Origin of the sequence: Flavobacterium shii (assembly GCF_025847235.1) — a bacterium.
GTDB classification, from domain to species: domain Bacteria; phylum Bacteroidota; class Bacteroidia; order Flavobacteriales; family Flavobacteriaceae; genus Flavobacterium; species Flavobacterium shii.
Map to the genome: position 1 here is coordinate 1 of NZ_JAOZEW010000011.1, position 57671 is coordinate 57671.

The window sequence follows — 57671 nt, forward strand, 5'->3', positions numbered from 1 at the left end:
TCACACGTATAACTCTATGATTTGTTGCAGGAAAATTAACTGCAAAGAGCGCAAAGTTTTTCCTCAATATTGTCACCCTGAGGAACGAAGAGGCTCCAATAATAACTCGATAATGTGGGACAAGTTTGCGAGAACATTGAGTATATACGCTATATATCCGTTTTTCATCGTAAACGAGTTAAGAAAATTTAAGTTTAGCTTAATGAAACTTAATCTCTTAATGGTGAAAATTTTATTTTGAAGAAAACTATTATGGTTATTGACTTAGATAGGCGCTCAAGTCAACTCGATGGATTTGTTGTGGTACATTGATTAGTGGTTTTCTGACCAAAGATTCATTGGTTAAATAATAATGCAAGCCATCTTCGGTTGCAATACCTTCAATTTGATGGAATGGCAATGCAATATTGATTCTTCGTTTATTACCCGATAGAAAATCATTGTTTTTATAATCGTATAAAAGATATAAAAAGGGTTTTCCGATTTTAGAATATCCACAAAGGACGATCAGTTTTTTGGAAGGCAAATAAGTAGCTCCAGTTACCAATCCTTTTACATCAAGGGTTTCTTTTAGTTGTGCAACATGATTTCCGGGTGTATTGGGTAATGTATAAATACTGGTTTTGGTGTTTTTCCATTGTTTGGTAAACAAATAAATACTGTCGGTTGTAACGATAAAAGCCTCACAATCAAAGTTGGTTTTGTTTGGACTTTCCTTGGTAAAATTGGTTTGGTCGGAATAAGAAAATGAAATGGTATCGATGATAGGTTTTCCTGCCAGAAACGATTCTTTCTCGATTTTCAGAATATGCAAATTGCTTCTGTTTCCTGTATAATTATTTCCAAAATCGCCTATGTATATATGCGTGCTGTCTTGCGAAATCTCCTCCCAGTCGGTATTGATTACTTTCTCTAGTACAATTTTCTTTTTAATCTCTCCTTGATGATTAAGTCCATAAATGGTTTTGTCATGGTCGTCATTATGCGTCCACAATAACGAATCGAAAGCTATTAATCCCGAGGTTTCTTTGATAGAATCACTAAGTTTATTAGAATATTCAGGTTTTATTTTTACTGATTTGTAAGCACAACTTCCGTCGTTCTGAGTAGCTTTCGGATTGTAGTTTTTAGACAGCGGATCTGTACAACCTAAGATTTGTCCATAAGTTGAAGTAATGCATAAAAAGAAAAGCAAAAGGGCTTTTTTCATTGGGATGAATTGTAATTATCAAAAGTAGGGGAATATTTTTTGATTGTGGGTATTTTGAATTCTTGTAAAATAAAAAACTACAACTTTTAGGGTTGTAGTTTTATAAGTGTTCAGGTTATTTTTATAATTTTAATGGTACTTTGTTAGATTTTAAATTACCAATAAAAAACTACAACTTTTAGGGTTGTAGTTTTATGGGGTTCTAGTTGTTTTATAATTCTAAAGGTACTTTGTTGGATTTTAAACTACCAGTAAAAAAAACGTATCCTTTGTGCTGGACAGAATCTCTCCTTTTTTTTGAAAATTTATTATTTATAAATTCTTGTTTAATAAAATATTCAATTTCACATTTGTATTTTTCCTTATTATTTAATTTGTAATACATAATTGTTCCTTCATCTATCTTTTTTGCTAAGTCAAAGGGTAAACTAAATTTTACTTCGCTATTCTTCTTTATAAAAATTAAACTTAGTTTATCTTGAAGAGAATGTTTTTTTATTTCTAATTTTTCATATTGCTTTTCATTATAAAAAATCTCTTTAATCCATGGTGAATTTGTTTCATTTTTGCTGTCTGAAATAAGTAATTGAGGATTTATGAATGCATTTTGATAATAATAATAATCGCTACCTCTGTCAGGAAAAAGAGTATCTATTATAAAACAATAATTTATATTTGAATTATTGTTTATTTTAAAAGTAATCATCTCACCACTTTTTATTTTGGTGTTAACTATATGTAATTCTATATCTAAATTTTTATATTCAGAAAAATTCAGAAATAGAGGACATAAAAAAAGAAATATTTTTCGCATAAAATTTTATTTAAAAACAATTAAGCATTTTATTCCAAAGATTTGCCTGATTAGTGTAAGAACTAAATGCTTCCAAATTTACATGAGCTCCAGGCATATTAAATTGCCAACTATAAGCTTTCGCTTCTGACATTACACTTCTGTATGTTTGTCCTGCGGCTCCACCTCCAGCTTTATTATACCATCTAGCCATATTTCCATTAATATAATCAGAAGCATGATTCAATTCATGACCTATTATGCTTGTCAGTTTTAAATAACTTGAAAAAGCATTTTTAGAAATTTGTATTTTAGAAATACTTCCTTTTAATGTCTCAGGATTAAATTCTCCTCCAACTGTTAAAGCATCTGCTGAATTTCCATTACGATCTGTTAAATTTTCGCTAGTTTCTAATGTTGGACTATGAGCTTCAGCATATAATTCCGGTAAAACTTTTTGTGCGAATGTTGCCAATTGTGAGTCTGATAGATTTGCATATGCATTTGGGTCATTATATCCAGCTGCTTTTAAGCGTCCTATAATATCTTGTCTTTGAACTATTTTATGCACAAAATGATTTAACCCCGAAACTACTAATCCAGTAACAGCTCCTTGCCAAAAGTTTCCACCAGTAAGTGCTGCACCAGCTCCACCAGAAACCGTACCAAAGGCAATCATACCAACTCCGCTATCGGCAAATTTTCCACCAACACCTTGCCATTGTCCTGAGTTTCCACCACTCCAAGCACTTGCAGCAATACTACTCAATGCTCCAGCTGCAAAACCACTCCAGAATTTACCTCCGGAAATTGCTGTCATTCCACCTTGAAAAGTACCGTGTGCAGCTGCTTGAAAAGCAGCCTGCGAATAGAAATTAGCAAATAGGCTCCCAGAGGCACTACCTATACCATAAGTTACTGCTGCACTTGCTGCACCAATAAAAACAGATTTTGCTAAGCCTCCCACAGTAAAAGGTACATCGGAAAGTAAAGCTGTAACTGTGTAGCTTAATGCAGCTATTGCGACACCAATAGCTACAGCACCAAAAAAAGCGATTATTACTTCACCACTTGGGTCTGTATATTTTAGAGGATTATTCCAACAATAGCCATAACGGTTATAGTTTTGTGTATTTTCTACTTGTTGGATATAATTATCGGGTTGTAAAAAGCGATGTAATTTAGGGTCGTATAAACGACCATTCATGTTTATAAGCCCCATACTTTGTATGTGCTCATGTCCTGTATAACCGCGATCTAAGACTGTTAAGCCATCAAGAGTTACACCAGCTCCGTTTTGTACTTTTATTATCGCTCCCCAGGCATCATAAAGGCGTTTCTCGACAATTGTTGCGTTATTATCTGTAATAGCAATAATACTACCTTGATAATCACGATGTAAATATAAATAATTTGCAGGATTTATACCATCCGATTTTAATACAACTGGTGCGGTATAGCCATCACCACCTATATAAGTTACGAACTCTACTACTCCTGTTGTTTTATCTTCTTTAATCTCCATCGATCCATCAGCAGAGTAGTGCTTGCGATAACGGCGAAGTAATTTATCATCTTGCAATCCGCCATAAAACATGGCGCTACGGTCATTACCGTCATTATAAGCAAAATTTATATAATCGTTGTAAGTTCCATCACGACCTAGTTCTCTTATTCTTACTGGACTTTTAAAAGTATTATAAGTAACTTCCACTCCCATTTTGGGAGCAGTGTTTGCTCCGGATCCCCTGTTTTGGTAATAGCTTAAAGCTTCAGGAGTTAACGTTATCGAATTATTTTGGTATGTTTTACCAGTAACAGTATAGTTGTATGTTCCTACGCTATTTTGAGAAATTTTACCTTTGGCATCGTAACTCTGAATTTCTGGAACTCCCTGCGCGTTGTAATAACTTATTAAACGATCTAATTCATCATATTTAAAATTTTCATTCCAATTAAATAAGTTATTTGTTCGGTTGGTCAGGTTACCTCTTTTGGGTTCAAAAGTGGTTGTTAATGTCATGATGTTTACTGGGGTTGTTCCCGTTTTATCATGTTTGAATTTTTCGGCATAACCGTATTGGTCATACGTATTACTAATTGCAATGCCGTTTCCTAAAGTTGCACTAGTGAGCTGTCCTCTTTCATTTAAGGCATTGGTTTGCCATAATACTTGTTGCGTAGCATCATCGACTATTTGCCATGGAAAGCCATTTTGGTAGGTGTTTTTTACTGTTTTAGAACTTGTTTTTCCACTTGCAAATGCTATAGAAGTTTCTTTGTCGGCTCTTCCGTAAGTGTCATACGTTAGTTGCTTTGTAAAAGTTGCATAAGGAGTTGTTTCAACAGTTCTATACAATCTTTTATAATTATCATATTCATAGTTATTGGTAATAACGCTGCTTTCAAATGTATTTGTAAAAGTACTGCTTGTGATCTGGTTTAAACTATTATATGCATAAATGGTCTTACTATCGGTATTGGTACCTACAATTGTTTTTTCTATTGTTTTCCCAGCATCATCATATACATATGAAGTAGTTCCATTAGGCGTAGTTTCTGTTTTCATTTGGCCAAAGGCATCATAGGAATACGTATAGGTGCCAGCACTTGGATCGATCATGGCAGTTTTATTTCCCCAACCATCAATGGCAATCTCTACTTTATTTCCTTCATAATTGGATTCTTTAAGTTTCCCGTTGGCATAATAAACAAAATTGATAGTACCTCCAGAATCTGTGGTTTGTGTTTTGTTACCTAATGCATCGACTGTAGCTGTGGTTATTCTTCCATCATCAGTACTAGTTGTCTTTAATCCTTCGTATTTTATTGTTTGTATTTTATCTGTTGGAGCTATTATTTTTATAGGTCTTTGTAAATAATCATACTCATAATATGTCCATTTGTTAGGGGATGATAAGCTAGGTTCACTTTCTTTGGTTTTTCTTCCTAATGCATCATAAACAGTCTGTTTTGACACCTGAGAATTAGCAGCAAAGCCTTTAGTGAAATTAAGTTCGACTCTTCCTAATACATCAAATATGGTCATAGTTTCAGAACCAGTATTGTTTGTACTTGTTGTGGAGTATCGACCATCAGAAAATTTTTCATACACAATGTTGGTAACAAGAGGTGTTTGTGACGAATTAGTAATAGTGCTTGTTGTTAATTTTCCCCAATTATCATATATGAAATCACTAACTACACCCATATAATCAGTAGATTTGGTTACTTGCCCTAGTGCATTGTAACCATAACTAGTAACGAATCCCTGGTGATCTGTTTTCTTAATTACAAATCGTTTCGTAGTATCATATTCATCGGTAATAGTTCGTGCCGGAACAGTAATAGGTGCAGCGGGAGCACTAACTTTTTTGGTCAATAAATTTCCAACAGGATCATAGGTCATATCTTCTATAATAGCATAGGTATTATGTCCTTTTTTTTCTGTTTGGGTTAAATTTAATCCTGTATAGGTATATTTTTCCTCAGATGTTCTGGTATCTCCAGTATAAATAGAGGTAGAAGAGTTTACTTTCTTTGGTCTTCCTATATAATATCCATTACCAACTCCTGTAGGGTTACTGTCATATTGGGTATCGACTGTTGTTGTACCTTGCAGGGTTCCTCCGCTGTATTGTCTTGATATACTTTGAGTTTCCAAACCATAGTAGCTTGTACTCTCGACAGTACCATCATAAGTAAAACTAGTTTCGTTTTTTACACCCGTAAGATGGTCTTCGGTAGTTTGTTTTGTTAACAATACATTGTAAACACTACTATTTGTTGTTGGAGCATTTTCACTTCCCGAAAGAGGATAAGCACTAAACATGCTGTTACCGCTTGCTTTTGCACTAAATCCTGGTTTTAAAATTATTTGAGGTGCCTGATAATTAACATTCAAGTCATTGCTTATTGCAGATGAAGCTGTAATCGAATTACTTGCTTTGGTTGTTTGATTGGTAGTTACAGGATTTACAATATTTAAATCACTTGGTAGGGGAGTAGATGGAGTATTACCACCTTTGGAATAAGTAGCAAACACATTTGTCTTAGTACTTATTAAACCAGATGGTATTGCTGCAAAAACGGTTGTTGGATCTGTACTTGACCAAGTAATAGTATTGGCTCCTCTAAGATTGGGGTCATTATATTGAGTAGTCCATATCTTGGTATCTGATGATGATGAATACCAACTACTTCTAGCAGTTCGGATGAAACCTGCTGTCCCATAATTATAATTGGATACATAACCTCTATACCTAAAATCCTGGTACTTTGAAATACGATTTATTGTTGCCGTTAGTTTGGAAACTAAAAAGTTTTCAGAATTTCGAATAATTTCTATGTTAGGGTAAGAGACTGTATTACCGGAAGAATAGAAATCATTATCCCCACCAATGGATTCCATTGGTTTATATTCGATGGTTTGTTTGATGTTTCCGTTTGCTTCTGTTACAGATTTTAGCCTATTATCGATAGTTACATTTTTATTAAATTGATAGTATTCGATTCTGGCATTATGTGCTCGAACAAGAACGAGGTCTGTATTGGCACCATCATATCTGTAATTTGAAACTATAGGAATTGCAAGAACAGGAGAGCCAGCTCTAAATTCACCAGAGTTGTATGATTCTACAAAGCCAGAAGCAACAACTTTTCCTATGTTATTTGTAAAGCCTGATACTGCCCAAGAAGAATCATGATTATTGATTTTTCCCTCAACCTTAAAATGTTTTCTCCAAACACGTACCAAATCAGATTTGCCATCACCATCAATGTCCATAGCATAATAATTACTAAAATGTGCCTGAGTTGTGAAAGGTTTGCCAGGTTCTGTATCTGTATTTGGTCTGTATTCTACAATAGTATGGGTTTCTTTAGTGAAAAATTCTCCTCCAGAAGGATTGGGGTTACTATAGTAAATATGCCATTTTGCATGATTTATTCCTTCTCCACCTTCCGTGTCAGGTAACATAATATCTGTTTTTCCATCTCCATTAAAATCACCAAAAAGCATCTGTTTTGTGGTGGTATACATGTCTAATGTACCTGTGCCAATTAGTTCGAGTTCCACCCATGGTGAAATTGTTAGCTGTTTAAAACTGACAATTTTATATGTTTTGTCATAATTAATGATTAAAATATCAGATTTGCCATCTGAATTAAAATCTGCTATATACCTTGTATATGGTTTTTTTACATAATCTGCATAATTTGGATCACTAATGGTTGGCTGTCCATCTAATAAAGAAGAATTCTGTAAATTAATGAACCCTTTTTCACCAAGATTTGATGATGATGAAGGGTTTAAATCTATTAAACTATATTTATATCCTGAATCATTTTCCCTAAAAGTTATACATCTAATTTGCCTTTGATCTTGCCAAGTTTTCCTTCTTATCTCATTTATTGTTGATATAACTAAAACTTCAGAGATTCCATCACCATTAAAGTCACCTTCAAGATACTCGTTAGATTCTTTTAAGTAGCTTGCGGTTTGACATGGTCCTGTGGCTGTTCCAGTATTGTTAAATACGATTTCTTTATTATACTGTTCAGTAAATGAATTTAAATTAAAAATTTTAAATTTGATAGTACCTAGTGCTTCTTCTGTTTGAACAATAGATTGAAATTGATTTAGTTTATTATCAGTTAAGGTTGTAGCGGCAAATAGTCTTCTTTTGTCTGCCGTAAAGGGCAAACTAATAGGCGTATTTCCAGTATTTCCATTAAATAAATTAGTAAAAACCTGGTTGTTTGCTATAAAATCTAGCCTACCGTCCCCATCAAAATCTCCAGCTAAATCTGCTTTCTCAAAATCAAGATTATTGGTGTATTCTTTTTCTATTCTTGTTGTTGCTGTATTTGTTTTGTCATATTCAAAAATAATAGGATTTGATTCCTCATTTACTCCGTTAACTTCCTGTATACTGGTTAATCGTTCATAACCTGAATCTAAATCTGGTGTATGAGCAAATCTATAGGTTCTAAAATAGGTATTATTGGTAATTACTTGAATATTTTCTAATATTTTAGTAGCATAAACTGGTACTCCTTTTAAATAATCTCGTTCTACACGTCTAGCATCTCTATAAGTAAAAGTAATTCTATTTTGAGCAGGAATTCCTGCAGTAGTATTTCCGCTAAATGTAATATTGTCAATATACAATTGGTTACTACCGTTATAAGTTACTGTTTTGTAATTATAATCTATGAAATTGCTATTTGGATCTTCATAATGAACAATATACCAGGAATTCAATGAAACCGAGTTTTGTAAATTTCCAGAGCCCTGTGAGCCATACCAGGTTCTTGATCCATCGGGAGCTGTAACAATAAAATAAGTTGTAGTACCTTCAGTTTTTAACTCAATCTTTGTATTGCTTTTATATTCTGTTTCATAAGTAGATCCAGTTGCCCAATATGTTCCTGTTTTTAATAATAAGCGTTGTCCATCAAGCGCTAATTTATCGTCTGCATCAAAATCAACCCCATCGACGAAACCATCAATGTCTCTTCTGGTCGCCATACGACTAATAGTTGAAATGCTATTAATATGCCAGCCTTGTCCGGCAATACCACCTCTAACACCACTACTATAGGTGAGATTAATTATAGGTGCTACGTTTTTTATACTTGGAGGAATAGCAATAGGTAAATTATATGTAGCAGTACCAGAATTTGAAATCTGCAATTCTCCTTTGGTATCTGTAAAATTTTGGGAAAATGCTAAATGAGTAATAAAAAATAAAATGAGTAGGTAAAATTGTTTCATATATAATCTATTGTTTAATAATTTTTATTGTTTTTTGATCTCCACTAGCATAAATCAACGCAACTATGTATACTCCTGTAGGATAGCTTTGGAAAGAAATATTTTGGGTATTTAACTTTTCGGTTTTATTATAGGTATTTATTGTTTGTCCATTTAAACCGTAAATAATTATAGACGAAACGTAATTACCATCTTTTAATTCCCATTTAAGATATAATTCTTCTCTCACAGGGTTTGGATAGTAGGATATAACATCTTCTGGTGAGAATTTTTGCAAATCTTCCTCTGTAATGGCTTCAATTTCCTTCGGTATATCTTTAGATGGTTTAGCTGTACAACCTGAGAGACACAGTTGTCTCAAGGTTTGATTACCGGCAGAATCGTAGTTAAACGTAATATTTGTTTGGGAGTTACAAACGAAGCAAGTTATTAAAGAAATAAAAAGTAGTAATCTTTTCATAATTTGGTATTTTAAATGAATGGGGTTATTCCTAGGAAAAAAATAACAAAGATTGAATATTATAGCAGAATTAGCAATGTTTTTTTGTGATTTTTTTAACAAAAAAACATATGCATTGTTCTTTTAAAAAAGCATTAAAAAAATGTTTATTTATTATTGATATGGGTCAATTCACTTTCAATTTTTGTTACTCTCAATGCTAAGTCTTTTAAGGCTTCGATTTCTTGTGCTTGTGAATTTATTTTCTTTTCCTGTGCAATAGAGTAAAGCGTCAATTCCTCAATTTTTTTCAACAAACTCATATTCATTTCAGCAAGCATAAGCCCATTTTTTTCGATTTCCTTTGCCGATGGAATCTCTGGTAAATGACTGTTTTGTTTTATGAATTCTTCTACTTCTTGTAATGATTTTAGTTTATAATCATTGGCGAAGACATAATCGGGAACCTTTGTCATAGGATCTAATAAGTCTATTCTAACTTCTTTGGCATGAATTTTCCCGTTTACTGTTAGTTTTTCGTCTGGATTTGTTGTACCGATTCCTACATTTGCATTTGATCCTTTTATAGTAAGAGCATCAGTATAGAAACTTTCAATTTCAGATCTACTAGCAGTTGTTTTTACTTTAAAAGTTAGGTTTCCAAAATTAGTATCAGCATCACTCAAAACTATTTTGGCACTTTGAACATTTCCTGTACTTGAAACCCTTGTTAGTGCCATTCTTGCATCAAATGTAGTACCATCTCCAGTACCTCCATTAATATTTAGTTTTTCGATAGGAGTGTTAGTTCCGACACCTATATAGGCATTCGATCCTTTTATGGTTAAGGCATCAGAATAAAAACGGTCAATTTCAGATTTACTAGCAGTTGTTTTTACTTTAAAAGTTAGATTTCCAAAATCTGTATCTACATCACTTAAAACTATTTTTGCACTTTGAACATTTCCTGTGCTTGAAACTTTTGTTAATGCCATTCTCGCATCAAATGAGCTACCATCCCCAATACCACCATTAATGTTAAATTTTTCAATAGGATTGTTAGTTCCAATACCTACATAGGCGTTAATCCCTTTTATAGTTAAAGCATTAGTATAGAATTCTTCAAGTTCTGATTTACTAGCAGTTGTTTTTACTTTAAAATTTAGATTACCAAAACTAGTATCAGCATCGTTTAAAACTATTTTTGCGGTCAGAATATTTCCTGTACTTGAAATTTTTGTTAAAGCCATTCTTGCATCAAATGAGGCTCCATCTCCAGTACCACCATTAATGTTAAGTTTTTCAATAGGATTATTGGTTCCAATACCAATATTTCCATTAGGTAAAAAAGACATAAATTGATTGTCCCAATCGGTTCCAATAAAACCACTAGTAAAACTAGATATACCATTTACTGAATTTCCATTAGCCCCGATTGAAAATAAATGCTGTAAGCCAGTTTCGTTAGAAATAAAAAAACCTCTGTTCCAACTTCCGGTAAGCCCTGGGAAATTAGTTTTTATATTTACTCCCCAGTCTGGGACACTTAATCCAATAGCAACTTCATTGAATGTTGTGTTTTGTGCATTTGCTAGTAATAAATTGCTTAATATAAGCAGTCCTGTAAATATTCTTTTTTTCATGTTATAATTTTGTTGATTCTATTTTTTTAACTTTTTCTTCAAGAATTAAAATCTTGTTGTTTTGTTTTTGAATTTCTTTATTCTGCTCAATACTATAAAGCGTCAATTCCTCAATTTTCTTCAATAAACTCATATTCATTTCGGCAAGCATCAGCCCATTTTTCTCTATTTCCTTTGCCGATGGAACCTCTGGTAAATGACTGTTTTGTTTTATGAATTCTTCTACTTCTTGTAATGATTTTAGTTTATAATCATTGGCGAAAACATAATCTGGAACGGTCATAGGATATGCTAGATCAATTCTAACTTCCTGAGCGTGTATTTTTCCGTTTACGGTAAGTTTTTCGTCAGGTTTTGTTGTACCTATACCTATTTTACCTTGAAAAAAAGCCAATGAAGTATAATCTATTCCATTATAGCGTTGTATAAATTCTTGATTGATACCGCTATTGTTCCAGATAGTTTGTAATGTTAAACTATATCCAGGGTTTCCAGCAGACCATTTTTGAGAACTATATCTACCTTGAGTTGATATAGGTGAATTTATATCTAATATGGCAGATGGATTTGTGGTTCCAATCCCAATATTACCTTCAGTATTAATGCTTAAAGCTTGTTTATCAATGCCAGAAGATGATACAACATTAAATAACATTGAATTGTCTAGAAAACGAATGTATGAACCGCCCCTAGCTGAATTTAATAATGAAATACCCCCTAAGTTATTTTTATTATTTTGTACATTATTCCCAATACCAACGCCAGTCTACGTTAATTGGGGTTCAGAAGCCCATAACATAAGATCTGCTTGTCTTGCGTCATCACCTCCACCGATAGAATGAAGTAAAAAACGAGTATCTCCATGATTTCCTTCAATAGTTATTTTTTCGGAAGGAGAGCTTGTACCAATTCCTACATTACTATTTAATGAGGTTCCTAATACAGTTCCACTTGGAGTATAAAGTTGGGCTTGTACTGAAAATATTGATGCCATTATAATTATAGCACTTAGTGTAATTTTTTTCATGTTATATATAGGTTGATTTGATTTGCGAGTTTTGTTTTTTTTAATCGTTATTTTCTTAGTGTTTTTAAAATAATGCGGCAAAGATAACTTTTTGACCCAAACAAAAATACCCGTTTCTGCTGATATTTAACATAAATAAACAAGTTTGTCAGTCTTTATAAATACTCCTTTGATTTCTCCTTTAAAATTTTATATTTGTTAGTAATAATAATGTAACAGATATGAAAATAAAAGAAGATTTATTCAATAAAAGAATTATTTCCATAGATGCTTTTCGTGGAATTACCATTTTTATAATGATTTTTGTCAATGAGTTGGCAAGCATAAAGAATGTACCCCAATGGATGAAGCATATGCCAGCCGATGCCGATGCAATGACATTTGTCGATTTGGTATTTCCTGCATTTTTATTTATCGTTGGGATGTCTATTCCATTTGCATTTAATGCTCGATTAATTAAAGGTGATACTCCCAAAACTATTTGGACACATACTTTAAAAAGAGCATTGGCACTTATTATTATCGGAGTTTATATGGTAAATGCCGAATATGGGTATGATGCATCCAAGATGGTAATTTCTGCTTCATTTTGGGGATTTTTAGCATACGCAATGCCAATTCCTATTTGGAATAAATACGATAAATCATTTCCTAAAGTCACTAAAAACATCTTGCAATATGGCGGAATGTTGGTTTTGGTAGCATTATACTTTCTATATGTTCAGGAAAATGGTGACATAGGAATCACACCAAAATGGTGGGGGATTCTTGGACTTATCGGTTGGGCATATTTAATTACGGTGGTGTATTACTGGCTAGTTAACGGAAGATTGATTGCAATGATTGCATTTCTTTTCATTTGTCTTATAGCTACTGTTTTAAATCAGATTAAAGGATCTTTTGTCCATGAAATAAAATGGATTGGTTTTATAAGCGGACATATGACGCATGCAACGCTTGTTTCGGCGGGAGTGGTAATATCGCTTTTGTTTTTTGAGGGCAAGATATCCGATAAAATCAATTGGAACGTAATAGCTTTTGGTGTATTGTTTTTTGTGTTGGGGTATCTGTTACGACCGTATTATGAGATCTCAAAAATAAGAGGAACGCCTTCTTGGGTACTATATTCAGCGGGTATTTGTACTGTTATATTTTATTTCTTGTATTGGCTTATGGAAATTAAAAAACAAACCAAATGGAGTAACTTTTTTATGCCAGCAGCGGCAAATCCTTTATTGATTTATATTTTACCAGGCGTAATTTATTATTTCTGTAAAGCTTTTGCAATTCATATTATTCCAGGATACTTCCGCGAAGGAATTCCAGGAATTATCTGGTCTTTAGTGTTTTCAACGATTATGTTATTTGTCATGAAAATTTTTAACAAATATAAGATTCAGCTGCATTTATAAAGTTTCAATTGAATCAGTTTGTGTTGAAAGAAATTATTTATATTTTCGGGTATATTTTGAAAATTACATTATGACAGAAGAACAACGCCGACAGATTAAAATTGATAATGATACAATTATTAAGCAAAAAGAATATCGTGTAAATGATTGGTTGCCGATTCTGGATACACCAAAACTAAGATCTCTGGAAGAGATTAAAGGAAGAATGTCGGTTATGAATGCTTTGATAAACATAGCGTTTGAAGCTCCAACTTATATTATTAAAGAATGGATAGAGAATCATGATTTAGCCAAGTATCTATCAGATTCAGAAAAAGAAATACTAGATAAAGAAAATGATGATTTAACCGAATTTGAAGTTAATTCTTTACGATGGTATTTAGAGTCTTTATGGGCTTTTATGTGGGTAACAGAAATGATTCCTGGGCTAGAAGCAGAAGAATATATAGGAGATAATATGGCTTCACTTTTGCCAAATCTAGAAAATGAAGAAGACAATCAGAAAATGGAAAGCTTACAGAATTTAAAATCTGAAGTTGATATTTATACCATGCTTGATTATTACTATCGACTTCATTGGTATTGCGTAGATGAAAGACTAAATGGTCGACAAGCAAAACTAAATGAAGGATTAGTATATGAAAGACGAAAATCGTTGGAATGGATTTATAACCGAGCTGATGATTGGGATAATGTAGAAATGAGTACATAAAATAGTAATACAAAAGGGAGCTAATGACATCATTAACTCCCTTTTGTATTTTGCAAAATAGAATCACCTCACACGTTTAAAAGCAATTGGACCTTCTCTTTTTTTGTTGTCTTTATAAGTCCCCTCAAGTGTATTCCCATCTTCAGATAAAGTTAAGGTATGCGTTCCTTGAGTTGCCCAACCCTCAATAGGTAAAGTTACATCGACTTTATATTCTATCGTGTTTCCAGTTCTTTTCCCTACACCACTTTCTACAAATTTTTGGCCTTTCCATTCCAAGTAATGCGAAAAAATAACCTTACCATTTTGTTCAGAGATAATAACAACTGCATTTTCTACACCCGAATTAATATCAGCCCAAACACCATTAATATCTATCTTTTTGTTTTGACTATAAGAAAGATTAAAGAAGAATAGTGTTAGAAATAAGAATTTTAGAATTTTGATTTTCATAATGTTGAGGTTAGTTAGTTTTATGGTTTTAAGTTTTGAATCTGTACTTCCGTTATTTCTAATACAGCGCCAGAAACAGGATGATAATTCACAAAATTAAATTTGCAAAGATTATGAATGTTTACAGGTTTACCGTTTAGTTTAAAGTCCGACCAAGGGATTTTTATCGTAGAAAATTTATCAGGAGAAGCAGGTAAATCAGCCATTGCATGCGTTCCTCCATGTACACAACCAGTACCAGAATCATTTCCTTCACGAGCTTGGATTTTGATAGGTTGTGATGATTTATAAGTAATACTAACAAAATCAGAATTGCTAGGTAAGTTGGTTGGTTTTCCATCATTAGATTCAGATGGAGTAATCATCACGTTTAGTTCGATTTCCCCAACAGGCGAGTCGTTTGCCGTAACAAGAATATGATGATTCTTTTTTCTAGTTTCGTTTATTACGTCTTGATTTTCATTCGTTGGTCCAGCAATATACCAAGTGTTAGAAATAACCAAATCAGAATTGTTATTTATGTTCTGTAGAGAAGTTGTTTTACAGCTTAAAAATAAGAATGAAAGTATAATAAAACCAAGAGGTAAAAATCTATTAGTGATTGTTTTATATTCCATAAAGAGAAAGCTATTTTTTGCTAAAATAAATAATTAAAGTTTTAGTATTCGGTTTTAAGTCTCAGTTTTTAGTTTCAGTTTTCATCTCTCCTCTCACAACTCTCATTTCATATTCTATATTTTTTGTAAGAATCTTTATTGGTAAATTCAAGAGTAAGTGAAATTTTAGTTTTATTTTTGTTAGGAGAGTGTATCTTAAAACAATTAAAAATGAATAGCTTACAAATAAAAAGTGTTTTGTCTTTTCTTTTTTTTAGCTGTTTTTGCTATTCGCAAAATGACTCCATTATGCATAAAAAAGATTCACTTCGACACAATAGTAAAGACATTATTGATGTGTACAAAAGCATATTCTCTAAGAATGATACCGTAAGACATGATGCTAAAAGGAAGATAGCCTTTTCATTATCTCCTATTCCTGTAGAGGGCAACGGAAATGCCAGAGTAATCATTTCGTTTTTAAGTACTTTTTATCTAGGCGATGACCATGAGAAAACCACGATGTCGCAAGTAATTTTTTCGCCCTATTTTAGTTTCTCTAATCAATATGTCTTCCCAATTCAGTCCTATATATATACTAAGGATGACAAGTATAACTTTACAGGAGATTATCGGTTTATGATATATCCGCAACCTACATACGGTTTAGGAGATCACCATCTCGACGACGAAATGTCTGTTCTAAATTACAAACAATGGCGCTTTTATGAATATGTAACAAGAAAAGTGAAAGGCAATTTCGGACTCGGATTAGGAGTTCTATTCGATAGTTATCAAAACATTTCCGAAGATTCTAAGATTGATGGAGAAACAGATTATTTTAAATACATGAGCGGAGATTATTCCGATGATGTTTCATTTGGAGTTGCAATTCAAGCATTGTATGATTCAAGAATCAATAATATAAATCCAGAGCAAGGAACATATCTGGAAGCTAATTTCCGAATGAATACCAATGGAGGACTTAATAATAAAGGTTGGCAATCCTTATATATAGATGCTCGAAAATACCATTCGTTTAGCGATGTCAGGCATAAAGTTTTGGCATATAGAGCTTTTTATTGGTCAACAATAGGAGGTGGGGATCCACATTATCTCGATTTGCCAAGTATAGGCTGGGACCGACAACAAAAAACAGGACGAGGATTTACAAGAAACCGTTTCCGAAGCAATGCATTATTGTATTTTGAAACTGAATATAGAACAGATATTTCTGCCGATGGTTTTTGGGGAGCAGTATTTTTTACCAATATCTCATCAGTATCTAAATTTCAGACGTATCAGTTTACCAAATGGAATCCCGCAATTGGTACAGGATTACGCATAAAATGGAACAAACGTAACAATAGTAATCTCGTAATGGATTTTGGAGTTAGCAAAAATGATTGGTCATTACGGTTTGGTTTAGTAGAAAATTTTTAACTTTCGAACTTTCAAGACTATTTTACATGCAATTATCGGTTATTATCCTCAATTATAATGTACGTTATTTTTTAGAACAATGTGTTTTAAGTGTGCAAGAAGCGCTTAAAGATATTGATAGCGAGATTATTGTAATCGATAATAATTCTCCAGATGATAGTTGCGAGATGATTCGTAGTCGTTTCCCTAATATAAAACTGATTGAGAATACCGAGAATTTAGGTTTCCCCAAAGGAAATAATATAGGAGTTTCTCAGGCACAAGGAGATTATATCTGCATTTTAAATCCCGATACAGTCGTTGCTGAAGATACATTTACAAAAGTATTGGCTTTCGCCAAAGAGCAACAGGATTTAGGAATAATAGGCGTAAATCTTATAGATGGAGCAGGGAATTTCCTTCCCGAAAGCAAGCGCGGAGTCCCAACACCTTGGGTGGCTTTTACTAAAATTGCAGGATTGTACAAGTATTTTCCAAAATCCAACTACTTCAATAAATATTATGCCCAGCATTTAAGTGAGAACCAAACAGGCAAAGTCGAAATACTTGTAGGCGCTTTTATGATAATGAAACGAGATTTATATAATGAAGTCGGCGGTTTTGATGAAGATTGTTTTATGTACTCCGATGATATCGATTTATCGTATATGGTTTTGAAAAAAGGTAAAACCAATTATTATTACGCTGAAACTACGGTGATTCACTACAAAGGAGAAAGCACCGTAAAAGACGAAAAATATATGAAACGCTTTCAGAGTGCTATGAATTTTTTTTATAAAAAACATTTTAAAGTATCATTTTTGTTTTCTCTTTTTATGAAAACAGGAATAGTATTTTTCTCTATCGTTAAAATGATACAGGGAAAAACGACGATAAAAACAACTCCAAAAGAATATTTTTTTTACTCGATGAATGATAATTTACTCGAAAAATTGAGTTCGATTTTACAAAATAAAGTTACATTTTACGATTTAAAAAAAGAAAAAATGGTAAATTCGTCCCTGATTTACATAGGAAAAGGAGCAGAGGTAATTTTAGATAATCAATACATATCATTCAAGAAATGTATCGATATGATAAAATCTGAAAGACATAAGAAGATTACTTTTAAAATTTTACCCAAAAATACCACTTTCTTAATCGGAAGTGATTCAAGTAATGATAGAGGTAAAATCGTTAAAATCGCATAAAAATTATATTTAATGTAATTTATATTTAAAAATTTCAGTAATTTCGCAATCTGAAAATCAAAATCACCTTTTAGGTTAACAATATGGCAAGATTTGAATTAAAACTTCCTAAAATGGGAGAAAGTGTCGCTGAAGCAACAATCACAAACTGGTTGAAACAAGTTGGAGACAAAATTGAAATGGATGAAGCAGTACTGGAAATCGCTACAGATAAAGTCGATAGCGAAGTGCCAAGTGAAGTTTCGGGAATTTTGATTGAGCAATTGTTTGGCAAAGACGATTTGGTACAAGTAGGGCAAACTATTGCCATCATTGAAACAGAAGAAGGTTCATCATTTTTAGTTGATAAAGTAACGGAAGAGATAGTTGTTCCTGCTGAAGTTGTTGCTATCGAAAAAACAATCGAAGCGGCTAAGGAAGTTGCTGCTCCGGCAGATTATACAACTTCGGATAAATTCTTTTCGCCATTAGTAAAAAATATTGCTAAAGAAGAAAATGTTTCTATTGCAGAGTTAGAAAGTATAAAAGGTTCAGGAAAAGACGGTCGAGTGACTAAAGAAGATATATTAACTTACGTTGCTGGAAGAACAAACAAAGTAGAAGCTCCAAAAGTAGAAGTGAAAGTTGAGGTTGCTGTGCCAGTACCGGTTAAAGTACAAGAATCAGTGGTTTCAAAAGCGGCGCCAGTTTCTGTAAATGGAGGTGACGAAATCATAGAAATGGACAGAATGCGTAAGCTTATTTCTGGATACATGGTAGCTTCAGTTCAAACATCTGCACACGTACAATCATTTATTGAGGTAGATGTAACCAATATTGTAAAGTGGAGAGAAAAAGTTAAAACTGCTTTCGAGAAAAGAGAAGGAGAGAAATTAACTTTTACACCAATTATGATGGAAGCTGTAGCAAAAGCATTAAAAGACTTCCCAGGAATGAATATCTCAGTTGATGGTGATTATATCATCAAAAAGAAAAATATAAATTTAGGAATGGCGGCTGCCTTACCAAATGGAAATTTAATTGTTCCGGTAATTAAAAACGCAGACCAGCTAAACCTTGTCGGAATGGCAAAAGCGGTAAACGATTTAGGTAATCGTGCAAAAGCAGGAAAACTAAAACCAGACGACACACAAGGAGGAACTTATACGGTAACGAATGTAGGAACTTTTGGAAGTGTTTTTGGAACGCCAATTATTAATCAGCCGCAAGTAGGGATTTTAGCTCTTGGAGCAATTCGTAAAGTGCCAGCGGTTATCGAAACTCCAGAAGGAGATTTTATCGGAATCCGTCAAAAAATGTTTCTTTCGCATAGTTATGACCACCGTGTTGTAGATGGAGCATTAGGAGGAAGTTTTGTAAAAAGAGTTGCTGAGTATTTAGAAGCTTTTGATGTAGATAGAGATTTCTAGAAAAATCCCGTCTTATAAATAATTAACCCTTTTAACGTTTTAAATGTTGAAAGGGTTTTCTTTTTGCGGCATTATTGCATTACAGGTAGTAATCGGCAACTTTCTGAAAAAAACAGGTAAAATTCGTGTTTAAAAATTATATTTGTAAACTTATAAAATTAAAAAATGGAACTGAAACTCAACAAACCAATTTGCTTTTTCGATCTAGAAACTACCGGAATAGACATCGGAAAAGATCGAATAGTAGAAATTTCAATATTTAAAGTTTTTCCAAACGGAAATAAAGAAAGTAAAACTTGGTTAGTGAACCCTACAATTCCAATTCCGGCTCAAACTACCGCCGTTCATGGTATTACTGATGAAAAAGTGGCAAATGAACCTACATTTGCAGCCTTAGCACTGCAAGTTTACAATATGATAAAAGATAGCGATTTGGCAGGATTTAACTCCGATCGTTTCGATATTCCTTTGTTGGCAGAAGAATTGCTTCGAGCAGGAGTTGATTTTGATATGAAAAATAAGTGCTCAGTCGATGTGCAGACTATTTTTCATAAAATGGAAGAAAGAACATTAAGTGCAGCTTTAAAGTTTTATTGCGGAAAAAGCCTTGAAAATGCACACTCAGCCGAAGCTGATACAATGGCAACATACGAGATTCTTAAAGCGCAATTAGATCGTTATCCAGAATTGGAAAATGATATGAAAGCGTTGTCTGAATTTACAACCAGAAAAAAAATAGCCGATTTTGCAGGAATGATCGCTTTTGATAAAGATGACGAAGAGATTTTTACCTTCGGAAAGCATAAAGGAGCAAAGGTGGAGAAGATTCTTGAAACCGAGCCTGGATATTTTAGCTGGATACAAAATGCCGATTTTCCTTTATATACAAAAAAGGTTTTGACAGCAATTAAATTAAGAAAGTTAAATACTAAATAGGCTTTCAGTCGCAGTCTCAGTATTCAGTTTTATGCTGAGACTGATTTTGTATTAGTGAAAACTGCGACTGAAAACTGCGACTGAAAACTTAAAAAGAATGAAGATCATTTGTATCGGTAGAAATTATACCAATCATATAGAAGAGTTGCAAAACGAACGCCCTGCGGAGCCAGTTGTATTCATGAAGCCCGATTCAGCAGTTTTGTTAAAACAGCATCCGTTTGTAATCCCCGAATTTTCTGAGGATATTCATCACGAAATTGAGCTTATTGTTAAAATTAATAAAGTCGGAAAATATATAGAGCCAAAGTTTGCGCACAAGTATTACGACGAGATAAGTGTAGGTATTGACTTTACGGCTAGGGATTTACAAGAAAAATTAAAACAGAAAGGATTGCCGTGGGAAAAAGCAAAAGCTTTTGATGGTTCGGCAGTAATCGGTGATTTTTTGCCTAAGACACAATTTAGTTCATTGGAAAATATTACATTTGAATTAACAAATAATTCTAAGACAGTTCAAAAAGGAAATGCTAATATGATGTTGTGGAAAATTGATGAGCTTATCTCTTATGTTTCTCAATACTTCACATTAAAAATTGGGGATATTATATTTACAGGAACTCCGGAAGGTGTTGCAGCTGTAAAACCAGATGATGTTTTAGAAGGGTTTTTAGAAGGAAAAAAATTATTCAGAATACAAGTAAAATAATGGCTTTAAAATACAACCTTTCAAAAGTGTACGCACTTTCAGATAACGATCCGGAATTTGTAAACGAAATTCTTAATTTGTTTGTAACCGAAGTTCCCGAAGATTTAAAACAAATCAAAGAAGGGATTAAGAAGAAAGACCATAAACATGCGTATGCGTATGCACATAAAATAAAACCAACTCTTGACTTATTAGGTTTAAATGTTGCTTTTGAGGAAATTCTTCAAGTCGAAGCCTGGACAAAGGCCGAAGGTAAAAAGAAGGCTATAGAAGAAACTTTTAAGAGTATAAAAAATCAAGTAAAAGAAGCAATCAAAGAAATTAAGAAAGACTTTGATTTGTAAAACTTCATAGATTGCCAACCTGAAAATTCAGGTTGGGTGATCTTCTCCAAATACAATTCACATTGTAAATCAATTATAAGACAAGTGAATTGATTTTATCTTTCTTCCGTTTTACTTCGCGATAAAAAGGATTTTCATTGCTATTCCCCGCGCAATTCCTTGCGATAAATAATCTAAGTAGTAATTTGAATTTTAGATACATGAAAGCAACAATAATTACAATTGGTGATGAAATCCTAATAGGACAAATTGTAGATACAAATTCTGGTTTTATAGCTAAATCTCTAGATAAAATCGGAGTCGAAATCCATGAAATGATTTCGATAAGTGATAATAAACAGCATATTTTAGATACATTTTCTCAATTACAAAACAAAGTCGATTTGGTAATCGTTACAGGAGGTTTAGGGCCTACAAAAGACGATGTGACCAAAAAAACATTTTGTGATTATTTTGAAGACGAATTGGTTGTTAATCCCGAAGTTCTGGCACATGTTACAGAGTTAATAGAGGGCTTCTATAAACGACCGATTACCCAAATGAACAAAGATCAGGCATTGGTGCCTTCTAAATGTACTGTGCTTCATAATAAAATGGGAACTGCGCCAGGAATGTGGATGAAAAAGGAAAATACTGTTTTTATTTCACTTCCGGGAGTTCCTTATGAAATGAAATATTTGGTAGAAAGTGTGATAGTTCCAAAAGTTGTAAAAGAATACGAGCGACCATATATTATTCATAAGACGATACTTACATACGGTCAGGGCGAAAGTTTAGTAGCGGAGCGTATCGAAGACTGGGAGAATAATTTACCTGATTTTATAAAGCTAGCCTATTTGCCAAATCCGGGAAGAGTGCGTTTGCGACTTTCGGCTCGCGGTACAGATAAAGAAATGCTGGAAGCAGCAATCGAGGCCAATGTGCAATCGCTGGATGCAATTATTCATGATATTATAGTGGGCTTCGATGATAACGAAACGATTGAAGTTGTAGTAGGGCAATTACTGACAAAAAAAGGAAAGACAGTTGCGACTGCCGAAAGTTGTACGGGAGGAGGGATTGCATCACTTTTGTCAGTGGTTTCTGGTGCTTCGATTTACTTTAAAGGGAGTGTTGTGCCGTATGCAACCGAAGTAAAAACGGCTATTTTGGGTATTTCGGAGCAATTAATAGAAGAAAATTCTGTTGTAAGTTCTGCGGTTGCTTCGGCGATGGCTTTGAGTGTAAAACGCCTAATGAAAACTGATTACGCAATAGCGACAACTGGGAACGCCGGGCCGACAAAAGGAGACTCAAATGCCGAAATTGGTACTATTTTTATTGCAATTGCAACACCAAACGATGTAATTGTCGAAGAATTTAATTTCGGTCAACCACGTGAAAAAGTGATAGATAGGGCTATAAATAAAAGTTTAGAAATGTTACAGAAAGAAATTTTAAAAAATGTGTGCTAATTTTTTGTTTCAATCGTTTATTTTTCTTTTCTTTGCACCCTGATTTTGAATAACGATAAAACATAAGTATAATGTCAAGAGTTTGTGACCTTACAGGTAAAAGAGCGATGGTAGGAAATAACGTTTCTCACGCTATGAACAAAACTAAGAGAAAATTTTCTGTGAACTTAGTTAAAAAGCGTTTTTATCTTCCAGAAGAAGATAGATGGATTACTCTTAGAGTAGCAGCATCTACGATAAAAACAATTAATAAAAATGGAATTTCTGCTGTTTTGAAAAAAGCGCAGTCAGAAGGATTTATCAAATAATCTTTTCCAAAATAAATATATAGCAAGATGGCAAAGAAAGGTAATAGAATCCAAGTAATTTTAGAATGTACTGAGCACAAGACTTCTGGTGTAGCAGGAACTTCAAGATACATTACAACAAAGAACAAAAAGAATACTCCAGACAGATTAGAGATTAAGAAATTTAATCCAATCTTGAAACGTGTAACTGTTCACAAAGAAATTAAGTAATAATTAGAGATTTTATAAGCCTCAATGGTTTTCCATTAGAGTTTTATAAAAGCTTCAAATAACATTTGAATCATGGCAAAGAAAACCGTAGCATCGTTACAAACAGCTTCTAAGAGATTATCAAAAGCCATCAAAATGGTGAAATCTCCAAAAACTGGTGCATATACATTCGTAGAATCTATTATGACTCCTGAAGAAGTTGATACTTTCTTGAAAAAGAAATAATAACAATCACATTATATAGAAAAGCTACTTTCATTCGGAAGTAGCTTTTTTATTTTTTATATTTGTCTCAAAATTTAGAGGAGCCAAACATTAGTTCTTTTTTAATCAAGATTCCCGCTTTTGCTTCAATCTTTTATTCCATTCCGAGGCTTCGGGACCAGAAAAAAAGGATTTTGCTACAATCGGGGCTAATTAAAGACATTTAGCCTTCTTTAAACTCTAGGATTGTTGTAGATTGTGAGAAAAATCTAAATAATCCGAAAAACTAACAATCTATAAAAAATGAGTTTTTTTAAAAAAATATTTTCATCTGATAAAAAAGAGACTTTGGATAAAGGTCTTGAAAAATCCAAAACTACTTTCTTTTCTAAATTAAGTAAAGCTGTAGCCGGTAAGTCTAAAGTTGACGACGACGTTTTGGATAATTTGGAAGAAATCCTGGTTTCTTCGGATGTAGGAGTTGAGACGACTTTAAAAATTATTACCCGAATAGAAAAACGTGTAGCATCAGATAAATATTTAGGGATTGAAGAATTAAACCAAATTCTAAGAGAAGAGATTGCGGGTTTATTATCTGAAACCAATACAGGTGAAGCAACCGAGTTTCTGGTTCCTATTCAGGCAAGACCATATGTTTTAATGGTCGTTGGAGTAAATGGAGTAGGAAAGACTACAACTATAGGAAAATTGGCTTATCAGTTTAAGAAAGCAGGTTATAAAGTTGTTCTTGGAGCGGCAGATACTTTTCGTGCAGCAGCAATCGATCAATTACAAGTTTGGGCAGATCGTGTAGATGTGCCAATTGTAAGACAAAATATGGGTAGCGATCCTGCATCTGTAGCTTTTGATACCTTGCAATCTGCAGTAGCTCAAAATGCCGATGTTGTGATAATTGATACCGCTGGTCGTTTGCATAACAAAATCAACCTTATGAACGAGCTTACGAAGGTAAAACGCGTAATGCAAAAAGTGGTTGCCGATGCACCACACGATGTTCTTTTGGTTTTGGATGGTTCTACAGGACAAAATGCCTTTGAACAAGCCAAACAATTTACCGCTGCAACCGAAGTAACAGCACTTGCTGTAACCAAATTAGACGGGACTGCCAAAGGGGGTGTCGTAATTGGTATTTCGGATCAGTTTAAAATTCCTGTAAAATACATTGGTGTAGGAGAAGGAATTGAAGACTTGCAGGTTTTTAATAAATATGAGTTTGTAGATAGTTTCTTTAAATAGTTTTCAGATGAGTTTTAATAATATCCCGCCAATTTATTTTTATTTTGGCAGCATTCTTTCTTTTGTTTTATCTAATATTTTTAGAGAACAAAATCTAACATTATATTACGTTTTATTGGTAATAGGTGTTATTTTATTTCTTCTGGGACTTCTTAGAAGAATCCAGACAAAAAAATAAGCTAAGTAAACAGGGTTTTTCTAATAGAGGTTTATCATATAAAATTTTCTATCTTAGAATAATCCGTATTTATATACAAATGCCAAAGGATATTTATAGTATTCGTTGGTGTTTTTTGCTTTATAGATAAACGAAAATTAATGAAATAGTTTAACGGCTTTTGGCATTTTTTTCTTCTTTATCAATTTTATAAGGTTAACTTTGTTTCTCGCAAAACAATCTATTCATATTACTGCGGAGCTTTAGCCCTGACAAAGGTGGTGTCCTTTTTTTGTGGATTTTTATTCCATAAAAAGATATAGCGCCCCGATCCCGAAACTTCGAATTGAGATCAGGAAATTGCTTCGTAAAAAAAATAATTTATAATGAAAAACGTATTTAAAATTATCTTAGTGTCACTTGTGTTTGTTGGTTGTCAACAAAAAATAGAACCTGCTGATATTGCTAAATTAAATGGGTATTGGGAAATCGAAAAAGTGGTTTTTGATAAAGGAGAAGATAAAGATTACGGGATGAATGAAAGCTATGATTATTTTAAGATTGGAGCCGACAATAATGGAGTTCGTCTAAAAGTAATGCCGCAACTAGATGGGACTTTTTTGACAAATGATTTACATGAGAGTGTGAAAGTTAGATTTAAAGATGGTAAGGCTTTCTTAGATTACTCAACACCTTATATGAAATGGAGTGAAGAATTAATCACCTTAACAGACGAGAAATTAGTGCTGCTAAACGCCGAGAAAAAAGAATATCATTATAAAAAAGCAGGACCAATTAATATTATAGACAATGGCAAAAAGACTAAATAATCAGAGTACTGTTGGGGATATTTTGCAAAAAATTATTCAAGTAAACAAACTCCAGCCCGGAATGGATCAGATAGATGTAAAAGAGGCATGGAGACAACTGATGGGAAATGGTGTGAATAGTTATACCCGAAATGTAGTTTTAAAAGGGAGTACACTTTATGTAGAATTAACCTCATCTGTTTTAAGAGAAGAGCTAACTCACGGAAAATCAAAAATCATTACGATGATTAATGAAGAATTGCGTAGAGATGTGGTTCGTGATGTAGTTCTTCGTTAGACATCTTAGATTGCTAGACTGGCTTAGACTATACTTGGATTATTGGATATTTAGATTTTACAAAAGAATATTTACGACAACTAAATATAAAACAAAACCCGCTTCATTGAAGCGGGTTTTGTTTTATTAAGAATCTTAGAATCTAAATTATCTAAGTAGTCTATAAAATCTAAGCTAGTCTAAAATTAGAATTGCTCTCTTCCAGCAAAATGGAATGCACCTTCGATAGCAGCATTTTCGTCGCTATCAGAACCGTGAACTGCATTTTCTCCGATAGAAGTTGCGTATGCTTTACGAATTGTTCCTTCAGCAGCTTCAGCAGGGTTTGTAGCTCCGATTAAAGTTCTGAAATCTTCAACAGCGTTGTCTTTTTCTAAAATTGCAGCAACAATTGGTCCACGAGACATGAATTCTACTAATTCTCCGTAGAAAGGTCTTGCAGCGTGAACAGCATAAAATGCTTGAGCATCAGCTACAGTTAATTGAGTTAATTTTAATGAAACGATTTTAAATCCTCCATTAGTAATCATTGCTAAGATATTCCCGATGTGTCCGTTTTGAACTGCATCTGGCTTAATCATTGTAAACGTTCTATTTGTTGCCATTTTTGTTTTTATTAAATTTTGTGCAAAAATAGACTTTTTTTATGAATTGAATTTAATAAATTCATAATTAAAACTACTGAGACTACCTTTATGATAATTAATATTGAGTAGAGATGTGTCTTAGAGACGCACCACAATGCGTCTCAAGATATCATCAGAAAAAATTAAACCTTAAAAATAAGTTTGTTCTTGTAGAAAATCCATAAAATGAATGTCCAAATCCCAACATAAACTAAAGCTCCAGCTAAGGAAGCTGTCATGGGATTGCCGAAAAATGGTGCGATCCCAAAACTGTATAAATAATTTAGAAGATTGATTTGTTCTCCCGGAATATGTGGATTCTCGAATTGAACCATTACCAATCCTTGGGGGATTATTTGCGAAAAGAAAAACACGATCATTGGATTTACTCCCCAAATTAAGAATAATTTGATCCCTTTCTTGAAATTAAGAATGTCGATAAGATAATATAGCAATACCAGACAAGTCGTAGCTAATCCTGCTGTGTATAATACATAAGTACTTGTCCAAAGGGATTTGTTTATAGGGAAAACAAGACTCCAAATTTGAGCTACTATAATTAGAGTGATACCTGCAATTGCCATTTTTTTAGCGATTTCATTTTTTGGAATAGAGCGGTGTAATAATTGACCAATAAGCAAACCAATAATTCCAGTTGCGATTGATGGAATTGTGCTCAAAATCCCTTCCGGATCCCATGTTATGGTTTCGCGATACATATGCCCCTTAAGTAAAATGCTATCGATCCAAGAAGCTAAATTGGTTCCTTTATCAAAATTTGCTTCTCCAATTCCGGGAACTGGAATTAAAGCCATTACAGCCCAATATCCTAGTAATAAGATTGCAGCAACTATTATTTGTGTTCTTTGATTTGATTTTAAATATAAAAGTGAAACTACAAAATATACGATAGCGATACGTTGTAAAACCCCTGGTAATCTTACGCTTTGATACGCTTCAATACCGCTATAGGCCAAAAAGAGGTAAATAAATAAGATTGAAAATGCTAAAATGTTTTTTACTTTAGAACTAAAATTACCCATTAAAGCATATCCTACTGCAATAGTTATGATTAATCGACCATTAAGCAACGGAATTCCTTCGAGTCCAAAAAGTTGTATTTTGGCAAAAAAATTAAAGAAGATTCCCAAACAAAACATTCTTAACGAGCGTACTAATATTTTATTAAAAGTAGTACTATCGAATGTTTTAGTTGGCATTGCAAATGAAACAGCAACTCCCATAATGAATATAAAAAAAGGGAAGACCAAATCGGTAGGTGTGCAGCCATGCCAGTCTGAATGTAATAAAGGAGGGTAGACGCTTTTCCAGCTTCCTGGATTATTGACAATTGTCATTAATAAAATAGTTAATCCTCTGAAGACATCTAGTGAAATCAAGCGCTCTCTGGTCATAATGTTTTGGTAATAGGTTAGTTTTGTTTTTAAAAGTTAATAATTTGGTTTAGAGAGTAATAATTTCAGAAGTAAGTGGTTATTTGTTTCTTATGATTATTACTTTATTTTTTTGCCACAGATTTAGAAGATTCTTGCAGATTCCTGAATATTCAAAAAATCATTTTAATCCTTTTAAATCTGTGGCTTTTATTTTTTAATCAATTACAAGTATAGTCATTTATATAGTAATAACATTAAAATTAGATGCTAATGGCTTTAATTCTTTAATGAGAAGTGGGATTAATTCTTCTCCTTTTTCCAGATAAAATTCCGAAAAATTGGCTTGACGTTCCTGTAAGCTTTTATTAGGGAACAACTCATTTTGCAAATCGATAATACGTTGCAAAATTTCACTTAGTTTTCTTTTTTGTGCTTTTAAAAGTCGTTTTTCTAGGTTTTCAAGCCCTTTTATTTGTTTAACTTCTTGCGCTTTTACTGCTCCAGTGAATGATTTATCTGTTTGGTTTGCCAATTCATAAAGATGTTCAAATTGCTTGTGTAAAAGTTCTTTCTGAGGTGTTAAATCAATCGAAAATGGTGATAATTCTCTTGTGCTTTTATTGATTAAACGGTCTTGTTTTGAGAATAAATCACTCCAGAATAAGTTTAATTGATCGGCTTTTTTTACCTGTTTTTCGGTTGCTAAAAGAACCGAATTTCGAATTAAAAGCATCGGGAAAGTAATCTTTACTGTGTCAAAGAATGATTTTAATTCCAACCAATAAGCTATTTCTCCGCCCCCGCCGATATAGCATAAATTTGGTAAGATAATTTCTTGGTATAACGGACGCATAATCACGTTTGGGCTAAATTTTTCGGGATTACTTTCTAGTAAATCAAAGATTTCTTTTCCTGAAAATTCAATTCGGGTATTATTAACTTTATATTTTCCGTTTTCAAAAATGATGCGTTCGCGTAAATTATCTTCAATATAAAATAAATTGATTTCGCGTGGATTCACCTGAACCGTATAATCTTTCAGCTTTTCGATAGTTTCCTGAACAGCTTTGTATGAAGTTTGAGATTCTAATTCTTCTTTTATATAAGGGATAAAAGCACGTTTTAAATTGGCATTATCAGCATCTAGAATTACTAAACCTTGTGATGCAAACAAACTATTGGCAAGATAACGAGTTGCATCTGCCAGATTATCGTGTTTTAAATAAGCATCTTTAAATATTTTTTTCAAAACATTGGCATTGATGCTTGAACCTAATTCTAAAGCATATATCTCGAAAAAATCTTCAAGCCCTTTAGTAGATAATCTTCCAACAGGTCCAGAACTTTCGGCATTCCATCGGAACTTTTTACCTTTAAAATTAAAATAATTAATTTCTTCGAAGTCATGATCTTCAGTTGCCATCCAATAAATGGGAACAAAGTTATGCGAAGGATATTTTGATTTTAATTCGTTGGTAAGATTTATAGTTGAGATTATTTTATATAAAAAATATAATGGACCGCTAAATAAGTTTAGTTGATGTCCTGTAGTAACCGTAAATGTATTTGGGAGCGCTAAGGCTTTGATATTTTGTTTGGTAGAATCCGAAGTTTCAACTTTAGCATATTGTTCTTTTAAGACAGAAACTAATGGAATTCTATTGTTATTATCGAAATTTTGTTGTTTTTCGATAATTTGTTTTTCAAAATTTTCCAGAGTTGGAAAATTATTATATAATGGTTTTAAATCTGATTTTTGTTCTAAATAATCATGTATCAATGTTGAGAAATATCCTGAGTTTTGGTAGCTGATACAGTCGGTTGGCATAAGTGTTGATTTTTTTTGATAGCTGTAAATTTAATCAAAATTTATACTTAAAATTGGATTTAACTATTGCTTATGATTTGATTTTTTAAAATGGGTGTAATTCATTGCAAATCAATGTATTGTTTTGGTTGAAAGAAAATACTTGTTTTTTAATTTGTTTGAAAAATAATTCACAGATTTTGAATACTTTAATAGATTTTTTTGGCTGTTGAGGATTATGATTTTTTAAAACTAATTTCTTGAAAAAGCTGAATTTAATATTTGTTATTTTCAAAAAATAAAATCAATTTTATATTCTATTTTCAAAAAACTATATAAACCACATGAAAAATAATTCTACTAAGGAAAACTCCTTAAAACATGTCCTTTTTGGGAGCTTAATAGGTACGACAATTGAATTTTTTGATTTTTATATTTATGCCAATGCAGCCGTATTGGTGTTTCCTCAGTTATTTTTCCCGGGAGCTAGTAGTACAAATTCTACCCTTGAATCTTTGGCAACTTTTTCGATAGCTTTTTTATCCAGACCAATAGGCTCGGCTGTTTTTGGTCATTATGGAGATAAAATAGGCCGTAAAGTTACCTTGGTAGTGGCTTTGCTAACCATGGGATTATCGACAATTGCCATTGGTTTTTTACCAAGTTATGCAAGTATCGGAATCGCTGCACCAATTTTATTGATGTTATGTCGATTTGGTCAGGGAGTTGGTTTAGGAGGCGAATGGGGTGGAGCAGTTTTACTAGCGATAGAAAATGCGCCTCCGCATAAACGTGCTTGGTATGGAATGTTTCCGCAATTGGGAGCGCCCATCGGATTGTTGCTTTCTGGTGGAACTTTTTTGATTTTAACGGATACTATGACCAGTGAAGATTTTATGGATTATGGATGGAGAATTCCGTTTATAGCGAGTTCACTTTTGGTAATTGTTGGATTTTATATTCGTTTAAAAATTAGTGAAACTCCTGCTTTTGAAAATTCTAAATTAGAACAGAAAGAAGTTAAAATTCCATTTTTCACCTTATTGAAATCATATAAAAACCAACTTATTTTTGGAACTTTATCTGCAATTACAACCTTTTTGGTGTTTTATTTAATGACTGTTTTTACATTGAGTTGGGCTACCTCAGATTTAGGTTTTACTAAAAGAGACGCTTTATTGATACAATTGTTTTCGGTATTGTTTTTTGCAGCATTTATTCCTATTTCGGCTTTGGTTGCCGATAAAATTGGTCGTCGAAAAATTCTAATTATTACTACGATCGCTATTGCAGCATTCGGTTTTTTCTTTTCATATTTCCTCAATTCAGGAAATTCTATTTTGGTAACAGCTTTTGTGTGTATCGGAATGTCATTGATGGGGTTTACGTATGGTCCGTTGGGAACTTTTTTATCAGAGTTGTTTCCTACCACAGTTCGTTATTCCGGTGCTTCATTAACTTTTAATATGGCAGGTATTTTGGGTGCTGCTTTTGCGCCAATGATTGCAATTTGGCTGGCAACTACCTACGGTTTGAGTTATGTTGGGTTTTATCTGACTGCCGCTGCCTTGATTTCTTTAGTTTCGTTTTTAGTAATTTCTAAGAAAGTGCACCAGTTTTAAGAACATTTCTGTTTACATAAATAACTAGAATATTAGAAATTTTGATATTTATAAATATGAATTTTAGGACTTACGACTAATTTTTACTCATGATTTTGAATTTATATTGATGTTTATTTTGTTGAAAATCAGTAATTTGATTTTGTAATAAGAAAATACTTGTTTTTAAATTTGTTTATTTCAAAAAAAAATCACAAAATTTGCATCAGAAAATAAATCATTAACCAAATTAATAACGAAGACAATGTTTGTACCAAACTTTACCTCTCAAAACATCACATCAGGATTAGATTCTGTTGTTATGTGTCTTCGTGGCTTTTCGCAATCATAGCAAATCAATTTTAGATATATGAACAAGCCCGAAGGAAATTAACTTTCGGGCTTTTTTTATTCTAGACACTTCAAAAAATTCCCGATACCCCGAACTCAATTTATCTATTGGAGATAAAATGCTTTTGCCTTGTATTTTCTAATACTTGGCAGGAAAACTATAATTTAAATTTTTTAAATGGACAATTATCTTTTAGATGATTACATCTTGTGTAGTCGTTTAAAAAAGGAAAAGCAAAAAAAGAGCGCAGTTAAAAAAGATTTTGAAAAACAATTAATTCAGTTAGATAAGCTTGAAGATGAACTATTACGTAAGCGTAGCGCTTTACCATTAGTTCCTTTGGCAACACCTTATCAAAAAGGGTGGGAACGCAATTTTGTACTTAGGGAAGATATTGCGAGATCTAAAGAAGCATTGTTTTATAAAACGGTATTGGAAAAGATAAATACGGTGCAATATTCTTCTGATAAAGCTTTTAAGAAAAAGAAAAGGAGAAAAAAGAAAGCATGTTTATGTAGAAAAACTTCAAACTGTAAAAGAGTTTTCAGAATCAGAATGGAGAAGTTCAAAACTAGCATTGACAGATAAAGAAAAAATGCATTTTTATAAAAGGGAACGATGGTATCCTAATTGTAAACGCTATAAAGTTCATTACATATTTAATGAGCCTTGGCGCTATGTATTGCGTGTTAGACCAAATATGATAACACATACTAAAATGGTTGATGGAGTTTTGGAAAGTGAAATTGCTAGGATAAGTAATTATATCACGAATCATTTTCTTCGAAATTCAATGATGAAAATTGCACACGGTAGCGCAAAATATTGGAGATGGATTGGTAATAAAGAATTGAAATACCAAAATCCATTAGACAATAAACAAATTCATACCATAATGGATGAATATTATAAAGAAATAGAATATCTAAATAAGGAGGCATTGCACTCTAAAGATAAAAAATACAATGGGAAATAAATTATCTGGAAAGGACCTGATTAAAATAGGCTTTCCAAAAAATAATAGTATCAACATTGCCTTGGGGCAAATAAACAGATACAGAAAACGAGAAAAAAAAGAAAGTATATTAAACGAAGCGAAAGAAGTTTTGCTATCGCCAGAAAAGTTTACAGGACATGGTACTTGGGGCAAAGTTGCCGAAGGATTGGTAAATCCGGTACAAGTAAGAATGCATCAGCTTAATAATACAAGAGCTCCTTTTTCCATATTTGGAGAAAATGAAATCGATGAGCAAGCCAAGTATCAGTTATATGATGCTTTAAAACTTCCTGTTTCGGTTGCTGGTGCTTTAATGCCTGATGCACATTCTGGTTACGGATTACCAATAGGTGGTGTACTTGCAACAGACAATGCTGTAATTCCGTATGGAGTAGGAGTAGATATTGGTTGCCGAATGAGCTTGTCAATTTTTGATATTCCAGCCTCTTTTTTTAAAGGAAAAGAGCATCAGTTGCAAGCGATTTTAAAAGACAATACCAAGTTTGGAATGTATGAAACCCATACCATACGAGCAGATCATGAAGTGTTTAGCCGAAGTGAGTTTCAGGATATTCCGATTATAAAAAACTTGTTAGGTAAAGCGTACAAGCAACTTGGAACATCAGGTGGTGGAAATCATTTTGTAGAGTTTGGAATTGCTAAAATTACCAACCCGCTTAATGAATGGAAAATTGGTGTAGGTGAATATTTTGCAGTATTGTCACATAGCGGATCAAGAGGTTTGGGAGCAAATATTGCTAAACATTATACGTATTTGGCAACAAAACAATGTCCGTTACCCAAAAATGTACAGCATTTGGCTTGGTTAGATTTAAATACGCACGACGGACAAGAATATTGGCTGGCTATGAATTTAGCAGGAGATTATGCCAAGGCTTGTCATGATGATATTCATCGCCGTATTGCCAAAGCTATTGGTAAACGTGTGGTTGTAACAATCGAAAACCATCACAATTTTGCTTGGAAAGAAATGGTAAATGGTAAAGAAGCCATTGTACACCGTAAAGGGGCAACTCCAGCTAATGCAGGTGAACTGGGTATTATTCCGGGTTCGATGACTGCACCTGGATTTATTGTTCAGGGCAAAGGAAATACGGAGAGTTTAAACTCTGCTTCTCATGGTGCTGGACGACTTTTTTCTCGTAGAAAATGCAAAGAATCGTTTACACAAAGTGAGATTAATAAAGTCTTAAAAGCAAACGACGTAACCTTGATTGGAGGTAATATAGATGAAGCTCCAATGGCGTATAAAGACATTAATAAAGTAATGGCCAATCAAGTGGAGTTGGTGGATGTGTTAGGCACGTTTACACCAAAAATCGTGAGAATGGACAGATAAACAAATTCAAGATTATGGAAAGGTTTAAAGATGAAAATAAACGGTTAGGAAGTTTTGGAAATAGCATAAATGTAAAATGTCCAAGATGCGCTTCGCAAGCAGTTGTTAGGAGGACTTTTGAGTCTGAAGTTTATTATTGGGATAAAAAAATCTTAGAATGTAAAAAATGTTATTATTCTTTAAAAGGAGGAATGGTAAAATACATTGCTTATGTAGATACTTATTGCTGTAATAATGAAGACAAGATAAAGTTTGAGTCGCAATTTCTGAATGAAAAACCAGAAACAATCAAGCTAAAATGTTCTGTATGTAATGAGATAAAAGAGTTCAAGCCGATGATTAAGGAAGTTCCTTTTGTGTTCGATTCTGATAAATCATTACAAAGAGAAAGTGCTTTTAATGCTGAAATATGGTATCAGAAAGAATTTGACCAATCAATTTTTTGGGCTTATAATTTAGAACATATTGATTATTTAGAGAGATACATTAAAGCTGATTTAAGAGAAAGAAACAATAATGGAAGTGGTAACGGGACAATGGTTTCCAGACTTCCAAAATTTGTAAAAGAAGCAAAGAACAGAGAGAAACTGTTGAAAATTATAGAAAAATGGAAAAAATAATTCAAATAACATCAGGTCGTGGCCCAGCAGAATGTAGCTGGGTTGTGGCTCAGGTGCTAAAAACATTCCTGGAAGAAGCAAATGATAATAAAATAAAAACAACGTTGCTTCAGCGAGAAACTGGAATCGAAAACGGAACTGTAGAAACAGCAACAATTTTATTAGAAAGTACTAATCTTAATGAGTTTGTAAATTCTTGGATTGGAACAATCCAATGGATAGGACAGAGCCAATTCAGGAAATTTCATAAACGTAAAAATTGGTTTATCGGAATTTTTGAAATTGATAAAGCAACCACAACACAAATTTCAGAGAATGATATTCAATATCAGGCAATGCGTAGTTCTGGCGCAGGAGGACAACATGTAAATAAGGTGAGTTCGGCAGTAAGAGCAACTCATGTTCCTACGGGAATAAGTGTTGTGTCTATGGATTCGCGTTCGCAGCATCAGAATAAAAAACTGGCTACCGAGAGATTATTACAGAAATTTAAGGATGAAACTGTAAAACAGTTTAAAGCTGAATTTCAGGCACAATGGATGAATCAGTTACAAATTCAGCGAGGGAATCCGATTCGGGTTTTTCAAGGTTCGGATTTTAAAAAACAAAAACAAACAAAAAATTACAAACAGGAAAGGCAAAGACTAAAAAGAGAAGATTATTTAGATAATGATTGATCTCAGGAAATTTGAATTTCTTAATAGAATAAATTATGAATTAAGAAGAATTAAATTAAATAGAAAAGGATGCTGTGAGGCATCCTTTTTAGCTTGTATAGTTTTATCGCTTTAAAGTAAAGTGACCTCTATATTCTTTTCCATTTAAGCGGGTTGCAGTAAACCAGTAATCTGAAGTAGGTTCTTTGCGACCAACACTTGTTCCATCCCAAGTATCATTATTATGTAGTTCTTTGATAAAATTTCCATATCGGTCAAATATTTTTATACTAGAATTGGGCTTTAAAGAAACAAAGTCAATAGTCCAATAATCATTATGGCCATCATTATTTGGAGTAAAGAATTTAGGAAATGGAAGTTCCTCCATATAATTAATACATTCTCCTTTAGTCGATTCAAGAATTTGTATTGTTATCGGAGTTCTATTGCTTTCACAATTATTAATAGTCTGTGAAGCATAATAGATAATTCCATTTTCAAGTAGAGTTGATTCAGATAAATTGGTTCCTAGTGTAATAGCATCGTACCATTTTACATCGTCTCCATCAATTTTGATAGTATTTATTGTGGCATTTTTTTGTATACAAAAACTTTGAAACTGTTCTCCAGTTGGAATTTCTGTATCTTGAATTTTTATATTGATTGGGAGTCTCTCGCTTTCGCAATTGTTTATAGTTTGTGAGGCATAATAAGTGTTGTTTTGTAGTAAAGTTGTGTCAGATAAGATATTTCCAGCTGTTGGGGCATCATACCATATAATTGAAGTTCCGTTTATATTTATATCTGATATTGTTGTATTTTCGTTAGCACAAAAAGTTTGAGTTTTGCTCAGTGTTGTTGGTAATGCTTGACCAACAACAATAATAGTTTGCTTCTGACTGGATGAGTTCCCATTACCGTCATTATAATTCCATACAATTGTATATGTGCCAGGTAGGGTGTAAGATAGAGGATTTGTTGTTATAGCTGTGATAACGCCAGCACACGTATCAGTAGCAGTAGGGATTGAACTTACAATAGTGTGGCAGTTTCCAGTTATGGTTGGAAGATTAGTCGTGTCAGGAATTGGAGCTTGAGTATCTGCAATAATAACAGTGGTTTTTTTAGTTCCGTTACAAGTGCTTGTTCCTGTTGTGGTACAACTATATTCCCCACGATTCGCTAAGGTTGCGTTAGTTATTATGGGATTTTGATCTGTAGAAGTAAATCCATTAGGTCCTGTCCAGGAGTAATTTGTTCCACCTTCTGCAAAAAGTTTTAATTCACTGTTGATGCAAACAGGTGAGTTACTCGTTGTAGATGTTTGATCACAAACTGCAACTTTAACAGCCCATATATCCTGATCTCCATTATTATTCTCGGTTTTATCTCCCGACATGTTAGAATCGGACCAACCTATTGCAACATAGTTTCCATCTCTTGATTGTACAACAGCTTGAGGAGTATCTACATCATTACCGCCAATTGTTTTATCCCATTCTATATTATAATTTGAGTCGAGTTTTACGAGCCAATAATCGCATTCTCCACGAGAAGCTTCTGTTTTATTGCCAGAAATTTCAGAGTAGGACAATATTCCCAATATTAAACCATTATCAGCAGTAAGTTTTAAGTTGTTTAAATTTTCAGTATCGCCTCCTCCAATGTCTTTTTGCCAAATAAGCTGACCATTATTATTTAATTTTACTAACCAAACATCAACTGAATTTCCAACAGTATTTTGAGTTTTATCTCCGGATATCTTGGAAGAAGAATTTCCGCCAACAATATAGTTGCCATTGTTTGTTTCAACTATTGATACTGCAGAATCTCCATTATTACCTCCAATAGTATTTTGCCAAATAATAGCACCATTTTGATCAATTTTTAAAATCCAATAATCAGAAATACCTTTTGAGTTTTGAGTTTTATCACCAGATATACTTGAAGTTGAGGATGCTGCTATAGCATAGTTATGATCTGTAGTTTTTATAATTGATGAGATTGAACTGCTTTTATCTCCACCAATAGTTTTTTGCCACATGATTGCGCCAAAAGCATCAATTTTAATTAACCAAATGTCAATAGTTCCTTTTCTGTTTTCAGTCTTATCCCCGGAAATATTAGAGGTAGATTCTCCTCCCATTAAATAACCACCATCATCAGTTTGAATTATAGTTCTTAACCTGTCGACACCAGAACCTCCATAGGTTTTATCCCAAACAATATTTCTATTTACATCTAATTTGACTACCCAATAATCATCATTTCCTCTTGAACTTTGAGTTTTTTCTCCAGATATTCCCGAAGCAGTATAACCTCCTAATATATAGCCTCCATCTTGTGTTTCTTTTGCCGATGTTAAATTATCCGTTTTGTTTCCGCCAATAGTTTTTTGCCATAATAAATTACCCGTTGCGTCATCAATTTTAAAAAACCAATAATCGCTTAAACCTCTTGAGATTTCATTTTTATCACCCGAAATATTAGAGTATGAATAGCCTCCGGAGATGTAATTTCCATCGTTTGTCAATTCTATAAAATTACACCATTCAACATTGTCACCTCCAATAGTATTTTGCCATTGAATAGTTTGAGCGATTGATTTAGTTGTAATTATAAAAATAAATAAAAGTAATTTATGTTTCATTCGGTTTATTTGAGTTGGCGCAAATGTAATTAAATATCTATTAAAAAAAAGCAAAAAAAATACTCAAAAGCTGTGTTTTTGAGAAAAACACTAAACAAATCTTTTTATAAAAAAGTCCCTAAATATGCCCTATTTTTGCACAAAACATTTCCCTTTGAAAACCAAGCTTTTTATAATCACTCCTCCTTTTACACAACTGAATACACCGTATCCGGCAACCGCCTATATTAAAGGGTTTCTGAATACTAAAAATATAGAATCGGTTCAGGCAGATTTAGGTATTGAAGTAATTTTAGAATTGTTTTCGAAGAAAGGATTGCAAGATTTGTTTGATTTTTCAAGTTCAAAATTTGAAGTTTCAGGGAATACAATTTCAGATAATTCCAAACGTATTTTTGCTTTGCAAGACGAGTATTTTAAAACTATAGATGCTGTAATTGCTTTTTTGCAAGGGAAAAATCCAACATTGGCATTACAAATCTGTCAGGAAGATTTCTTGCCAGAGGCTTCTCGATTTGTACAATTGGAAGAGCTTGATTGGGCTTTTGGAACAATGGGAACTCAGGATAAAGCAAAACATTTGGCTACGTTATATCTTGAAGATATCTCAGATTTTATTGTGGAATGTGTTGATGAGAATTTCGGTTTTAGCCGTTATGCTGAACGTTTAGGTCGAAGTGCTAATTCTTTTGATGAATTATATCAAGCCTTACAATTAGAACCAACATATATTGATGAAGTTTTAATTTCGATTTTAAAAGAAAGAATAGAATCGGTTAAGCCAACTCTATTTTTAATTTCAGTTCCTTTTCCTGGGAATTTATATAGTGCATTTAGATGTGCACAATGGGTAAAACAGAATCATCCTGAAATTAAAATTTCGATGGGTGGTGGTTTTCCAAATACCGAATTACGTTCACTATCTGATGCTCGTGTTTTTGAGTTTTTTGATTTTATTACTTTGGATGACGGGGAAGTGCCTATCGAAGAAATAATATCCTCCCCCAACCCCTCCGAAGGAGGGGAGACAAAAAAGTATAAGCGTACTTTTTTACTTGAAGAAGGGAAAGTAGTTTATAAAAATAATTCATTAAAACAAGATTATAAACAATCTCAAGTTGGAACTCCAGATTATTCTGATTTGCTTTTGGATAAATACATTTCGGTTATAGAAATTGTGAATCCAATGCATCGTATGTGGAGCGACGGACGCTGGAATAAACTCACCATGGCTCACGGTTGTTATTGGGGAAAATGTACGTTTTGTGATATTTCATTAGATTATATAAAGGTTTACGAACCTGTTGCTGCTAGTTTGTTGTGTGACCGAATGGAAGACATGATGAAGCAAACGGGGCAAAACGGTTTTCATTATGTAGATGAAGCTGCTCCGCCAGCATTAATGCGTGCGTTGGCACTCGAAATTCTTCGACGAAAGTTAGCAGTAACTTGGTGGACAAACATTCGTTTTGAGAAAAGTTTCTCTGCCGATTTATGTTTGTTGCTAAAAGCCTCGGGTTGTATTGCTGTTTCGGGTGGTTTAGAAGTTGCTTCGGATAGATTATTAAAACTTATAGATAAAGGTGTTACTGTAGAACAAGTTGCAAAAGTAACACGCAATTTTACTGAAGCTGGTATTATGGTTCATGCATATTTAATGTACGGATATCCAACGCAAACTGTTCAGGAAACGGTTGATAGTCTCGAGATGGTACGTCAGTTATTTGAAGCTGGAATTTTGCAATCAGGATTTTGGCATCAGTTTGCCATGACAGCACATAGCCCAGTAGGAATGTATCCGGAAAAATTTGGCGTGGTTAAAGAAACTGAAGCGATTGGGACTTTTGCTAATAATGATATTAACTATACTGATAAAACAGGAATAGATCACGATAAATTCAGCTTTGGATTAAAGAAATCCCTCTTTAATTTTATGCACGGAATCTGTTTTGATTACGAACTCCAAGATTGGTTTGATTTTAAAATTCCAAAAACTAAAATAGGGTCTGATTTTATTTATGATGCTTTACAAGAATCTGAAGGTTTTAATATAAAGCCAACTGCAAAAATCGTTTGGTTGGGAGGAAAACCTTTTACAGAATCCTTTACCAAATCTAAAAAAGGAAATTCATGGGAAATGCTAACACTTACTTTTCATGATAAAAAAGAAAGCTTCAGTATTCAAACCAATAAAATTGAAGGGGAATGGTTAGTTGAAATGTTACAGAAAATTTCAGTTTCAAAAACTAAAACTTATACATTTCAGGAAGTAAAAACCGATTTTGAAGCCAATTTTGAGGATTTCGAGTTGTTTTGGTATTCGAAACCTGTGAATACTTTAAGAGAATTTGGGTTATTGGTGTTGTAAATTATTACGTAAAGTTTCGCAAAGAGAATCGCAGAGATGCACAGAGTTTTATTGTTGGATTACATAAAAAGCCCTTCGACTTCGCTCAGGATGACAAGATTGTGATTAGTTTTTGTTAACTTAATCACGACTGTTTTAAATCTTAGAACCTCAGTACCTCTCTTTGCTCCTTTAATCAATCTTAAACCTAAACCCAATTCCGTGTAAGTTCTCGATAACAATTCCTTTTTCGTTTACAAGTATTTTGCGAAGACGTGAAATAAAAACATCCAGACTTCTTCCCATAAAATAATCATCATCGCCCCAAAGAGAAGTTAGGATTTGTTCTCTTTTTAAGACAGTATTTTTATTATCTATAAATAGCTTCAGCAGTTCAGACTCGCGTTGTGTAAGACTTGTTTTTTCGTTTTCATTATATAAAATGAAATTCTGAATGTCAAAATGGTATTTTCCGATTTTATAAACGGATTTATCTATGGAGTCATTCTTTTGCGAACGCTTTAAGAATATTTCAATTTTAAGGAGTAGTTCTTCAATACTAAAAGGTTTCACGAGATAATCATCGGCACCCAATCGCAATCCTTTTATTCGGTCTTCTTTTAATGTTTTTGCCGAAAGGAAAATAATAGGAATATCGGAGTTGTTTTTTCGTATTTCGGTAGCCAGTTCAAATCCATCTATTTTAGGCATCATAATATCCAAAATACAAACATCAAAATTACTTTTATTAAAAGCTTCCAAACCTAATTCTCCGTTGCAGCAATGTGTTACCTCATAATTATTTTGTTCCAAATTATCTTTGGTAAGAAACGCTAAGGTTTCATCATCTTCGGTGTAAAGAATTTTGAAAATACTCATTTTTTGTACGGAATTAATATGGTTATGGTTATCCCTTTTTCGGGATTGTTAGTAGCATTGATTTTCCATTGATGCAAGTTGCAAATCTTTTTTACATAATACAAGCCTAATCCAAAACCATTTGACTGCGTACTTTTTTCATTTGGAATTCTATAAAATTTATCGAAGATAAAAGAAATATTTTTGTTAGCAATACCAATTCCGTTATCTATAAAAGCAACTTTTAATAGTTGATTTTCTTTGGATAAACGAATGATTATTTCGGGCTTAGTGTCACAATATTTTATCGCATTATCCAGAAGGTTATAAACGATGTTTATAAAATGAAAAACATCGGTAACAATAGAATAATTTGCAGCATCAGATTCAATTTTTATATCGGTATCTGGGTATTTTAGTTTGATGTTTTCTATTGTTTCTTCAATAGCGGAAATAATTGAAATCTCTTTCAGTTCGAGTTCTAAAGGCGTATAATCGGATTTTGCAATACTCAGAATCTTCTCAATATGATTGTTTAATTTACCACTTTGATTGATAATGATTTCGGTATATTTCTCAAGTTTTTTATCTTCCTTAATTGGGTCTTGTTTAATTAAATAATTGGAAGCGATTAAGATAGAGGCCAATGGAGTTTTGAATTCATGTGTCATGTTATTAATAAAATCACGTTGCAATTCGGAGTATTTCTTTTGCTGCAAAAGCGTAAAAATCGAATAGATATAAATGAGTAAAATAATAATAAGCATTATCGAAAGCACAAACCAAAATCGCATTGAGCTGAAGATATAACTGGTTTCATTAGGAAAACGGACAGCAAAATAATAAACCAGATCTTTATGTTTCGGGAAATGAACCAATTGTTTCTCTTTGGTATTTTTGGATAAAGAAATATAATTTCCATAAACCATTTCATTGCTCTGGCAATTATACATGGCAAATTCAAAATCGGTTGTAATATTCATTTTCTTGAATTCCGATTTTAAATAAAATTCTAAGATATCGGGTTCAAAAGCATTCTCGATGTTTACAACATAATAGTCATTAGATATTTTTTGGATAGGACTTTGGGCAGGCAACTCGTTACTGGTACTTTCATGCAGTTTTCTGGCTACTTCAAGTAATGCAATGTGTGTTTTCTGATTCAGTTTTTTTTGCTCAAGCGTAAAAGCTTCTTTGGTCCATAGTAATTGTGCGACCAGTATGCCGATGATTGCTATAAAACCCAGAAGGATAATGCTGTTGAGCCTGTTTATTTTCACTTAAATGTAATTTACAAGGTGTAATATTAATCAAAAATATCTTTATAAATAGCGATTAACAAGTCGTTAACAAACATTTGAGATCGCTTAACAGCAACTCGTTTTTATGGGGTTTATATTTGTAATGTTCAAAAATGACAAACCAAATAATCATTTAAAATTTTAGACTATGAAAATTATCAAACCTTTATTATTAGTATTGACATTAGGATTAATGTCTTTCTCTGCAATTGCTCCAGTGCAGTCATTAGTATCAAAAAGTGCTTCGGCAGATGGTAGTATTACATGGAAAACAGAAACTATTGATGTGGGACAAATTCCTCTGAATGTACCTAAAGCAATTGATTTTGAATTTAAAAACACAGGAAAAACAGCTGTAGTTATTACAAGTGTTCAAGGTTCTTGTGGTTGCACGGCAACAAATTATACAAAGGAACCAATACTTCCTGGAAAATCAACAAAAATCACAGCAACTTATAACGCTGCGAGCAAAGGGGCATTTTCTAAAACAGTTACAGTTACCACGAGTGCCGAAGCGACTCCAAAAATACTTACTTTAAAGGGGTCAGTTATTTAAAAATATGCCAATAATATTTTTAAACTCTAAGCAATTATGTTGCTTGGAGTTTTTTTTTGTTTATGAAGTAATATGGAGGATTGTAAAGCGACGATTAATTTTTTTACAAATGGTTTATTTTTACTAAAACTTTTCTATTTTTATTAAAAATATTATTATGAAAACTCTATATCCACTTATTGCTGTTATCATTCTTTTTGCTACTGTTTCTTGCAATAAAAAGTCGGAAAAGAGAGAGGAAGAGTCAAAAAATGTTTCTGAAAAAGGAGTTGATGAACTTAAAATTACAATTGATAGTTCTGGCATTGCTGCTTTTTATCAAGCATATCCTAAATTGCTTAAATTTCAGAATGATGTCTTAGCATTATACAAGAAAAATAAATCTACTCAATTATGGTTGGATAATAAAGGTATAGTAGAGTTCGCAAATACATTATTTAATAAATACAAAGGATTAGACCAGGAAGGATTAGAAGCTAATTTTCCTTACAATGAAAAGATCAGTCCTATTTTTGAACATACTTCTGAAAATAAACTATCTCAAGTTGATACAGATTTGATGATTACTAATTTATACTTTTATTATGTTCAGAAAGTATCTGGTATAGATGAAAAAACCACCAAATCATTAGAATGGCTTTTACCTCGAAAAAAAGTAAATTATCAGATTTTTTCAGATTCTATCTATAATAAGTCTACTATAAGTGATGATAAAAAAAGCAAAATGTTCAGCCAATACTATAAGCTTCGTGATGCACTTCATCAATATAGAGAAATTGAAAAAAAAGGAGGTTGGAAAACAATTGAAGTAGGAGATGATTTTAAAAGTCTAAAAAAAGGAGATTCGGCTCTTGCTGTTGGACAAATCCGAGAGCGATTATTTATAACCGGCGAACTGAAAGAGGATAATAAAAGTTTAGTCTATGATGATGTTTTGGCCGAAGGGGTTAAAAATTATCAATCGCATAATGGGAATACCGTAAATGGCAAAATCTCATCGGAGCATATTGTCGAAATGAATATTCCGGTTTCTGACAGAATTAAAACGATAATTGCCAATATGGAACGTTGTAGATGGATTGACCCTGCACTCGAAAAAGGCAAAGAATATATAGAAATTAATATTCCAGAGTTTAAATTGTATTTAATTCGTGATAACGAAATTGCTTTTGTATCAGCAGTTGTTGTAGGGAAAGTGATGACGCAAACTGTTATTTTTAGTGGAATGATGAGTAATATTGTTTTTAGCCCATATTGGAATGTTCCTACAAGTATCATCAATAAAGAGATTAAACCAGGAATAGCTAAAGACAAGAATTATTTAGCAAAGAAAAATCTGGAATGGAATAATGGCTCAGTTCGTCAGTTACCGGGGAAAAATAATTCGCTTGGTTTGGTGAAGTTTTTATTTCCAAATTCAAATAATATTTATTTGCATGACACGCCTGCAAAAAGTTTATTCGAGAGGGAAAACAGAGCCTTTAGTCATGGCTGTGTACGTGTAGCAAAACCGAGAGAATTGGCAATTGAACTTTTAAAACAAGATCCTACATGGACTCCAGAAAGAATTGATAAAGCAATGCATGCAGGCAAAGAAAGTTGGTATACGCTAAAAAAGAAAGTTCCTGTTTATATTGGTTATTTTACCGCTTGGGTAGATCGAGATGGGAATTTGAATTTTTATAAAGATATTTATCAAAAAGACGAAAGTTTGATCAAATTATTGACTGAAGAATAAAGGTAATAAAAAATATAAAATGCGGATGATGTAGATTTCTTAAAGGAAAGACGCTGATTCAGAAGTTTCGGGACTGATTTTTTTAAAATTATAGAATGGAAAAATCCGTGTCATCCGTGTTCCTTTTTAGGCAATCAGATTAACACAATTTAATTAGTGAAAATTGGTGTAATTCGTGGCAAAAAAAAATCTATTTAGGCATTACGCTAATACACTTATAAAAACGTTTCGTGTAATGTTCTGAGTCCAATGCACTAATAGTTACGCTCCCCGCTTTTCCTGAGGAAGCATGTATGAATTTTGACTTCATGCCATTGGCTTCACAGATGATCCCAACATGTCCCACAATGTTTTTGTTTTTATAACCGTAAAAAACTAAAACATCTCCAATTTTAAAGTCTTCAGCTTTCTTTGTAATTCCCAAATTTTTATAACCGCTTGAACTTCTGGGTACGCTAACATTAAAATGTTTAAAAACATAATTGACAAAGCCGGAACAATCAAATCCCTTTTTAGGATTATTCCCGGCATATGAATAAGGCGTTCCCAAATATTGTTTAGAATATGTAATAATAGAATCTCTATCTGTTGTAGTTTGTATTTCTTGAATTTGATTTCTTATGATATTATCTTCTTTTTTTATGGTAAAAGAAGATACTAAAATAGCTGTGGCAAATAATATATAAATGGGAAATTTCATCTTTAAAGGAAGTGGTATTTAATTTATAAAGGTATGTGGTTGCTTTTTAATATCAAAGGAATGGTTTATAATGAATCTTGAGAATGCGTAATAGGATTGGTGTTTTTTTATTACTATTTGACATTTTAGTATCTTCCTGAAGTATGTAAATGATTTATATTTGTTAATCTCGTATATATTTTAAGAAATAAATTATGTTTATCAAAAAAATACCGCTTTTAATTCTGTTTTTAACGATTTCGATAGTTTCGATTTCGCAAAGCAAAAACAGTACATTTCTATACAATGGTCGTGTCGAAAAACTGGACAATAATAAGGTAATGCTTATTGGTTCTGCATCTTCGGTTTCATTTAATTTCACAGGAAATGAATGTGTGATTTCACTACAAAGCGTTGATTCCTGGGAGCATCATAATTATGTTTCTTTGGTTCTGGACGGGGAATATATAGGTAAATTAAGAATTGAAAAAGGCGCAGTACAATCTTTTCCTGTTAAAGTTACCTCAACTAAAAAAGTCCATAACCTAACAATTTATAAAACTACCGAAGCACATACGGGAGGTGTTTTATTTGTGGGGACAACGGCAAAATTAACTTCAATAACTTCCATAAAGAAAAAGAAAATTGAGTTTATAGGTGATTCTATTACTTGTGGAGCTGCAAGTGATCCATCGGATATTCCTTGTGATAAAGGGGAATATTTTGACCATCATAATGCTTATTATGCTTACGGACCTGTACTTTCCAGAGCAATTGGCGTAGATTATTTAATGAGTTCTGTATCTGGAATAGGAATGTATCGCAACTGGAATGATGAGAATAAAGATGAAGCAATTATGCCCGATGTGTATGAGAATTTATACTTAACGAAAGACGCTTCGAAACCCAAATATGATTTTGCTTTTCAGCCTGATATTATAAGTATTGCTTTAGGAACGAATGATTTTTCTGGTGGAGATGGCAAGAAAGAACGTTTGCCTTTTAATGCCGAAAAATATATTTCGAATTACATCAATTTTATAAAGATGTTGTATAAACACAATCCAAAAACACAAATCGTTATTACAAATAGTCCAATGGTAAATGGCGAAAAAGCAGTCATTTTTGAGAATTGCCTGAAGAAAATAAAAGAAGCTTTTGCGACTGATAAAACACATAAGACAATCATTATTTTTAAGTTTAAACCAATGATTCCGAAAGGTTGTTTAGGGCATCCCGATATTGCCGACCATAAAGTATTGGCGGATGAATATGCTCCATTTTTAAAAAAGTTACTAAATGAAAAATAATATATTTAAGTTTGTTTTCTTTCTGATGATTTCCAGTACTATGATGGCAAACGCTTCTCTTCCGAATATTTTTGGTGATAATATGGTTTTGCAACGCAATGCCGAAGTTAAAATATGGGGTTGGGGGAATCCTAAAGAAGAAATCAAATTAGTGTCTAGTTGGAACAATCAGGAATATAAAGTTGTAGCTAATAATCAGGCACAATGGGAACTCAAGATTAAAACGCCCGAAGCTGGAGGACCTTATACTATTACTATAAAAGGATATAACGAAGTAGTACTTAAAAATATTCTTATAGGAGAAGTTTGGGTTTGTTCCGGACAATCGAATATGGAAATGTCTGCAAGTTGGGGAATCGATAATGGCGATGAAGAAGTAAAAAATGCGACTAACCCAAATATTCGGTTTTTTACTGTTCCAAAATTAACCGCTACAACCCCTCAGAATAATTTATTAGGAAACTGGGTCGAATCGAATCCAGAAACTATGAAATATTTTAGTGCCGTTGGATATTTTTTTGGCAAACGTTTACAAGAAGATCTAAAGAATGTTCCAATAGGTTTAATCTCTTCAAATTGGGGTGGAACTCCTGCCGAAATCTGGATGCCCGAAGAAGTGGTTGCAAATGATCCTCTTCTGGCAGAAAACGCTAAAAAACTCAATGAGCAGGAATATGGACCAAGACAACCCGGACGCGCTTATAATGCGATGATTTATCCTTTGGCAGGTTTTAAAATTGCTGGAACAATCTGGTATCAGGGCGAGTCGAATGTAGGTTCTACTATTTATGACAAAACATTATCGGCTTTGATTACCTCTTGGAGAAAAGTTTGGCAAGACGATTTTCCGTTTTATTTTGTACAGATTGCACCTTATAAAACTGGAAGTAATAATTTTTCGAATGTAGAGGTGAGAGATGCACAACGCAAAGTCCTTAAAGAAGTTCCTAATACTGGAATGGTTGTAATAAGCGACGTTAGTGATGTGAAAGAAATTCATCCAAAGGATAAGAAAACGGTTGGAATTCGTTTGGCAAATCTAGCTTTGGAAAATACCTATAAAACCAATACCCATTTGGTAAATAGTCCGCTTTATAAAGGAATTAAGATAGAGAAAAACAAAGCAGTCATTTCTTTTGATTATGCCGATGGATTGTATTTTAAAGACAAAAAAGAACAACAGTTTGAAATAGCAGGAACCGATGACGTTTTTTATCCAGCCGAAGCCGAAATCAAAAATAATGAAGTGGTATTAGTAAGCAAAAAGGTTAATGCTCCTGCAAAAGTTCGTTTTGCATGGGGAAATACAATCCAGTCGAATTTATTTAATAAGGCAAATTTGCCTGCTTCTTGTTTTATTACGGAATAAAGAAAATTTGGATTTTAGATTCTTTGCCACCCGAGCGATAGCGAACAGACGAAGTAAATTGTCTATAGAGGAACGCGGATTAAACGGATTCGCTAAGGCGAAAACACGGATTAAACGGATTTTTCATCTATTATTTTTTTAAATCCGTTTTAAACCCGCGTTCCTTTCGTAAAGAGTTAGATAGAATTTTATTGATGTAACGGATTGATGCGTTTTTTTGTTATGTCTCATTTTTTGTCAGACTGAGCGAAGTCGAAGTTCCGTAATAGGAGTAACAAGATTGTAGAAATTTAATTTTTTTTTGAAAATAAAATGAGCTCGTTAACCCGTTCGCGTGAGGGGATAGCAGTGGAAAGCCCACAGCCTGACGAAGGAAGTGCGAGGACTTGAAGCGAATAGCCCGACCCGCTTTTTTCGGCGGGACACGCCCAAAATATTAAACTATTTAACCATTATGAAAAATAAAAAAATAATAACTATTGGGGTTTTTACCCTTTTTACAATTGGAATTATGGATGCACAAAAAAAGTCATATTTAGATAAAAATAAACCTGTCGAAGAACGCATTGATTTGTTAATGAAACAAATGACGCTGGAAGAAAAAGTGGGACAAATGAACCAATATAATGGGTTTTGGGATGTAACAGGACCGGCACCCAAAGGAGGAAATGCCGAATTAAAATACGAGCATTTACGTAAAGGTTGGGTTGGCTCGATGCTTACGGTTCGTGGAGTAAAAGAAGTTCGTGCAGTACAGAAAATTGCTGTTGAAGAAACACGTTTAGGAATCCCGTTAATTATAGGTTTTGATGTTATCCACGGTTATAAAACATTGAGTCCGATTCCGCTGGCAGAAGCTGCAAGTTGGGATATGCAAGCGATTAAAAAATCGGCTAGTATTGCTGCCGATGAAGCTTCGGCATCTGGAATTAACTGGACATTTGGTCCGAATGTCGATATTTCGAACGATGCACGTTGGGGACGAGTGATGGAAGGCGCTGGTGAAGATCCTTATTTAGGGAGTAAAGTCGCAATTGCGAGAGTTACAGGTTTTCAAGGCGATACTAAAGAGGATTTGAGTAAGGTAAATACGATTGCTGCTTGTGCGAAACATTTTGCAGCTTATGGTTTTGCCGAGTCAGGTCGTGATTATAACACGGTAGATATGAGTATTTCTAAATTGTATAATACCGTTTTACCACCCTTTAAAGCAGCTACAGAGGCAGGAGTTCGTACGTTTATGAATTCGTTTAATATTCTTAATGGAGTTCCGGCAACTGGAAATAGTTTTTTGCAAAGAGATATTCTGAAGGGGAAATGGAAATTTGATGGTTTTATAGTTTCCGATTGGGCTTCGGTTCGTGAAATGATTGCGCACGGTTATGCCAAAGATGGTGCTGATGCTACGCAAAAAGCGGTAACAGCAGGATCGGATATGGATATGGAATCATATTTATATGTTACCGAATTGGCAAAGTTGGTTAAAGACGGCAAAGTAAAAGAAGCTTTGGTAGATGATGCAGTACGCAGAATTTTAAGAGTGAAATTTGAATTAGGATTATTTGATGATCCATATAAATATTGTGATGAAAAACGCGAGAAAGCTACTATAGGTAATAAAGCCAATAACGACGGCGTTTTGGACATGGCAAAAAAGTCAATTGTATTGCTTAAAAATGATAATAATTTGCTTCCGCTAAAGAAATCCGGGCAGAAGATTGCTTTGATTGGAGCTTTGGCAAATGATAAAAATAGTCCGTTGGGAAGTTGGAGAATTGCTTCGGATGATAATACAGCAGTTTCGGTTCTGGAAGGAATGCAGCAATACAAAGACAATCAGCTCACATTTGAAAAGGGAGCGGATTTAACGGTTGGGAAAACTACTTTCCTCGATGAGGTCGTTTTTAATACAACCGATAAAAGCGGATTTGAAGCGGCTAAAAAAGCAGCCAAAAATGCCGATGTTGTGGTAATGGTTTTGGGAGAACATGGTTTCCAGAGTGGGGAAGGACGTAGCCGGACAAACCTTGATTTACCAGGTTTACAGCAAGAATTACTAGAAGAAATATACAAAGTAAATTCTAATATTGTATTGGTATTAAATAATGGCCGTCCGTTAAGTATTCCTTGGGCTGCCGAGCATATCCCGACAATTGTAGAGGCTTGGCATTTAGGAACACAAACAGGAAATGCTGTTGCACAAGTATTATATGGTGATTACAATCCAAGTGGTAAATTGCCAATTTCTTTTCCAAGAAATATAGGTCAGGTTCCTATTTATTATAACAATTACAGTACAGGACGTCCTGTAAATAGTGATAAAAACGTATTCTGGTCCCATTATACCGATGTAGAGAAAACACCTTTATATCCGTTTGGTTTTGGATTAAGTTATACCACATTTGAATATAAAAATCTGAAAGTAAACAAAGCTGTTTTTATAAAAAATGAGCCTGTAAATGTTATGGTTGAGGTTACAAACACAGGTAATTACGACGGAAAAGAAGTGGCTCAATTATATATTCACGATGATTTTGCAAGCATTGCAAGACCTGTAAAAGAACTTAAAGGGTTTGAATTATTAGATCTCAAAAAAGGAGAAACCAAAATAGTCACTTTTACTTTAAGCCAAAAAGAATTAGGCTTTTATGATAACGAAGGAAACTATCTGGTTGAAGCAGGAACTTTTAAAATAATGGTAGGGGGAAGCTCTGATAAAGGATTAGAAAGTGGTTTTGAATTGAAATAGCAGGCTGGTTTAAATGAAAAAACATGAGTAATTTTTTACAAATACGATTTTAAATTCGTTATCTTTGAGAAACTTCGAAATAAAATGCTCCAAATAAAGCTACTGAATGAACACAATATTATAAATAAATTTTGGACACGAATTTCACAAATTAGTTAGTGTAATTCGTGTTTGTTTTTTGTACTTATATCCAGACGGTAGCCAAATAAAAGGTTGTTTCATGACGAGGTTAATAATTAAAGGTAAGCTGAAAACTTTATAGAGTAAGCACGATTTTAAAATATACTTATGGAAAATTCTTTATTTAAAAAAGTGAAAATTGCTATTGATTACTGGTACATTCCATTACTAGTGGGAATACTTTTTGTTGGAATCGGAATTTGGTCTTTTATAACACCATTGGCGGCTTATTTAACCCTTGCATTTCTTTTTAGTATTTCATTTCTGGCGACTGGAGTTTTTGAGGTTATTTTTGCACTTTCAAATAGAAAAAAACTTGACAATTGGGGATGGACGTTAGCATCGGGGATTTTAGGATTGGTAGTAGGGATATTGCTTATTTCTAATCCGTTAATTTCTATTACAATACTTCCGTTATACGTAGGATTTGTAATTTTATTCCGTTCTATCATGGCGATAGTTATTGCTTTTGATTTAAAGAGTTATGGCGTTAAGGATTGGGGGAATCTTTTGTTTTTAGGAATACTAGGAATTATATTTTCATTCATATTATTATGGAATCCTATTTTTGCTGGGCTTTCATTAGTGTATTGGACTGCTTTTGCTTTTATTGCAATAGGTATTTTTTATATTTATTTCTCTTTCAAACTGAAAAAAATACATGATATCCCCGAAAAACTACATGAATTAAAAGATAAGCTCAATTCATAAAGAATACTGTTTTAGAGTATTAAAATAAATGACAGGAAAGCGGTTTTGAATTGGAGTATTTAATAAATCTTTAAAATCATTAGTTCATCATTCGAAATAAATGATTTTATGATTTCTTTTTTTTAAATCAGAATTTCAGCAATTTGTTTTGTGCTCTTATTGAATGTTTTTAAAATTATTACTTTTGGAGGAACTCCCTTTAAAAGTAATAATTTTTCAAAATCATCATCATGGGTGAGTATGGTGAAGTTATTTTGCCTTGCAAATTCCCAAATTTCTATATCTTTTGCAGGTTGATTTACGCTAGTAATATTCTGTGAATGAAAAGTGCCTGAAAAATCATTTTCAACAAGTTTGAGAATTCTCCATGAAATATTTGTATCAAGAAGTAATTTTATTAAGCTGCAATTATTTTTGTGATGTTTTCTCTATTTGCCGCAAAAGCTAGAGCGGCAAGAATATGCTCTTTTTTTAACTCGGGAAAATCTTCGATAATTTCATCATATGACATTCCGTTAGCAAGCCACGAAAGGATATCAGAAACACAAATTCGAGTTCCTGTAATAATAGGTTTGCCGAATCGGATGTCTGAATTTATAGAAATTAAATTTTGCCAGTTAGTATTTATAATTATTAAATTTATACAAATTTATAAAAATAAAGCGCTAATTTGCTTTAAAATAATTTTGATTGGTTACAAGGAATTATATCAATAAATAGATTAAAATGAAATACAACAGATGCGGAAAAAGCGGTTTATTATTACCGCAAATTTCTTTGGGATTATGGCATAATTTCGGTTCGGTAGATAATTTTGAAAATGGAGAAAGTATTATCAAAGAAGCTTTTGATAAAGGGATCACACACTTTGATTTAGCCAATAATTATGGACCGGTTCCAGGTTCTGCCGAAGAAAATTTCGGAAAAATATTGTGGCATAATTTTCAAGGAAATAGGCGCGATCAAATCGTAATTTCTACCAAGGCTGGTTACACCATGTGGGACGGACCTTATGGTGATTGGGGTTCTCGAAAATACTTATTATCGAGCTTAGACCAGAGTTTAAAACGAATGAAACTTGATTATGTAGATATTTTTTATTCACATCGTTTTGATCCCGAAACACCACTTGAAGAAACCATGATGGCCTTGGATTACGCTGTAAGAAGTGGAAAAGCATTGTACGCAGGAATATCCAATTATAATGCAGAACAAACCCGAGAAGCAACGGCAATTTTAAAACAATTGGGAACGCCTTGTTTAATTCATCAGGTTAAATATTCGATGTTTGTTCGCGAAGCCGAAGCAGGTTTACTAGATGTTCTGGAAGAAAAAGGAGTAGGATGTATTGCATTTTCGCCTTTGGCACAAGGACTTTTAACCGATAAATACTTGAAAGGGATTCCTGAAAATTCCAGAGCTTCAAATCCAAACGGACATTTACAACTCGAGGAAGTATCGGAGCAAAAAGTATTAAAGATTATTGCCTTGAACGAAATTGCTAAAAACAGAAACCAATCTTTGGCACAAATGGCACTGGCTTGGTTATTAAAAGACAACCGAATTACATCGGTTTTAATTGGAGCAAGTTCTGTAGGACAGCTAAATAATAATATAGATAGTTTGCAAAATCTTGATTTTTCTCAAGAAGAATTAAAAGCGATTGAAACTATTTTAGGATAGATTGTATTGTAGAGACGCGTTGTTGAGACTCACAGCAGTGCGTCTATTTTTGCGCGTCTCTACAATATTATTTTAATTTTGAATTATATTTTTTTACCATTTCCAGTGTTGATTTATCGCTCGAAAAAACGGTATTTAAACCTTGTGGTTCTTGAGGTGGATCGGCAGTAAAAGTATCGCCTGGATTCCATTTTCCGGTTTCGTTAACCGCTTTTCCTTCCCCGCCAAAACCCCAGAAATTTACCCCTTGTAAGGCTTCTTTGTTTTTATGACTTTCGACCAAACGGTCAAAGAAAGATTTGTAAAAAACATTTCGGTTATCGGGAGAACTCGTCGTTAACAAACTTTCATTTTCTCTAGGCAAGCCAAATTCTTCAATTACAATAGGCCTGTTCGATGCTTTTGCAATAGCAATATGTTCATTAATATAAATATTGGCTTTTTCTATAGCAATTGGCAAAGTATTTTGTGCATCTTCGGCTTTATACCAACCCCAATTTTTTGGCCAGATATGCATTGTTAGATAATCAATTTTAGGATTGGCATGTGTACGTTCAAATGTTGCTAAGTCATCATTCGAACCCGCTTTTCCTTCCGAACCCGTTGAAATCAAATGGTTAGAATCCAAGCTGTCAATTAAGTCCACAACATTATTTAACCAAAGCGTAAATGCCTTTTCATTTTCAACCGTTAAAACGCGAGGTTCATTGGCAATTTGCCATGCCATAATCGCAGGATCCTCGGTGTATTTTTTATTATTGTAGGCATTTGTTCTGCCTAAAATAAATTTAATATGATTTCTAAAACCTTCAATACAAGGCTCGCAACTATGATATTGGGCAACAAAACTCATAAATTGCGGCCAAGTATTCGGTTTTATATTCGGATTCGGAATTTTCCCGTAGCCGTTCCATTCCAAATATTGCGACATTCCGCCCGACCATTCCCAGTTATTATTCAGGTATAAAACAGCATACATTTGGCGTTTTCCCATCTCGGCAATCAGGTAATCCAAGCCGTCCAGCAAGTCCTCGTTATATTTTCCTTGTTCGTATTGTAAAGCAGGAGTTACAGTATAATCGTAGGTTCCACCTTCGGCACCGACCAAAATCCTCAAATTATCGATTCCGTTTTTCTTCATTAAATCAAGCTCACGAAGCAATCTTTTTCTGTCGCCAATTTTCTTAGAACCCAATAAACTTCCGTACCAATAATTGGTGCCAACATAAGAATAAGGTTTATCATCTTTAAAAAACTGAGTTCCTTTTACAGTGATTTTTGGTTGAGCCATACAAATTGAGGTTGCAAAAAATAGAGCGAAAGTAATTTTTGAAAGCATATTTTTCATGGTGTTTTTTATTAGGAGCTAATCCTGCTATTCGTTACAATCTTTCTTGTTTTAAAGAAAAACAAGAAAGGATTTCCACAGCTATCAGGGCTAGGAGATTTATCGTTAATAATGATTTCTTACTTTGGTAACTCATACATTTTTGGTAAAGTATTCATCAAAGCCGATTTTGATTTTGTTGTAAAACTTTTAAAATCACTTGCATTTGTAGCCGTTGCGTTTGGTACATAATAGGCATCTTTATTATTTGTCCAGAACATTACATAACTTACCTCGATATTATTCGAAGTTAAGGCGCTGTATAAAAATGTCGAAAACCAATTTGTTATAGGTGTATTAGAACTTGTAATTTGGTAACCAGTTTCGGTCATTGCAGCAATTTTAACTTTGGTTTTAGCCAAATCGGCTATAATTTTTAGTTTAGCATTTGCTTTATCGGCACCGGCTTGTCCTTGGTTATTAAAGTCTCCGTAATTATCAATTCCTAAAATATCTACATACGCATCGCCGGGATAACGACTTAAATAATTGGCTTCGGTAGTATAGGAGTTGTCTAGAGAAAAGGCATATAAAATATTATGAACGCCTTTGGTATTTTTTAAATAATCAACGGTAAACTGATAGGCAGTTTTATATTCTTCGGCAGTACAAAAATTAGCACCCCACCAAAACCAGCTTCCATCAAATTCATGAAATGGTCTGAAGATTATCGGAATTAATTCACCATTGACACCTTTTAAATTAGCAACTACACTGGCTACTTTGTCGAGTTTTTTCTTGTACCATTCGTGGTTTGCTCCATTAGGTAAAATACTTTTAAAAGCAGTATTTTTCTGTTCCATTGTCATATCGGCTGCATAAAAAGAATCCTCGTTATTCGGTTCTCTTAAATGCCAGCAAAAAGTGTTTATTATCCCTTTTGCGTAAGCGGATTTTACATCATCGGTAATCTTTTTCTCTTGCTGATAAAACCAATTATCACTTTGTTCATTATTGTTTTTATCTGTAATAAACATAAAATCCGAACCTAAAATTGCTGGGTCATTTCCTGTATTTTTTTTAATATCCGAGTCTCCACCTGCATCTTTATAAAACCCATTAAAGGCATCTTGTTGACCAATTGCAAATTTGGTTTTGGCTAGTTTTTTTAAGTTGTAAAACAAAGCAATCGTTTCTTTTGTTGCATTTTTATCTACCATATATGTGGCAACATTTGTAGTTGTAAGCGGGTCGGTATCTACAAGAACTGGCGGTACAACTACCGGATTTGTGTCGGTGTTATTATCCGAAGAACAACTTAATAATGCGAGAAATACGGTGCTTAAAAATGCTGTTTTAAGAAATGATTGTTTCATTATGTTTAGGATTTTATGCGATTAATTAATTCTATACAAGCACGACCGTTGTGATACGGACATTTCCAAAAACCAGCTTTGTCTTTTTCGATTAAACTATAATCTTTGTGAATTCCCCAATGCCATTCGCCATTTTTAGAATCAAGAATGTATTTCTTGATAAACCCCCAGTTTTTATAAACTACGTTCAGGTACTTTTCCTCTTCGGTAATTTCATACGTATTAAAGAAACCAATAAGTAATTCGGCTTGTGGCCACCAATGTTTTTCGGCAATTAATTCGTTGGTTTCAGGATCATATTCATACCATAAACCACCATCGGAATCAATACCTTCAAAGGTGGCATCTGTAAGTAGAACAGCATATTTCTTATAACGCGCAATAAGATTTTCATTTTCGGCTATTTTGGCACATTGCAATAAAAGCCAAGCTGCTTCGATATCATGTCCGTATGAAATAACATCTGGTTTTTCTTTCCAGTTTTCGTCAAAAAACAAACGTAAATGCCCTGTTTCGGTATTTATAAAATGGGTTTCTATAGTTTCCAATAATTCAATGATATCACTTTGTAAGGTTTTGTCTTTCCAAACTTTAAATAGGTTGGCATAAGCTTCTACGATATGCAAATGCGTATTCATTGTCTTTTTTTCGTTGGCATCTTTATCGCTCAAACGCAAGTCGGCGATAGATTTCCAATCTCTCGTAAAAGCTTCGTAATATCCTTTGTTTATTGGGTCGTAACTGTGTTTTTGAATTTCCAGATATAGATTTATAGCTATCTCCAAAGCTTTGTCGTCTTTGGAAATAGCATAATATTCGGATAATCCATAGATAGCAAAAGCCAAAGCATAAATCTGATTCTTAGTATCTTTTGGAGTAGTATCATAGTTGATGCTCCAAAACAAACCACCATATTCGGAGTCATAAAAGTATTCTGAAAGGTATTCAAAAGCTCTTTTTGCGATTTTTTTATGTGCTTCTTTTTGGGTAATCTGGTAACTGGATGAGAATGTCCATAAAATTCTTGCGTTTAATACAGAACCTTTATCTGCATTATCAATTATAATATCTTGATTGTTTATCTCACCGATGAATCCGCCATTTTTAGTATCAATCGTTTTTTTAGACCAGTACTTTAAAATGTTATCAAGTTCAGTCGATAATTCGGATTTAAGTTGCTTTAGTTTTACTGACACGGAATATTAAATTGCGTTGTTTTTATCTACTTGATTAATAATTGTATTTACAGATCCAGCCGAGATAAAGGTGTCTTCTGGAGTATTTAATACATAATCTACCAATTTATCTACAGTCGAAACGGCTACATGCATTCTAGTATCTGATGATGCATAATAAATAAAAATGGTTCCATCTTCTTTCTCAATCCAACCGTTTGAGAATAATACATTCGATACATCACCAACTCTTTCAATACCTTCTGGCCCCATAAAATGTCCTCCAGGAACATGAGTAACTTTGGCAATATCATGCAAATCGGTCATAAATATATATAGTGTATAGCGTAAGCCTGCTGCTGTATTTCGTACACCATGCGCGAGATGTAACCATCCTTTTTTGGTTTTTATAGGAGCTGGACCCAAACCATTTTTAAGTTCGTAAATAGTGTGGT

At 33.3% G+C, this 57671-nt stretch carries 51 protein-coding genes (1 of these 51 running past the window's edge); 29 read left to right on the forward strand and 22 right to left on the reverse strand.

The window, feature by feature from the left end; translation table 11 throughout:
• Positions 1-256: 256 nt before the first annotated feature.
• From OIU83_RS11275 to OIU83_RS11305, 7 genes are all read right to left on the reverse strand, one after another.
• Positions 257-1210, reverse strand: a complete 954-nt coding sequence (locus OIU83_RS11275; RefSeq protein WP_264206361.1) for a T9SS C-terminal target domain-containing protein — start codon at positions 1208-1210, stop codon at positions 257-259.
• A gap of 211 nt (positions 1211-1421) precedes the next feature.
• Complete coding sequence (locus OIU83_RS11280; protein ID WP_264206362.1) at positions 1422-2024, reverse strand: hypothetical protein; 603 nt, start codon at positions 2022-2024, stop codon at positions 1422-1424.
• A 10-nt stretch (positions 2025-2034) separates the two neighbouring features.
• Positions 2035-8781: an RHS repeat-associated core domain-containing protein gene (locus OIU83_RS11285; protein ID WP_264206363.1), complete on the reverse strand. Its 6747-nt coding sequence runs from the start codon at positions 8779-8781 to the stop codon at positions 2035-2037.
• 7 nt (positions 8782-8788) lie between these two features.
• Positions 8789-9241, reverse strand: coding sequence for a T9SS type A sorting domain-containing protein (locus OIU83_RS11290; RefSeq protein ID WP_264206364.1), 453 nt, complete (start codon positions 9239-9241; stop codon positions 8789-8791).
• 146 nt (positions 9242-9387) lie between these two features.
• A complete protein-coding gene (locus tag OIU83_RS11295) occupies positions 9388-10863 on the reverse strand; it encodes an autotransporter outer membrane beta-barrel domain-containing protein (protein WP_264206365.1) in 1476 nt (491 codons plus the stop codon).
• A gap of 1 nt (position 10864) precedes the next feature.
• Positions 10865-11518 carry a tail fiber protein gene (locus OIU83_RS11300; RefSeq protein WP_264206366.1) on the reverse strand — a complete coding sequence of 218 codons (654 nt, stop codon included), beginning with the start codon at positions 11516-11518 and terminating at the stop codon, positions 10865-10867.
• Positions 11519-11629: 111 nt separating this feature from the next.
• Positions 11630-11890 carry a hypothetical protein gene (locus OIU83_RS11305; protein ID WP_264206367.1) on the reverse strand — a complete coding sequence of 87 codons (261 nt, stop codon included), beginning with the start codon at positions 11888-11890 and terminating at the stop codon, positions 11630-11632.
• A gap of 221 nt (positions 11891-12111) precedes the next feature.
• Between OIU83_RS11305 and OIU83_RS11310 the strand changes: the two genes are divergently transcribed.
• A complete protein-coding gene (locus OIU83_RS11310) occupies positions 12112-13302 on the forward strand; it encodes a DUF5009 domain-containing protein (RefSeq protein WP_264206368.1) in 1191 nt (396 codons plus the stop codon).
• A 70-nt stretch (positions 13303-13372) separates the two neighbouring features.
• Positions 13373-14014: a DUF4272 domain-containing protein gene (locus OIU83_RS11315; RefSeq protein ID WP_264206369.1), complete on the forward strand. Its 642-nt coding sequence runs from the start codon at positions 13373-13375 to the stop codon at positions 14012-14014.
• Positions 14015-14077: 63 nt separating this feature from the next.
• Here the strand turns inward: OIU83_RS11315 and OIU83_RS11320 are convergent, their stop codons facing one another.
• Together OIU83_RS11320 and OIU83_RS11325 are read right to left on the reverse strand one after the other, a co-directional pair.
• Complete coding sequence (locus OIU83_RS11320) at positions 14078-14467, reverse strand: hypothetical protein (protein ID WP_264206370.1); 390 nt, start codon at positions 14465-14467, stop codon at positions 14078-14080.
• A gap of 20 nt (positions 14468-14487) precedes the next feature.
• Positions 14488-15084, reverse strand: a complete 597-nt coding sequence (locus tag OIU83_RS11325; RefSeq protein WP_264206371.1) for a hypothetical protein — start codon at positions 15082-15084, stop codon at positions 14488-14490.
• Positions 15085-15372: 288 nt separating this feature from the next.
• Between OIU83_RS11325 and OIU83_RS11330 the strand changes: the two genes are divergently transcribed.
• The 13 genes from OIU83_RS11330 to OIU83_RS11390 all read left to right on the forward strand — a co-directional run bounded on the left by OIU83_RS11330 (position 15373) and on the right by OIU83_RS11390 (position 25791).
• Positions 15373-16506, forward strand: coding sequence for a BamA/TamA family outer membrane protein (locus OIU83_RS11330; protein ID WP_264206372.1), 1134 nt, complete (start codon positions 15373-15375; stop codon positions 16504-16506).
• A 26-nt stretch (positions 16507-16532) separates the two neighbouring features.
• On the forward strand, positions 16533-17696 hold the full coding sequence (locus tag OIU83_RS11335; RefSeq protein WP_264206373.1) for a glycosyltransferase family 2 protein: 1164 nt from the start codon (positions 16533-16535) through the stop codon (positions 17694-17696).
• 83 nt (positions 17697-17779) lie between these two features.
• Positions 17780-19105, forward strand: coding sequence for a dihydrolipoamide acetyltransferase family protein (locus OIU83_RS11340; protein ID WP_264206374.1), 1326 nt, complete (start codon positions 17780-17782; stop codon positions 19103-19105).
• A 165-nt stretch (positions 19106-19270) separates the two neighbouring features.
• Positions 19271-20041, forward strand: coding sequence for a 3'-5' exonuclease (locus OIU83_RS11345; protein ID WP_264206375.1), 771 nt, complete (start codon positions 19271-19273; stop codon positions 20039-20041).
• 97 nt (positions 20042-20138) lie between these two features.
• Positions 20139-20750, forward strand: a complete 612-nt coding sequence (locus tag OIU83_RS11350) for a fumarylacetoacetate hydrolase family protein (RefSeq protein ID WP_264206376.1) — start codon at positions 20139-20141, stop codon at positions 20748-20750.
• On the forward strand, positions 20750-21094 hold the full coding sequence (locus tag OIU83_RS11355) for an Hpt domain-containing protein (protein WP_035625977.1): 345 nt from the start codon (positions 20750-20752) through the stop codon (positions 21092-21094). Before OIU83_RS11350 ends, OIU83_RS11355 begins: the two co-directional genes overlap by 1 nt.
• A 200-nt stretch (positions 21095-21294) precedes the next feature.
• Complete coding sequence (locus tag OIU83_RS11360; protein WP_264206377.1) at positions 21295-22548, forward strand: CinA family nicotinamide mononucleotide deamidase-related protein; 1254 nt, start codon at positions 21295-21297, stop codon at positions 22546-22548.
• Between the two features lie 71 nt (positions 22549-22619).
• Positions 22620-22856: a 50S ribosomal protein L28 gene (gene rpmB, locus OIU83_RS11365; RefSeq protein ID WP_007805815.1), complete on the forward strand. Its 237-nt coding sequence runs from the start codon at positions 22620-22622 to the stop codon at positions 22854-22856.
• A gap of 27 nt (positions 22857-22883) precedes the next feature.
• Positions 22884-23066: a 50S ribosomal protein L33 gene (rpmG, locus tag OIU83_RS11370; RefSeq protein WP_017495179.1), complete on the forward strand. Its 183-nt coding sequence runs from the start codon at positions 22884-22886 to the stop codon at positions 23064-23066.
• A gap of 72 nt (positions 23067-23138) precedes the next feature.
• Entirely contained in the window at positions 23139-23291 is a 153-nt protein-coding gene (locus OIU83_RS11375; RefSeq protein ID WP_264206378.1) for a DUF4295 domain-containing protein, read from the forward strand.
• Between the two features lie 282 nt (positions 23292-23573).
• Positions 23574-24527 carry a signal recognition particle-docking protein FtsY gene (gene ftsY / locus OIU83_RS11380; protein ID WP_264206379.1) on the forward strand — a complete coding sequence of 318 codons (954 nt, stop codon included), beginning with the start codon at positions 23574-23576 and terminating at the stop codon, positions 24525-24527.
• A 543-nt stretch (positions 24528-25070) separates the two neighbouring features.
• Positions 25071-25514 (forward strand): lipocalin family protein, encoded by a 444-nt coding sequence (locus tag OIU83_RS11385; RefSeq protein ID WP_264206380.1) that lies wholly within the window; start codon positions 25071-25073, stop codon positions 25512-25514.
• The gene (locus OIU83_RS11390) at positions 25495-25791 is read left to right on the forward strand and encodes a DUF721 domain-containing protein (protein ID WP_264206381.1); all 297 of its coding nucleotides are present in this window, start codon (positions 25495-25497) and stop codon (positions 25789-25791) included. The genes OIU83_RS11385 and OIU83_RS11390 overlap by 20 nt, the downstream gene beginning before the upstream one ends.
• A gap of 185 nt (positions 25792-25976) precedes the next feature.
• Here the strand turns inward: OIU83_RS11390 and OIU83_RS11395 are convergent, their stop codons facing one another.
• The 3 genes from OIU83_RS11395 to bshC form a co-directional block, all read right to left on the reverse strand.
• Entirely contained in the window at positions 25977-26396 is a 420-nt protein-coding gene (locus OIU83_RS11395; protein ID WP_035625955.1) for a nucleoside-diphosphate kinase, read from the reverse strand.
• Positions 26397-26560: 164 nt separating this feature from the next.
• Positions 26561-27832 carry an acyltransferase family protein gene (locus OIU83_RS11400; RefSeq protein ID WP_264206382.1) on the reverse strand — a complete coding sequence of 424 codons (1272 nt, stop codon included), beginning with the start codon at positions 27830-27832 and terminating at the stop codon, positions 26561-26563.
• Positions 27833-28052: 220 nt separating this feature from the next.
• On the reverse strand, positions 28053-29642 hold the full coding sequence (gene bshC / locus OIU83_RS11405) for a bacillithiol biosynthesis cysteine-adding enzyme BshC (protein WP_264206383.1): 1590 nt from the start codon (positions 29640-29642) through the stop codon (positions 28053-28055).
• A gap of 323 nt (positions 29643-29965) precedes the next feature.
• On the opposite strand from bshC, the gene OIU83_RS11410 reads away from it, so the two are divergent.
• The 6 genes from OIU83_RS11410 (at position 29966) to prfH (ending at position 35228) form a co-directional block, all read left to right on the forward strand.
• Positions 29966-31243 (forward strand): MFS transporter, encoded by a 1278-nt coding sequence (locus OIU83_RS11410; protein ID WP_039111200.1) that lies wholly within the window; start codon positions 29966-29968, stop codon positions 31241-31243.
• A gap of 508 nt (positions 31244-31751) precedes the next feature.
• Positions 31752-32162, forward strand: a complete 411-nt coding sequence (locus OIU83_RS11415) for a hypothetical protein (RefSeq protein ID WP_264206384.1) — start codon at positions 31752-31754, stop codon at positions 32160-32162.
• 7 nt (positions 32163-32169) lie between these two features.
• Positions 32170-32550, forward strand: coding sequence for a hypothetical protein (locus OIU83_RS11420; RefSeq protein ID WP_264206385.1), 381 nt, complete (start codon positions 32170-32172; stop codon positions 32548-32550).
• On the forward strand, positions 32540-33931 hold the full coding sequence (locus OIU83_RS11425) for an RtcB family protein (RefSeq protein ID WP_264206386.1): 1392 nt from the start codon (positions 32540-32542) through the stop codon (positions 33929-33931). Before OIU83_RS11420 ends, OIU83_RS11425 begins: the two co-directional genes overlap by 11 nt.
• 14 nt (positions 33932-33945) lie before the next feature.
• The gene (locus tag OIU83_RS11430) at positions 33946-34551 is read left to right on the forward strand and encodes a hypothetical protein (RefSeq protein ID WP_264206387.1); all 606 of its coding nucleotides are present in this window, start codon (positions 33946-33948) and stop codon (positions 34549-34551) included.
• Positions 34539-35228 carry a peptide chain release factor H gene (gene prfH / locus OIU83_RS11435; RefSeq protein ID WP_264206388.1) on the forward strand — a complete coding sequence of 230 codons (690 nt, stop codon included), beginning with the start codon at positions 34539-34541 and terminating at the stop codon, positions 35226-35228. The genes OIU83_RS11430 and prfH overlap by 13 nt, the downstream gene beginning before the upstream one ends.
• Before the next feature lie 103 nt (positions 35229-35331).
• Here prfH and OIU83_RS11440 read toward each other — a convergent pair whose 3' ends face one another.
• The gene (locus tag OIU83_RS11440) at positions 35332-37857 is read right to left on the reverse strand and encodes a T9SS type B sorting domain-containing protein (protein WP_264206389.1); all 2526 of its coding nucleotides are present in this window, start codon (positions 37855-37857) and stop codon (positions 35332-35334) included.
• A gap of 154 nt (positions 37858-38011) precedes the next feature.
• On the opposite strand from OIU83_RS11440, the gene OIU83_RS11445 reads away from it, so the two are divergent.
• Positions 38012-40225, forward strand: a complete 2214-nt coding sequence (locus OIU83_RS11445; protein ID WP_264206390.1) for a B12-binding domain-containing radical SAM protein — start codon at positions 38012-38014, stop codon at positions 40223-40225.
• 171 nt (positions 40226-40396) lie between these two features.
• On the opposite strand, the gene OIU83_RS11450 is transcribed toward OIU83_RS11445, so the two are convergent.
• Both OIU83_RS11450 and OIU83_RS11455 read right to left on the reverse strand, forming a co-directional pair.
• Entirely contained in the window at positions 40397-41083 is a 687-nt protein-coding gene (locus tag OIU83_RS11450; RefSeq protein ID WP_264206391.1) for a response regulator transcription factor, read from the reverse strand.
• Positions 41080-42342, reverse strand: a complete 1263-nt coding sequence (locus OIU83_RS11455) for a sensor histidine kinase (protein WP_264206392.1) — start codon at positions 42340-42342, stop codon at positions 41080-41082. The genes OIU83_RS11450 and OIU83_RS11455 overlap by 4 nt, the downstream gene beginning before the upstream one ends.
• Positions 42343-42511: 169 nt before the next feature.
• Between OIU83_RS11455 and OIU83_RS11460 the strand changes: the two genes are divergently transcribed.
• Together OIU83_RS11460 and OIU83_RS11465 are read left to right on the forward strand one after the other, a co-directional pair.
• Positions 42512-42919: a DUF1573 domain-containing protein gene (locus tag OIU83_RS11460; RefSeq protein ID WP_264206393.1), complete on the forward strand. Its 408-nt coding sequence runs from the start codon at positions 42512-42514 to the stop codon at positions 42917-42919.
• Between the two features lie 157 nt (positions 42920-43076).
• A complete protein-coding gene (locus OIU83_RS11465; protein ID WP_264206394.1) occupies positions 43077-44657 on the forward strand; it encodes a L,D-transpeptidase family protein in 1581 nt (526 codons plus the stop codon).
• Between the two features lie 190 nt (positions 44658-44847).
• Here the strand turns inward: OIU83_RS11465 and OIU83_RS11470 are convergent, their stop codons facing one another.
• Positions 44848-45357: a C40 family peptidase gene (locus tag OIU83_RS11470; RefSeq protein ID WP_264206395.1), complete on the reverse strand. Its 510-nt coding sequence runs from the start codon at positions 45355-45357 to the stop codon at positions 44848-44850.
• Between the two features lie 194 nt (positions 45358-45551).
• On the opposite strand from OIU83_RS11470, the gene OIU83_RS11475 reads away from it, so the two are divergent.
• The 4 genes from OIU83_RS11475 to OIU83_RS11490 all read left to right on the forward strand — a co-directional run bounded on the left by OIU83_RS11475 (position 45552) and on the right by OIU83_RS11490 (position 51655).
• Positions 45552-46646 (forward strand): SGNH/GDSL hydrolase family protein, encoded by a 1095-nt coding sequence (locus OIU83_RS11475; RefSeq protein ID WP_264206396.1) that lies wholly within the window; start codon positions 45552-45554, stop codon positions 46644-46646.
• The gene (locus OIU83_RS11480; protein WP_264206397.1) at positions 46636-48015 is read left to right on the forward strand and encodes a sialate O-acetylesterase; all 1380 of its coding nucleotides are present in this window, start codon (positions 46636-46638) and stop codon (positions 48013-48015) included. The genes OIU83_RS11475 and OIU83_RS11480 overlap by 11 nt, the downstream gene beginning before the upstream one ends.
• A gap of 454 nt (positions 48016-48469) precedes the next feature.
• The gene (gene bglX / locus OIU83_RS11485) at positions 48470-50764 is read left to right on the forward strand and encodes a beta-glucosidase BglX (protein ID WP_264206398.1); all 2295 of its coding nucleotides are present in this window, start codon (positions 48470-48472) and stop codon (positions 50762-50764) included.
• A gap of 288 nt (positions 50765-51052) precedes the next feature.
• Positions 51053-51655, forward strand: coding sequence for an HdeD family acid-resistance protein (locus OIU83_RS11490; protein WP_264206399.1), 603 nt, complete (start codon positions 51053-51055; stop codon positions 51653-51655).
• A 122-nt stretch (positions 51656-51777) separates the two neighbouring features.
• Here OIU83_RS11490 and OIU83_RS11495 read toward each other — a convergent pair whose 3' ends face one another.
• Together OIU83_RS11495 and OIU83_RS11500 are read right to left on the reverse strand one after the other, a co-directional pair.
• Positions 51778-52053, reverse strand: coding sequence for a DUF5615 family PIN-like protein (locus OIU83_RS11495; protein WP_264206504.1), 276 nt, complete (start codon positions 52051-52053; stop codon positions 51778-51780).
• Positions 52053-52304, reverse strand: coding sequence for a DUF433 domain-containing protein (locus OIU83_RS11500; RefSeq protein ID WP_319005354.1), 252 nt, complete (start codon positions 52302-52304; stop codon positions 52053-52055). Before OIU83_RS11500 ends, OIU83_RS11495 begins: the two co-directional genes overlap by 1 nt.
• Positions 52305-52381: 77 nt before the next feature.
• On the opposite strand from OIU83_RS11500, the gene OIU83_RS11505 reads away from it, so the two are divergent.
• Complete coding sequence (locus OIU83_RS11505; protein WP_264206400.1) at positions 52382-53338, forward strand: aldo/keto reductase; 957 nt, start codon at positions 52382-52384, stop codon at positions 53336-53338.
• 67 nt (positions 53339-53405) lie between these two features.
• Here the strand turns inward: OIU83_RS11505 and OIU83_RS11510 are convergent, their stop codons facing one another.
• The 4 genes from OIU83_RS11510 to OIU83_RS11525 form a co-directional block, all read right to left on the reverse strand.
• Entirely contained in the window at positions 53406-54686 is a 1281-nt protein-coding gene (locus OIU83_RS11510) for a glycoside hydrolase 5 family protein (protein WP_264206401.1), read from the reverse strand.
• Positions 54687-54805: 119 nt separating this feature from the next.
• Positions 54806-56041, reverse strand: a complete 1236-nt coding sequence (locus OIU83_RS11515; protein WP_264206402.1) for a glycoside hydrolase family 26 protein — start codon at positions 56039-56041, stop codon at positions 54806-54808.
• Between the two features lie 5 nt (positions 56042-56046).
• A complete protein-coding gene (locus tag OIU83_RS11520; protein WP_264206403.1) occupies positions 56047-57237 on the reverse strand; it encodes an AGE family epimerase/isomerase in 1191 nt (396 codons plus the stop codon).
• A 6-nt stretch (positions 57238-57243) separates the two neighbouring features.
• A protein-coding gene (locus OIU83_RS11525; RefSeq protein ID WP_264206404.1) for a glycoside hydrolase family 130 protein crosses the window boundary here: on the reverse strand, positions 57244-57671 show its 3' end. It continues 763 nt past the right edge of the window; the window shows 428 of its 1191 coding nt (coding positions 764-1191); the start codon falls outside the window, past its right edge; the stop codon is at positions 57244-57246.

What these genes read in the sequence shown, in the direction of transcription:
- OIU83_RS11275 (WP_264206361.1), bottom strand. Translation starts at nt 1,210, where the DNA reads ATGAAAAAAGCCCTTTTGCTTTTCTTTTTATGCATTACTTCAACTTAT.
- OIU83_RS11280 (WP_264206362.1), bottom strand. Translation starts at nt 2,024, where the DNA reads ATGCGAAAAATATTTCTTTTTTTATGTCCTCTATTTCTGAATTTTTCT.
- OIU83_RS11285 (WP_264206363.1), bottom strand. Translation starts at nt 8,781, where the DNA reads ATGAAACAATTTTACCTACTCATTTTATTTTTTATTACTCATTTAGCA.
- OIU83_RS11290 (WP_264206364.1), bottom strand. Translation starts at nt 9,241, where the DNA reads ATGAAAAGATTACTACTTTTTATTTCTTTAATAACTTGCTTCGTTTGT.
- OIU83_RS11295 (WP_264206365.1), bottom strand. Translation starts at nt 10,863, where the DNA reads ATGAAAAAAAGAATATTTACAGGACTGCTTATATTAAGCAATTTATTA.
- OIU83_RS11300 (WP_264206366.1), bottom strand. Translation starts at nt 11,518, where the DNA reads ATGTTATTTAATGTTGTATCATCTTCTGGCATTGATAAACAAGCTTTA.
- OIU83_RS11305 (WP_264206367.1), bottom strand. Translation starts at nt 11,890, where the DNA reads ATGAAAAAAATTACACTAAGTGCTATAATTATAATGGCATCAATATTT.
- OIU83_RS11310 (WP_264206368.1), top strand. Translation starts at nt 12,112, where the DNA reads ATGAAAATAAAAGAAGATTTATTCAATAAAAGAATTATTTCCATAGAT.
- OIU83_RS11315 (WP_264206369.1), top strand. Translation starts at nt 13,373, where the DNA reads ATGACAGAAGAACAACGCCGACAGATTAAAATTGATAATGATACAATT.
- OIU83_RS11320 (WP_264206370.1), bottom strand. Translation starts at nt 14,467, where the DNA reads ATGAAAATCAAAATTCTAAAATTCTTATTTCTAACACTATTCTTCTTT.
- OIU83_RS11325 (WP_264206371.1), bottom strand. Translation starts at nt 15,084, where the DNA reads ATGGAATATAAAACAATCACTAATAGATTTTTACCTCTTGGTTTTATT.
- OIU83_RS11330 (WP_264206372.1), top strand. Translation starts at nt 15,373, where the DNA reads ATGCATAAAAAAGATTCACTTCGACACAATAGTAAAGACATTATTGAT.
- OIU83_RS11335 (WP_264206373.1), top strand. Translation starts at nt 16,533, where the DNA reads ATGCAATTATCGGTTATTATCCTCAATTATAATGTACGTTATTTTTTA.
- OIU83_RS11340 (WP_264206374.1), top strand. Translation starts at nt 17,780, where the DNA reads ATGGCAAGATTTGAATTAAAACTTCCTAAAATGGGAGAAAGTGTCGCT.
- OIU83_RS11345 (WP_264206375.1), top strand. Translation starts at nt 19,271, where the DNA reads ATGGAACTGAAACTCAACAAACCAATTTGCTTTTTCGATCTAGAAACT.
- OIU83_RS11350 (WP_264206376.1), top strand. Translation starts at nt 20,139, where the DNA reads ATGAAGATCATTTGTATCGGTAGAAATTATACCAATCATATAGAAGAG.
- OIU83_RS11355 (WP_035625977.1), top strand. Translation starts at nt 20,750, where the DNA reads ATGGCTTTAAAATACAACCTTTCAAAAGTGTACGCACTTTCAGATAAC.
- OIU83_RS11360 (WP_264206377.1), top strand. Translation starts at nt 21,295, where the DNA reads ATGAAAGCAACAATAATTACAATTGGTGATGAAATCCTAATAGGACAA.
- rpmB (WP_007805815.1), top strand. Translation starts at nt 22,620, where the DNA reads ATGTCAAGAGTTTGTGACCTTACAGGTAAAAGAGCGATGGTAGGAAAT.
- rpmG (WP_017495179.1), top strand. Translation starts at nt 22,884, where the DNA reads ATGGCAAAGAAAGGTAATAGAATCCAAGTAATTTTAGAATGTACTGAG.
- OIU83_RS11375 (WP_264206378.1), top strand. Translation starts at nt 23,139, where the DNA reads ATGGCAAAGAAAACCGTAGCATCGTTACAAACAGCTTCTAAGAGATTA.
- ftsY (WP_264206379.1), top strand. Translation starts at nt 23,574, where the DNA reads ATGAGTTTTTTTAAAAAAATATTTTCATCTGATAAAAAAGAGACTTTG.
- OIU83_RS11385 (WP_264206380.1), top strand. Translation starts at nt 25,071, where the DNA reads ATGAAAAACGTATTTAAAATTATCTTAGTGTCACTTGTGTTTGTTGGT.
- OIU83_RS11390 (WP_264206381.1), top strand. Translation starts at nt 25,495, where the DNA reads ATGGCAAAAAGACTAAATAATCAGAGTACTGTTGGGGATATTTTGCAA.
- OIU83_RS11395 (WP_035625955.1), bottom strand. Translation starts at nt 26,396, where the DNA reads ATGGCAACAAATAGAACGTTTACAATGATTAAGCCAGATGCAGTTCAA.
- OIU83_RS11400 (WP_264206382.1), bottom strand. Translation starts at nt 27,832, where the DNA reads ATGACCAGAGAGCGCTTGATTTCACTAGATGTCTTCAGAGGATTAACT.
- bshC (WP_264206383.1), bottom strand. Translation starts at nt 29,642, where the DNA reads ATGCCAACCGACTGTATCAGCTACCAAAACTCAGGATATTTCTCAACA.
- OIU83_RS11410 (WP_039111200.1), top strand. Translation starts at nt 29,966, where the DNA reads ATGAAAAATAATTCTACTAAGGAAAACTCCTTAAAACATGTCCTTTTT.
- OIU83_RS11415 (WP_264206384.1), top strand. Translation starts at nt 31,752, where the DNA reads ATGGACAATTATCTTTTAGATGATTACATCTTGTGTAGTCGTTTAAAA.
- OIU83_RS11420 (WP_264206385.1), top strand. Translation starts at nt 32,170, where the DNA reads ATGCATTTTTATAAAAGGGAACGATGGTATCCTAATTGTAAACGCTAT.
- OIU83_RS11425 (WP_264206386.1), top strand. Translation starts at nt 32,540, where the DNA reads ATGGGAAATAAATTATCTGGAAAGGACCTGATTAAAATAGGCTTTCCA.
- OIU83_RS11430 (WP_264206387.1), top strand. Translation starts at nt 33,946, where the DNA reads ATGGAAAGGTTTAAAGATGAAAATAAACGGTTAGGAAGTTTTGGAAAT.
- prfH (WP_264206388.1), top strand. Translation starts at nt 34,539, where the DNA reads ATGGAAAAAATAATTCAAATAACATCAGGTCGTGGCCCAGCAGAATGT.
- OIU83_RS11440 (WP_264206389.1), bottom strand. Translation starts at nt 37,857, where the DNA reads ATGAAACATAAATTACTTTTATTTATTTTTATAATTACAACTAAATCA.
- OIU83_RS11450 (WP_264206391.1), bottom strand. Translation starts at nt 41,083, where the DNA reads ATGAGTATTTTCAAAATTCTTTACACCGAAGATGATGAAACCTTAGCG.
- OIU83_RS11460 (WP_264206393.1), top strand. Translation starts at nt 42,512, where the DNA reads ATGAAAATTATCAAACCTTTATTATTAGTATTGACATTAGGATTAATG.
- OIU83_RS11465 (WP_264206394.1), top strand. Translation starts at nt 43,077, where the DNA reads ATGAAAACTCTATATCCACTTATTGCTGTTATCATTCTTTTTGCTACT.
- OIU83_RS11470 (WP_264206395.1), bottom strand. Translation starts at nt 45,357, where the DNA reads ATGAAATTTCCCATTTATATATTATTTGCCACAGCTATTTTAGTATCT.
- OIU83_RS11475 (WP_264206396.1), top strand. Translation starts at nt 45,552, where the DNA reads ATGTTTATCAAAAAAATACCGCTTTTAATTCTGTTTTTAACGATTTCG.
- OIU83_RS11480 (WP_264206397.1), top strand. Translation starts at nt 46,636, where the DNA reads ATGAAAAATAATATATTTAAGTTTGTTTTCTTTCTGATGATTTCCAGT.
- bglX (WP_264206398.1), top strand. Translation starts at nt 48,470, where the DNA reads ATGAAAAATAAAAAAATAATAACTATTGGGGTTTTTACCCTTTTTACA.
- OIU83_RS11490 (WP_264206399.1), top strand. Translation starts at nt 51,053, where the DNA reads ATGGAAAATTCTTTATTTAAAAAAGTGAAAATTGCTATTGATTACTGG.
- OIU83_RS11505 (WP_264206400.1), top strand. Translation starts at nt 52,382, where the DNA reads ATGAAATACAACAGATGCGGAAAAAGCGGTTTATTATTACCGCAAATT.
- OIU83_RS11510 (WP_264206401.1), bottom strand. Translation starts at nt 54,686, where the DNA reads ATGAAAAATATGCTTTCAAAAATTACTTTCGCTCTATTTTTTGCAACC.
- OIU83_RS11515 (WP_264206402.1), bottom strand. Translation starts at nt 56,041, where the DNA reads ATGAAACAATCATTTCTTAAAACAGCATTTTTAAGCACCGTATTTCTC.